Source organism: Microbacterium sp. 01T413_2 (assembly GCF_056398985.1).
On record NZ_JBFTQL010000010.1, the window covers coordinates 56,709 to 105,462 of the forward strand.

The 48,754-nt window shown below is 70.2% G+C and carries 43 protein-coding genes (1 of these 43 running past the window's edge); 10 read left to right on the forward strand and 33 right to left on the reverse strand.

The annotated features are described in order from the left end of the window. The 4 genes in view from AC1DMN_RS07805 to AC1DMN_RS07820 are tightly spaced (at most 40 nt apart) and all read right to left on the reverse strand, a layout consistent with a single transcriptional unit that may run on beyond the window. Nucleotides 1–286, reverse strand: the start of a protein-coding gene (locus AC1DMN_RS07805) for a glycoside hydrolase family 1 protein (RefSeq protein WP_477229586.1). Its footprint begins 908 nt before the window's first position; only the first 286 of its 1,194 coding nucleotides appear in the window; the start codon lies at nt 284–286; its stop codon lies off the left edge, out of view. Nucleotides 287–326: 40 nt separating this feature from the next. Beyond that, nucleotides 327–1,178 (reverse strand): carbohydrate ABC transporter permease, encoded by an 852-nt coding sequence (locus AC1DMN_RS07810; RefSeq protein WP_477229587.1) that lies wholly within the window; start codon nt 1,176–1,178, stop codon nt 327–329. 2 nt (nt 1,179–1,180) lie between these two features. Beyond that, on the reverse strand, nt 1,181–2,101 hold the full coding sequence (locus AC1DMN_RS07815; RefSeq protein ID WP_477229588.1) for a carbohydrate ABC transporter permease: 921 nt from the start codon (nt 2,099–2,101) through the stop codon (nt 1,181–1,183). Further along, nucleotides 2,098–3,384, reverse strand: a complete 1,287-nt coding sequence (locus AC1DMN_RS07820; protein WP_477229589.1) for an extracellular solute-binding protein — start codon at nt 3,382–3,384, stop codon at nt 2,098–2,100. The genes AC1DMN_RS07815 and AC1DMN_RS07820 overlap by 4 nt, the downstream gene beginning before the upstream one ends. A gap of 153 nt (nt 3,385–3,537) precedes the next feature. Between AC1DMN_RS07820 and AC1DMN_RS07825 the strand changes: the two genes are divergently transcribed. Continuing rightward, on the forward strand, nt 3,538–4,533 hold the full coding sequence (locus AC1DMN_RS07825; protein ID WP_477229590.1) for a LacI family DNA-binding transcriptional regulator: 996 nt from the start codon (nt 3,538–3,540) through the stop codon (nt 4,531–4,533). 106 nt (nt 4,534–4,639) lie between these two features. Here the strand turns inward: AC1DMN_RS07825 and AC1DMN_RS07830 are convergent, their stop codons facing one another. The 5 genes from AC1DMN_RS07830 to AC1DMN_RS07850 all read right to left on the reverse strand — a co-directional run bounded on the left by AC1DMN_RS07830 (nt 4,640) and on the right by AC1DMN_RS07850 (nt 14,263). Then, nucleotides 4,640–9,334, reverse strand: a complete 4,695-nt coding sequence (locus AC1DMN_RS07830) for an ExeM/NucH family extracellular endonuclease (protein ID WP_477229591.1) — start codon at nt 9,332–9,334, stop codon at nt 4,640–4,642. A gap of 368 nt (nt 9,335–9,702) precedes the next feature. Further along, nucleotides 9,703–10,470: an SURF1 family protein gene (locus AC1DMN_RS07835; protein WP_477229713.1), complete on the reverse strand. Its 768-nt coding sequence runs from the start codon at nt 10,468–10,470 to the stop codon at nt 9,703–9,705. An 88-nt stretch (nt 10,471–10,558) separates the two neighbouring features. After that, complete coding sequence (locus AC1DMN_RS07840) at nt 10,559–11,680, reverse strand: GuaB3 family IMP dehydrogenase-related protein (RefSeq protein ID WP_477229592.1); 1,122 nt, start codon at nt 11,678–11,680, stop codon at nt 10,559–10,561. A 33-nt stretch (nt 11,681–11,713) separates the two neighbouring features. Beyond that, complete coding sequence (locus AC1DMN_RS07845; RefSeq protein ID WP_477229593.1) at nt 11,714–13,402, reverse strand: ABC-F family ATP-binding cassette domain-containing protein; 1,689 nt, start codon at nt 13,400–13,402, stop codon at nt 11,714–11,716. Nucleotides 13,403–13,618: 216 nt separating this feature from the next. Beyond that, nucleotides 13,619–14,263, reverse strand: a complete 645-nt coding sequence (locus AC1DMN_RS07850; protein ID WP_441977730.1) for a TetR/AcrR family transcriptional regulator — start codon at nt 14,261–14,263, stop codon at nt 13,619–13,621. 97 nt (nt 14,264–14,360) lie between these two features. On the opposite strand from AC1DMN_RS07850, the gene AC1DMN_RS07855 reads away from it, so the two are divergent. Continuing rightward, nucleotides 14,361–15,851 (forward strand): DHA2 family efflux MFS transporter permease subunit, encoded by a 1,491-nt coding sequence (locus AC1DMN_RS07855; protein ID WP_477229594.1) that lies wholly within the window; start codon nt 14,361–14,363, stop codon nt 15,849–15,851. Between the two features lie 128 nt (nt 15,852–15,979). On the opposite strand, the gene guaB is transcribed toward AC1DMN_RS07855, so the two are convergent. The 5 genes from guaB to groES form a co-directional block, all read right to left on the reverse strand. Continuing rightward, nucleotides 15,980–17,482 carry an IMP dehydrogenase gene (gene guaB / locus AC1DMN_RS07860; RefSeq protein ID WP_441977732.1) on the reverse strand — a complete coding sequence of 501 codons (1,503 nt, stop codon included), beginning with the start codon at nt 17,480–17,482 and terminating at the stop codon, nt 15,980–15,982. 199 nt (nt 17,483–17,681) lie between these two features. Next, nucleotides 17,682–18,161, reverse strand: coding sequence for a hypothetical protein (locus AC1DMN_RS07865; RefSeq protein WP_440733929.1), 480 nt, complete (start codon nt 18,159–18,161; stop codon nt 17,682–17,684). A 157-nt stretch (nt 18,162–18,318) separates the two neighbouring features. Beyond that, the gene (locus AC1DMN_RS07870; protein ID WP_477229595.1) at nt 18,319–19,254 is read right to left on the reverse strand and encodes a helix-turn-helix domain-containing protein; all 936 of its coding nucleotides are present in this window, start codon (nt 19,252–19,254) and stop codon (nt 18,319–18,321) included. 369 nt (nt 19,255–19,623) lie between these two features. After that, a complete protein-coding gene (gene rarD / locus AC1DMN_RS07875) occupies nt 19,624–20,583 on the reverse strand; it encodes an EamA family transporter RarD (RefSeq protein WP_477229596.1) in 960 nt (319 codons plus the stop codon). Between the two features lie 137 nt (nt 20,584–20,720). After that, on the reverse strand, nt 20,721–21,017 hold the full coding sequence (groES, locus tag AC1DMN_RS07880; RefSeq protein WP_440733932.1) for a co-chaperone GroES: 297 nt from the start codon (nt 21,015–21,017) through the stop codon (nt 20,721–20,723). 250 nt (nt 21,018–21,267) lie between these two features. Here groES and AC1DMN_RS07885 point away from each other — a divergent pair, with 250 nt between their 5' ends. Next, complete coding sequence (locus AC1DMN_RS07885; protein WP_477229597.1) at nt 21,268–22,518, forward strand: class I SAM-dependent methyltransferase; 1,251 nt, start codon at nt 21,268–21,270, stop codon at nt 22,516–22,518. Nucleotides 22,519–22,524: 6 nt separating this feature from the next. Here AC1DMN_RS07885 and AC1DMN_RS07890 read toward each other — a convergent pair whose 3' ends face one another. From AC1DMN_RS07890 to AC1DMN_RS07920, 7 genes are all read right to left on the reverse strand, one after another. Then, the gene (locus tag AC1DMN_RS07890) at nt 22,525–23,718 is read right to left on the reverse strand and encodes a hypothetical protein (protein ID WP_477229598.1); all 1,194 of its coding nucleotides are present in this window, start codon (nt 23,716–23,718) and stop codon (nt 22,525–22,527) included. 4 nt (nt 23,719–23,722) lie between these two features. Next, complete coding sequence (locus AC1DMN_RS07895; RefSeq protein WP_440733935.1) at nt 23,723–24,166, reverse strand: hypothetical protein; 444 nt, start codon at nt 24,164–24,166, stop codon at nt 23,723–23,725. Further along, nucleotides 24,166–25,272, reverse strand: coding sequence for a tRNA (adenosine(37)-N6)-threonylcarbamoyltransferase complex transferase subunit TsaD (gene tsaD, locus AC1DMN_RS07900; RefSeq protein WP_441977736.1), 1,107 nt, complete (start codon nt 25,270–25,272; stop codon nt 24,166–24,168). The genes AC1DMN_RS07895 and tsaD overlap by 1 nt, the downstream gene beginning before the upstream one ends. After that, the gene (gene rimI / locus AC1DMN_RS07905) at nt 25,265–25,708 is read right to left on the reverse strand and encodes a ribosomal protein S18-alanine N-acetyltransferase (protein WP_441977770.1); all 444 of its coding nucleotides are present in this window, start codon (nt 25,706–25,708) and stop codon (nt 25,265–25,267) included. Before rimI ends, tsaD begins: the two co-directional genes overlap by 8 nt. Before the next feature lie 35 nt (nt 25,709–25,743). Further along, entirely contained in the window at nt 25,744–26,391 is a 648-nt protein-coding gene (gene tsaB, locus AC1DMN_RS07910; protein WP_441977737.1) for a tRNA (adenosine(37)-N6)-threonylcarbamoyltransferase complex dimerization subunit type 1 TsaB, read from the reverse strand. Nucleotides 26,392–26,456: 65 nt separating this feature from the next. Beyond that, on the reverse strand, nt 26,457–27,614 hold the full coding sequence (locus tag AC1DMN_RS07915) for a hypothetical protein (RefSeq protein WP_477229600.1): 1,158 nt from the start codon (nt 27,612–27,614) through the stop codon (nt 26,457–26,459). Further along, nucleotides 27,611–29,206 carry a sensor histidine kinase gene (locus AC1DMN_RS07920; protein ID WP_477229601.1) on the reverse strand — a complete coding sequence of 532 codons (1,596 nt, stop codon included), beginning with the start codon at nt 29,204–29,206 and terminating at the stop codon, nt 27,611–27,613. The genes AC1DMN_RS07915 and AC1DMN_RS07920 overlap by 4 nt, the downstream gene beginning before the upstream one ends. 237 nt (nt 29,207–29,443) lie before the next feature. On the opposite strand from AC1DMN_RS07920, the gene AC1DMN_RS07925 reads away from it, so the two are divergent. Next, nucleotides 29,444–30,661 (forward strand): chitinase, encoded by a 1,218-nt coding sequence (locus AC1DMN_RS07925; protein ID WP_477229602.1) that lies wholly within the window; start codon nt 29,444–29,446, stop codon nt 30,659–30,661. 250 nt (nt 30,662–30,911) lie between these two features. On the opposite strand, the gene AC1DMN_RS07930 is transcribed toward AC1DMN_RS07925, so the two are convergent. From AC1DMN_RS07930 to AC1DMN_RS07945, 4 genes are all read right to left on the reverse strand, one after another. Further along, on the reverse strand, nt 30,912–31,814 hold the full coding sequence (locus tag AC1DMN_RS07930; protein ID WP_477229603.1) for a response regulator transcription factor: 903 nt from the start codon (nt 31,812–31,814) through the stop codon (nt 30,912–30,914). A gap of 122 nt (nt 31,815–31,936) precedes the next feature. Continuing rightward, nucleotides 31,937–32,425 carry a tRNA (adenosine(37)-N6)-threonylcarbamoyltransferase complex ATPase subunit type 1 TsaE gene (gene tsaE, locus AC1DMN_RS07935; RefSeq protein WP_477384057.1) on the reverse strand — a complete coding sequence of 163 codons (489 nt, stop codon included), beginning with the start codon at nt 32,423–32,425 and terminating at the stop codon, nt 31,937–31,939. Beyond that, nucleotides 32,422–33,531 carry an alanine racemase gene (alr, locus tag AC1DMN_RS07940; RefSeq protein WP_477384059.1) on the reverse strand — a complete coding sequence of 370 codons (1,110 nt, stop codon included), beginning with the start codon at nt 33,529–33,531 and terminating at the stop codon, nt 32,422–32,424. Before alr ends, tsaE begins: the two co-directional genes overlap by 4 nt. Then, entirely contained in the window at nt 33,528–33,902 is a 375-nt protein-coding gene (locus tag AC1DMN_RS07945) for a holo-ACP synthase (protein WP_477229606.1), read from the reverse strand. The genes alr and AC1DMN_RS07945 overlap by 4 nt, the downstream gene beginning before the upstream one ends. A gap of 344 nt (nt 33,903–34,246) precedes the next feature. On the opposite strand from AC1DMN_RS07945, the gene AC1DMN_RS07950 reads away from it, so the two are divergent. Further along, nucleotides 34,247–35,074 (forward strand): endonuclease domain-containing protein, encoded by an 828-nt coding sequence (locus AC1DMN_RS07950; RefSeq protein ID WP_477229607.1) that lies wholly within the window; start codon nt 34,247–34,249, stop codon nt 35,072–35,074. A 164-nt stretch (nt 35,075–35,238) separates the two neighbouring features. On the opposite strand, the gene glmS is transcribed toward AC1DMN_RS07950, so the two are convergent. Further along, entirely contained in the window at nt 35,239–37,089 is a 1,851-nt protein-coding gene (glmS, locus tag AC1DMN_RS07955) for a glutamine--fructose-6-phosphate transaminase (isomerizing) (protein ID WP_440733946.1), read from the reverse strand. 171 nt (nt 37,090–37,260) lie between these two features. Here glmS and AC1DMN_RS07960 point away from each other — a divergent pair, with 171 nt between their 5' ends. Next, nucleotides 37,261–37,407, forward strand: a complete 147-nt coding sequence (locus AC1DMN_RS07960) for a hypothetical protein (RefSeq protein WP_440733947.1) — start codon at nt 37,261–37,263, stop codon at nt 37,405–37,407. 25 nt (nt 37,408–37,432) lie between these two features. On the opposite strand, the gene AC1DMN_RS07965 is transcribed toward AC1DMN_RS07960, so the two are convergent. The 5 genes from AC1DMN_RS07965 to coaA all read right to left on the reverse strand — a co-directional run bounded on the left by AC1DMN_RS07965 (nt 37,433) and on the right by coaA (nt 42,358). Further along, nucleotides 37,433–38,305, reverse strand: a complete 873-nt coding sequence (locus AC1DMN_RS07965) for a helix-turn-helix domain-containing protein (protein WP_477229608.1) — start codon at nt 38,303–38,305, stop codon at nt 37,433–37,435. Nucleotides 38,306–38,512: 207 nt separating this feature from the next. Beyond that, on the reverse strand, nt 38,513–39,085 hold the full coding sequence (locus AC1DMN_RS07970; RefSeq protein ID WP_477229609.1) for a hypothetical protein: 573 nt from the start codon (nt 39,083–39,085) through the stop codon (nt 38,513–38,515). A 215-nt stretch (nt 39,086–39,300) separates the two neighbouring features. Beyond that, nucleotides 39,301–40,146 (reverse strand): helix-turn-helix domain-containing protein, encoded by an 846-nt coding sequence (locus AC1DMN_RS07975; RefSeq protein ID WP_477229610.1) that lies wholly within the window; start codon nt 40,144–40,146, stop codon nt 39,301–39,303. 175 nt (nt 40,147–40,321) lie between these two features. After that, the gene (locus AC1DMN_RS07980; RefSeq protein ID WP_477229611.1) at nt 40,322–41,353 is read right to left on the reverse strand and encodes a MauE/DoxX family redox-associated membrane protein; all 1,032 of its coding nucleotides are present in this window, start codon (nt 41,351–41,353) and stop codon (nt 40,322–40,324) included. 39 nt (nt 41,354–41,392) lie between these two features. Next, entirely contained in the window at nt 41,393–42,358 is a 966-nt protein-coding gene (gene coaA / locus AC1DMN_RS07985; RefSeq protein WP_477229612.1) for a type I pantothenate kinase, read from the reverse strand. A 249-nt stretch (nt 42,359–42,607) separates the two neighbouring features. Between coaA and AC1DMN_RS07990 the strand changes: the two genes are divergently transcribed. From AC1DMN_RS07990 to AC1DMN_RS08005, 4 genes are all read left to right on the forward strand, one after another. Beyond that, the gene (locus tag AC1DMN_RS07990) at nt 42,608–43,114 is read left to right on the forward strand and encodes a hypothetical protein (protein ID WP_477229613.1); all 507 of its coding nucleotides are present in this window, start codon (nt 42,608–42,610) and stop codon (nt 43,112–43,114) included. 121 nt (nt 43,115–43,235) lie between these two features. Then, nucleotides 43,236–44,177, forward strand: a complete 942-nt coding sequence (locus tag AC1DMN_RS07995; RefSeq protein ID WP_440733955.1) for a Ppx/GppA phosphatase family protein — start codon at nt 43,236–43,238, stop codon at nt 44,175–44,177. 43 nt (nt 44,178–44,220) lie between these two features. Continuing rightward, on the forward strand, nt 44,221–45,096 hold the full coding sequence (locus tag AC1DMN_RS08000; protein WP_477229614.1) for an arsenate reductase/protein-tyrosine-phosphatase family protein: 876 nt from the start codon (nt 44,221–44,223) through the stop codon (nt 45,094–45,096). Nucleotides 45,097–45,188: 92 nt separating this feature from the next. Further along, the gene (locus tag AC1DMN_RS08005; RefSeq protein WP_477229615.1) at nt 45,189–46,025 is read left to right on the forward strand and encodes a helix-turn-helix domain-containing protein; all 837 of its coding nucleotides are present in this window, start codon (nt 45,189–45,191) and stop codon (nt 46,023–46,025) included. Between the two features lie 54 nt (nt 46,026–46,079). Here AC1DMN_RS08005 and AC1DMN_RS08010 read toward each other — a convergent pair whose 3' ends face one another. Continuing rightward, on the reverse strand, nt 46,080–47,168 hold the full coding sequence (locus AC1DMN_RS08010) for a hypothetical protein (RefSeq protein ID WP_477229616.1): 1,089 nt from the start codon (nt 47,166–47,168) through the stop codon (nt 46,080–46,082). Continuing rightward, entirely contained in the window at nt 47,165–48,643 is a 1,479-nt protein-coding gene (locus AC1DMN_RS08015) for a tyrosine-protein kinase domain-containing protein (protein WP_477229617.1), read from the reverse strand. The genes AC1DMN_RS08010 and AC1DMN_RS08015 overlap by 4 nt, the downstream gene beginning before the upstream one ends. Between the last annotated feature and the right edge of the window lie 111 nt (nt 48,644–48,754).

The window sequence follows — 48,754 nt, forward strand, 5'->3', positions numbered from 1 at the left end:
GGTAGTGATCCAGCTGGGCGCGCGACACGACCCCCTCCTCGGGTTCGATGCGTGCCCACTCCACCGAGAACCGGTACGCATTGAGTCCGGCTTCTGCCAGCAGCCCGATGTCTTCGGGGAAGCGGTGGTAGGAATCGCAGGCATCGCCCGAGGGCTCTGGGACAGTGGTCCCCGGTGCGTACTCGAGCTCCCAATGCCCCGTGTTGACGTTGCCGCCTTCGACCTGATGCGCCGCCGTCGCGGCGCCCCACAGGAATCGGTCGGGCGCGGGGGTGAATGCAGTCATGCGGTGTGGATCCCTTCGGATGGATTGTGAAGAGGTGCGGTCATTTGATGCCGGTCATCGCGATGCCCTGGACGAAGTGCTTCTGCATCGCGACGAAGAGCACGAGCACCGGGATCACGATGAGGAACGATCCGGCCATCTGCAGTCCGAACTCCGTCCCGTGTCCACCGGCATCCGACGAGAACAGCGCCAGCGATACCGGGAGGGTGTACATCGAATCGTCCTGGGAGATGATCAGCGGCCAGAGGAAGCTGTTCCACGACCCCATGAACGTGAAGATCGCGAGCGTCGCCAGCGGCGCCTTGCACAGCGGCAGGACGATCTGGAAGAACGTCCTGAACTCCCCTGCTCCGTCGATCCGGGCGGCATCCAGCAGGGAGTCGGGGATCTCGAGCATGAACTGCCTCATCAGGAAGACGCCGAACGCTCCGACCATGCCGGGGAGGATCAGCCCCCAGTAGGTGTTCACCATGCCCAGATTCGCGATCAGAACGAACTGCGGGATCAGTGTGACGATCCCGGGGACGAACATGGTGGACAGGACCACGACGATGATCACGTTCTTCCCGGGGAAGCTCATCTTCGCCAGCGCCCAGCCGACCATCGATGAGAACAGCAGGGTCGTCGCGACGGTGGCGCCGGCCAGGATCACCGAGTTGACGAACGGTCGGACGATGTCGAACTCGAAGAGCCATGCCGTGAAGTTGTCCAGCGTCGGATGCTCGGGCCACCACGTGACCGGTCGTGCCATGATCTCGGCGTTCGTCTTGAACGCTCCGAGCACCATCCACACGAACGGCAGGATCGTGGCGGCGAGGCCGATCGAGAGGACGATCATCACCAGGAGATTGCCCCAGCGGAGCGGGGGCCGATGCGTGCGCGTAGCGGTCATGGTCAGGTCCTCTGCCGAAAGAAGCGGAACTGGACGATCGCAAGGATGCCGACGAGCACGAACAGGACGTACGCGCCTGCTGCCCCGACCGAATAGTTCCCGTATTTGAACTGGTTGTAGACCTGCAATGCGATCGAGGTCGTCGAGTCCAGCGGGCCGCCGTTCGTCATCACGAACGGCTCGTCGAAGAACTGCATGTACCCGGTGGTGATGAGGATCGTGTTGAGGAGGATCGTCGGCATCATCATCGGGATGGTCACCCGGAAGAACTTCTGCCTGGCGTCGGCCCCATCGATCGACGCCGCCTCGTTGATCTCCGACGGGATGCTCTGCAGCCCTGCAAGGAAGATGACCATCGATCCTCCGATGTTCCGCCAGATCGCCATCACCGTGATGGCGAGGAGCGCCGTGTGCGGATCGCTCAGCCAGTTCGGTCCGTTGATCCCGATCCAGCCGAGGATCGTGTTGATGACCCCGGTGTCCTGGTACATCAGGCGCCACACGATCGCGACGGCGACGATCGTGGTGATCACCGGCATGTAGTAGCCGACGCGGAAGAACGTCGCCACCCGGCGGCTCAGCGAATTCAGCAGGACCGCGAGGACCAATGCGATGAACATCGTGGCGGGCACCCCGATCACGACGAACAACAGCGTGTTGCGCAGCGCGTGCAGGAACGACTCGTCGGTGAGGACCGTGACGAAGTTCGCGAACCCGACGAAATCGACGTTGAACGGGTTGCGGATGTCGCGCGCCCTGAGGTCGGTGAACGACATCGCCAGCGAGCTCACGAGCGGGATCATGCTGAACACACCGAACGTCAGCACGAACGGCGCGACGAAGATCCACGCGATGAGCGCCGAGCGGCGGCGCTGCGCGGCCAGGGAAGAAGTCTTCCCCGGCCGCTTCGGCGTGCTGTTCACCACCCGAGCCCGATCCCGTCCGCCTTGGCCTGGATCTCCTTCGCGGCCTGCGCACTCGTGATCTGCCCGCTGGCGACCTGCTCCGAGTATTTGCCGAGGAGATCCGCGATCTGCGACCACGCCGGATAGTTCGGCATCGCGACGGTGTCCTTCATCTGCTGCATGAGCACCTTCGTCACGGGATTGTCCTGGATCGACGGGATCTCACCGGCGGCGATGTTCGCGGGGAGCTCCTTCTGCAGGCCGAACCATTCCTCCTGCTGCGTCTTCTTCCCCATCCACGACAGCAGCGACCATGCCGACGCCTTGTTCTTCGCCGAGGCGAAGACGCCGAGGTTGCCCCCGCCGATGTACTGGTTGTTGTTGCCGCCGGGACCGGTCGGGAACACGGTGTAGCCGACCGCGTCCATGGTGAAGTCGGCGGGCGCCGTGCCGGTCTTGATCGCCTGCGAGAAGACATCCAGCATCCACGGTCCCGAGATGAACATCGGCGTGCCGCCGTTCTCGAACGTGGCGTCGGTCGTCTCCAGAGGCGCCTCGTGACGCGCGAAGAAGCCGGCGTAGAAGTCCAGCGCCGAGATCAGCTCAGGAGTGTCGATGGTCCACTTCTTCCCGTCCGTCAGTTTTCCTCCGGCCTGCGAGTCGAACGGCACGATGACCTGCGCGGGCTGCTCGACCGGTCGCGGCAGGCTGATGCCGTAGGTCCCTCCGGGGCGGGCCTTGAAAGCAGCCGCCATCTTCTCGATGTCCGCCCAGGTCTTCGGCGCCGACAGGCCGAGCTGGGCCGCGATGTCCTTCCGATAGAACAGGAAGCGGGTCTCGACGTACCAGGGCATCGCGTAGGCACCGTCCTGGCCGGTCACCGAGTCCACCGCGGCCGGGTAGAAGTCTTTCGTGTCGTAGACGCCGTCCGGCACCCGCTCGAATGCACCCATGCCGATCGCGGTGGCCGTCTGATCGCTGCCGGTCATGATGATGTCCGGGCCCTTCCCCGCAGCCGTCGCGGTCTGGACCTTCGTGATCACCTGATCCCAGGGCACATCCGTGACCTTCAGGGTGGCGTGCGGATTCGCCTTCAGCCAGGGCTTGGCGAGGAGCTTGAGATTGTCTGCGTGGCCGCCGGCCGTCCAGACTTCGACGACGCCGTCGGCCTTGCCCTCGGCGGCCGGTCCGGCGGACCCCTGCCCGCCGGCGTCGCCGGCCGCCCCGCGCCCGCATCCCGAGAGGATCAGGACGGCGCCGAGCGCCATCGCCGTGATCGTGGTGACTCGCAACCTTCGCATGCGCACTCCTTCGTGTTTCGACATGTCTTTACGAAATTTCGACTGCTGTTGTCGAAATAGTAGGGCGCAAAGTCCCATCCGTCTACTGCCAGAATCGCTTTTCTTCTGCCGGAGCGTGCGATAGTGTTTTCGGAAAGTCCGATGAAGGGAACCATGGCAGTCCACCTCGACCTGATCGCTTCGGAGGCCGGAGTCTCCGTTCCCACCGTCTCGAAGGTCCTGAATTCGCGCCCCGACGTCGCCCTCGCCACGCGGGAGCGCGTCACCGCGGTGCTCGAACGGCACGGCTATGCGATCCGCCCCCGAGCAACCACGGGTTTCCTGGATGTCCGCGTCGTCAGCCTCGACGGAGCATGGTCCGAGGCCGTCGTGCGCGGCGCGGTCGAGGCCGCACGAGCCCACGGCAAGGACGTCGTGCTCGCCGTGGAACCGTCACCCGACGACTGCGACGATTGGGTGCGGCACGCGCTGGCCCGGGGCACCGACGGGTTGTTGAGCGTCGTCGCCGTGCCGAGCGATGACGCACGTCGCGCTCTTGCCGAGGCCGGCGTCCCCCTCGTCGTGGTGGATCCGCTGCACCGTGCCCCCGAGGGCGCGCTGTCGATCGCCGCCACGAATTTCCAAGGCGCTTTCGACGCCGCACAGCATCTGCTGGCGCTCGGTCACCGGCGCATCGCGACGATCACGGGATCGCTCGACCAGGACAACGCGATCGCGCGCCTCGCGGGCTTCCAGGCAGCGATGCTGCAGGCCGGCCTCCGCGTCGACGACGACCTCGTCATTCGCGCGCATTACGGCATGGATCAAGGACTCGCCGCGACGAACACGCTGCTGGCGCTCGCCCAGCCGCCCACAGCGATCTTCGCCGCGAGCGACGACACCGCGATCGGGGCGATCCACGCCCTTCACGAGCAAGGGTTGCGCATCCCCGAGGACATCTCGGTGATCGGCTTCGACGATCTGCCGCCTGCGGGCTGGACGGATCCGCCGCTGACCACCATCCGCCAGCCACTAGCGCAGATGGGCGCTGCCGCCGTGGACGCACTCGTCCAGCTCCGACTCGGTCGAACCCCTGCAGCCCGCACGGAGCTGTCGACGACCCTGGTCGTACGATCCTCGACGGCCTCGCCCCGGGCAGATCAGGCCTGACCGAGGGGCCGGCTCGCCCTACCGACCCGACAGGGCCGGCCCACGGCACGGACGACGGAGGCCGCCGGGCGAACCCGACGGCCTCCGTTGATCGCACCGTGGCGGATCAGCCGAAGAAGGACTTCAGCAGATCCCACACCCAGCCGAAGACCGTGCCGATCACCTCGAGCACGCCGCCGTGGCCGTTGCCGCGGCTGACCTGCACGGCTGCGGTGGCCTGGTTGCCGTCGGCCTGCACGACCGCGAGGGTGTATTTTCCGGGCTGCGTGCTCTTCGGCACGACGGGTGCCGCCGAGAACGCACCGTCCACACCGACCACCGCCGTACCCAGTGCGACGACCTCGCCCTTCTTGCCGCGCAGCTCCAGCGTCACGGTCTGACCCGGGGTGAACTTCGCCCCACGGATCGCCACCGGACCGCCGGCCTGCACCTTGCCGTTGCCGGCGACCTCGACGGTCCCCTGGAACGGCCCGGTCTGACCTGCCACCGTGATCGGCAGGTCGACAACGGTGCCCGCGCCGGCGACCGCGACGTGCAGCGTCTGCGCGCCGTTGAGGCCCGCGGGGATCGCGAACGTCAGCGTGGCCTTGCCCGCCTCGTCATACGCGTCGAGCGTCATGGCCCCATCGACCGCGGACGTCGCGAGCGGCGAACCGCCGAGCGTGACCGTGACACCGCCCGGAGCCTGCTCCCCCGCGGTGAACGCGAGCGAGGTGAGGTTCAGGGTGACGCTCTCTCCCGGCTTGTAGCCGGCCGCATCCGTCGGAGCGGAGAGCACCGCACCGACCGCGCGCTGAGCGAGATCCGGGGTCGCGGTCTTGTTCGCGGCGAACCAGTCGACCATCGACTGCAGGTCCACCTTGCCGGTGTCCTTCTTGTCGGCGCCCTGCTGGAACGCCGTGAACGCGTCGCCGCCTGCCGCGAGGAAGGCGTTGGCCCCCACCGTGTAGGTCGCGGCCGCATCGATCGGTGCGCCGTTCACGAAGATGCCCGTGATGTGCGACCCCGCCGCAGCGGCCGGGTCGTACGTGTAGGTCAGCTCCTTGGAGACGCCGAGCTTGAGGAACGGACGCGCGGAACCCGCGGGCTGCCACTGCTGCTCGAGCACCTGCTTCACCTGGGCGCCGGTAAGCTTCACCGTCATCAGGGTGTTGGCGAACGGCTGCACCGTCGCCGCCTCCCGGTAACTGACGCTGCCGTCCGCATCCCCCGCGCCGTTGGACGCGTAGGTGAGGTTGGCGCGCAGACCACCCGGGTTCATCACCGCGAAGTCGGCTCCGGTGGACCACTTCTGCACGTCGGCGACGAAGTTGCCCAGGGTGGACTCGCCACCGCGATTCTCCGTCTTGCCGTCGCTCTGCCGTGCGCGGTTGAAGTCGGCGGTGATGTCGCCGAGCTTCACAGCACCCAGCTCGTCGGCCTTCTTCTTCGCCGCGTCGACGATCGCCTGCACCGCGGGGTCGGCCGGGTACTGCGGCACCTTGTTGACGGTGAGCGGCTTGATCTCGTTGGTGATCGAGAGCAGCTTCTTCGTGGCGGGGTCGACCTTGAGGTCCATCAGGCCCATGTTCTCGCCGTACTGGCCGGCGGAGACCACCGGGCGTCCGTCGATCACGTGGTTGTACGCGAGGTGCGTGTGCGCCGAGACGATCGCGTTCACGCTCTTGTCGACGCCGTTCACGATCTCGCCCAGACGCGACTCGGGCGTGATGCTGGCCACATCGGTGGTGGTCGCGCCCTCGTGCACGAGCAGGATGATCACATCGGCCTCGCCGTTGGACTCATCGCCGTCCTTCAGCGTGGCAGCCACCTGGTTCACGGAGGTGGCGATGTCGCGCACCTCGAGGCCCTTCATGCCGTCCGGCGAGACGAGGGTCGGCAGATCCTCGGTCACCGCGCCGATGAAGCCCACCTTGATGCCCTGCACGTCCTTCACCCACGCCGGGGTGAGGGCCGGCTTGCCGTCGGCGGTGAGGAACACGTTCGAGCTGAGGTACGTCCAGTCCGCACGCGGGATGACCCGGTCGCGGAGGTCGGCGTAGCCCTGGTCGAACTCGTGGTTGCCGGCCGCGCTCACGTCGAGACCGGCGGCGTTCAGCGCGTCGATCGTGGGGTTGTCCTGCTGGATGAACGACGTGAACGTGGAGGCGCCGATGAGGTCACCGGCAGCCGCGAAGATCGTGTTCGGGTTCTGCTTGCGGAACTGCTCGACCGCGCCCGCCACGACCGCGGCGCCGGCGGCGGCGCCGTCGGCCTCGATGCGTCCGTGGAAGTCGTTGATCGTCGCGATGTTGATGTCGACCGGATCCGCTGCGCCCTTGAGCCCGACGACGATCGGGTCGTGGTCGCTGGAGCGGTACGGCGTGCCCGCCTCGGTGGCGGCGAACGCGTAGCCGCGGTCGCTCCACTCCGGCGAGTTGATGTTCCACACGCCGGCGCCGGTGATGGCCTTCGCTGCGGACGGCGACGCGATCACGTGGTCGAGGGATCCGAGCTCACCGTCGAAGGAGTAGGTGTACTGCCCCGCCGCGTGCGTCGGCTCGACGTCGGTCCACCCGGCCTGGGTGAACACGTCGATCGGATCCTCCTTGCCATAGGCGTTGAAGTCTCCGACCAGGAACACATCGCCGCTGCCCGAGTCGTTCTGCACCTTCTGCGCGAAGGCCAGTTCGGCCTTGGCCTGCGCGACGCGGTCGGCGTTGAAGAAGCCCTGGCCGTCGGCCGGCTCCGGTCCCGCATTCTGCGGCGGGGACTTCGACTTCAGGTGCGTCGTGACGACCGAGAGCACGCGACCCTGGGCGGTCTGGAACGTCTGCGCGATCGGCTCGCGCGCGTTGCCGAACACGGTCTCATCGACGATGGTCGAGGCATCGCCCTTGAGCGTGACGGACGCCCTCTTGTAGATGATCGCGGTGGTGATCGCGTCGGTGATGGACGCGTCGTTCAGCGCCTGCGGCGTGCGGACGTAGTCCCACACGTCGGATCCGGCCGCGTCGTTGAGCCCCTGCACGAGGTTCTGCAGCGGCGCGTCGAGCGGGAGTCCGAACTTCGGCCCGTTCTCGACCTCCATGAGACCGACCACGTCGGCGCCCAGTCCGTTGATCGCCGAGACGATCTTCGAGCGCTGGATCTGGAACTGCGCCGCCGTCTTCGCGCCACGCGCGTCGGCGTTCTCGCTGGAGAGCGTCGTGAAGAAGTTGTAGACGTTGAACGACGCCACCTTCACGTCGCCGCCGGTCGCCGGCGGGGCGTCCGTGCGCGGGTTCTCGTTGCCGAACGTCGGCTTGTGCGAGGCGTCGCTCGTACCCGAGATCGGCACCACCGGCTGCAGCCGCCAGTCGTCGAAGCCGTACTGCAGGACCTCGCCCTCGGCGGGGAAGCTCACGGTGTCGCCGTTGCGCACGACCGTGTCCTTCGTGAAGTACGGCTGACCGCCGGTGTGTCCGCCCTTGCCGATCTGCGACGACCAGCCGTCGTCGAGCAGGATCCGGTTCGCGCGGTTGGCGGCGGTGATCGCGTCTGCTTCGGCACCGGGGCGAGCGAGCTCGGTCGCCTTGACGTTGAGCTTGTCACCGGCGTTGAGCCACAGCGTGCCGTAGTTGTACAGCTGGTGGCTGGACGCGAGCTTGTACGTACCGGTGGGCGCGACGAGCATGTTCTCGTACGCCTCACGGTCGGCGCCGCGCACGCTGTCGGGCAGCGCGACCGGCTGCGGCAGGCCCGCGCCGGCCGTCACCACGGAGATGTCGCCCACCGTGGCCGGGGTGATCTGCGTCTGGCCGAAGTACTCCGACACCTTGCCCGTCACCGAGACGAGGTCGCCGCGCGCCACGGACGGGGCGAGCGCGTTCAGGTAGACGAAGATGCCGTCCGAGGCGCCTGCCGTCTTGACGTCGCCACCGGTGCCGGCGGTCTGGATCGTGACGCCCTTGTAGCCGCCGGTGCGGTAGTCGCCGGTGACGACGCCCTGCACGGTGACGGTCTGGTCGACGAACGGCGAGGTGTCGCCGGTGCCCTGCACCTCGGCGATGGCCTTCGCCGCACCGGGAGCGGGGGTGTCCGTCGGGGTCGGGGTCGGCGTCGGCTCGGGGTCGGGACCCGGGTCGGTGCCGTTGTTCTTGGTGTTGGTCGGCGTAATCGACGCCGAGAGCGCGAAGTCGACGTTGTTCGCGTCGGTGTCCGCGCCCTGGGCGCGGTTGAGCGACTTCACGTCGGTGTTGCCCGCGGGAGCGGTCGCCGCGGCGCCCTCGAACGTGTTGGACGTGCCATAGCCGAGCAGGTCGATCACGTCGGCGCTGCCGACGACGGATCCGGTCGGGAGCGCGACCGCCGACGTGCCCTTGACGAGCGCGATCGTGCCCGCGGAGCCGCTGGGGTTCAGGCCGCCGGTCGCGTCGGGCGAGGGCAGCGCAGCGCCGTTGGCGCCGTTGCTGCCGCCCTGCACGAGGTAGTAGCCGTGCGCGGGGATGGATCCGGCGAGCGGGACGACGCCGTTGGCGTTGCCCGTGCCGCTCGCGGAGCGGTACTGCACGGAGGTGCCGTCGAGCGCGATCGCCGCGTCGGTGGGGTTGTAGAGCTCGACGAACTTGTTCGTGAACGCCGCGCCGGCGCTGCCGCCGGAGAGATACGCCTCGTTGATCACCACCCCGGTTCCGGAGGTGTCGGCGAAGGCCGGGAGCGCCACGAGGGCGCCGGCGCCGACGGCGCTGATGGTGGTGACGGCGAGCGCGCACAGGCGCACCCGCCTTCTGCGATTCACGGCGGGAACCACGCGGTTCTCGTCGGCAGGGACGTTCGTCAAGGTGCTGTCTCCTCGCGGGGTGGGGCGCCGGCCGCCTCGTGGGACCGCCGACGGCGCCGCCTGGGGACGGCGCATACGACCCGACCCTAAGCGAGGCTATGCATGGGCTTCAAGGACCTTAGGGGCGCGCTGAGAGGAGTTCACTGTCAGGACAACGGATCTTCACCGGATGGCGCGCGAAGGTGCAGGGCAGACGCGCTCCTTGCTCGTACGAGCGGGAGGTTCGCGGTCGTCTCTTTCGGAGATGTACGCCATCCTCGGACCGGATCCGGGAATCCCTCCGAGCGAAGCGCACATCTCCCACGCGAGGGGTCAGGCCGCGGCCCACGGTGGCGCGCCGGGACTCAACTCGCAGCAGAGTGCGGGACTCAGCCGCCGGCGGTGCCGTGCCGCTCGTCGAAGTCCTCGACCTCGCGCTCCCAGGCATCCTTCGCCAGTCGGTACCAGAGGTAGAACGCGAAACCGGCGAAGATCGCCCACTCGACGGCGTAGAAGATGTTCAGCCAGTTGACCGAGGAGTGCTCCTCCGGCGCCGGCGAGGAGATCGTGTCGAGTCCGCCGAGCGGGGTGGCGGAAGCGAGGTACGGCCGGTAGACGTTCAGCTCGGCGGTGTCGTGCCAGAACCCGAGCAGCGCGGCCGGCGACATCCGGTCCATGCGGGTCGGCTGATCCTGCGGCGGGGCCACGGGCCCCTCATCGGAGATGAGTCGACCGGTCACAGAGACGACGGATCCGTCGGCGGTCTGCTCCAGGCGCTGCACAGCGGCCTTGGCGGCCTTCTCATCGGGGGCCCAGCCGATCGCGACCGCCAGCGAGGTGGGCTCCGCGGTGCCGGCGATGCGCAGCTGCCCGGTCACCCAATAGCCCTCGGCACCGTCATTGAAACGCGAGGCGACGATGAGGAAGTCATCGGGGACCCAGGATCCGCTGGTCTCGGCGCGCTGACCCACCAGAGGTGCGTCCAGGTAGGCGCCCGGCTTCACGACCTGGTCGATCGGCAGCACCTTCTCGGTGGCCCCGGGCGGCGGCGGGTTCGTGTCGATGGCGCGGCCGAGCTGCCACTGGCCGAGCCAGGCGAACACGCCGGCCACCACGAGGCACAGCAGCAGCATGCCGATCCACCGGCCGCGCAGCATGACCTCGCGCAGGGTCGGCGGAAACTCCGGGGTCGGAACGGCGGAGTGCTGCGGAGAGGACACGGGACGGTTCAAGAACGGCGGACGTTCAGGACTCGTACGGGGAGAGCACGACCTCGACGCGCTGGAACTCCTTGAGGTCGGAGTAGCCCGTGGTCGCCATCGACTTGCGCAGGGCGCCGATGAGGTTGGCGGTGCCGTCTGCGACGGGGGCGGGACCGTACAGGATCTCCTCGAGCGTCGCGACGCCGTCGACCGCCACGCGCCGGCCGCGCGGCAGCTTCGGGTGGTGCGCCTCGGGACCCCAGTGGAAGCCCTGGCCGGGAGCGTCGGTGGCTCGCGCGAGCGCGACGCCGAGCATGACCGCGTCGGCGCCCATCGCGAGCGCCTTGACGATGTCGCCCGAGGTGCCCACGCCGCCGTCGGCGATCACGTGCACGTAGCGGCCGCCCGACTCATCGAGGTAGTCACGGCGCGCTGCGGCGACGTCGGAGACGGCCGTGGCCATCGGCGCGTGGATGCCCAGCGTGGCGCGGGTGGTGGAGGCCGCTCCCCCACCGAAGCCGACCAGCACGCCCGCCGCGCCGGTGCGCATGAGGTGCAGGGCCGCGGTGTAGGTGGCGGCACCGCCCACGATCACGGGGACATCGAGGTCGTAGATGAACTTCTTCAGGTTCAGCGGCTCGGCGACGCTCGACACGTGCTCGGCCGAGACGGTCGTGCCCCGGATGACGAACAGGTCGACGCCCGCCTCCACGACGGTCTGGTACAGCTCCTGGGTACGCTGCGGCGTGAGGGATCCGGCGACCGTGACCCCGGCCTCACGGATCTCGGCCAGACGCGCCTTGATCAGCTCGGGCTTGATCGGCTCGGCGTAGAGCTCCTGCATGCGCGAAGTGGCGGTGGCCTCGTCGAGACCGGCGATCTCGGTGAGCAGCGGCTGCGGATCCTCGTAGCGGGTCCACAGGCCCTCGAGGTCGAGCACACCCAGGCCGCCGAGCTGGCCCAGCATGATGGCCGTGCGAGGGCTGATCACCGAATCCATCGGGGCGCCGAGCACGGGGATCTCGAACGGGAACGCATCGATCGTCCACGCGGTGGAGACGTCCTCCGGGTTGCGGGTGCGCCGCGACGGCACCACCGCGATGTCGTCGAACGTGTATGCGCGACGCGCGCGCTTGCCTCGGCCGAGCTCGATCTCCTGAGTCACGACCCCAGCCTACCCGGGTTGCCTCTGCCGCCCTCAGCGGGTGCGCGCGACCCGGCGCTCGTCCCACACCGGCGCGTCCGACTCGTACACGCCGCCGTCCTCGCCGAACACGAGGAAGCGGTCGAACGAGCGCGCGAACCAGCGGTCGTGGGTGACCGCGACGACGGTGCCCTCGAACCTCGCGGTCGCGTCCTCGAGCGCCTCGGCCGACTCGAGGTCGAGGTTGTCCGTGGGCTCGTCGAGCAGGAGCAGGGTCGCACCGGACAGCTCGAGCAGCAGCACCTGGAACCGTGCCTGCTGCCCGCCGGAGAGCTGCGAGAACTCCTGCTGCGCCTGGCGCACCAGCCCGTAGCGGTCCAGGGCCGAGCTGGCCGCATCCCGGGGCATCCCCGCCCTGCGGTCGTCGCCGCGGTGCAGGATCTCGAGCAGCGTGCGTCCGGCGAACTCCGGATGCGCGTGGGTCTGCGCGAACAGCCCAGGCACGACGCGTGCGCCCAGCACCGCCGTGCCGGTGTGGGCGACCTCATCGAGCCGCTCCCCGGCGCTCGTGAGATGTCCGAGCGTCGCATCGGGATCGCTGCCGCCGCGGGCCAGCAGCCGCAGGAAGTGCGATTTCCCGGATCCATTCGAGCCCAGCACAGCCACACGGTCGCCGAACCAGAGCTCAGCATCGAAGGGCCGCATGAGACCGGTCAGCTCGAGGTCGGTGCACACGATCGCGCGCTTGCCCGTGCGCGCACCGCGCAGTCGCATGTCGAAGTCCTGCGCGGGCGGGCGCTCCTCGGGCGGACCCGCCTCCTCGAACTTGCGCAGTCTGGTCTGCGCGGCCTGATAGCGCGAGGCGAAGCCGTCGTTCGCGGACGCCTTGACCTTGAGGTTCGCGACGAGGGTCTTCAGCTTCTCGTGCTGCTCGTCCCAGCGCCGACGCAGCTCATCGAGCCGGTCCATCCGATCGATCCGTGCCTGATGGTAGGTGCCGAGCCCTCCGCCGTGCACCCACGCCGTGGCGCCCGCGCCGCCCGGCTCGAGGGTGACGATGCGATCGGCCGCCCTGGCGAGCAGCTCGCGGTCGTGCGACACGAGCAGCACCGTCTTCGGCGTCTCGCGCAACCGCTCCTCGAGCCAGCGCTTGCCCGGCACGTCGAGGTAGTTGTCCGGCTCGTCGAGCAGCAGCACATCATCCGGGCCGCGCAGCAGCGCCTCGAGCGCGAGCCGCTTCTGCTCGCCGCCGGAAAGCGTCGCGAGATCGCGGAACCGCGCCCGCTCGAACGGGACGCCGAGAGCGGCCACCGTGCACTGGTCCCAGACCGTCTCGTGCTCGTATCCCCCGGCGTCCGCGTATTCGGCGATCGCGGTCGCATACCGCATCTGCGTGGGCTCGGTGTCGTCCTCGATCAGGGCGTTCTCGGCGGACTCGAGCGCCTCGGCCGCCTCCCTGATGCGCGAGGGGGCGACCGCGATGAGCAGCTCATGCACCGTCTGCCCCTCCTGGCCGTGGCCCACGAACTGGTCCATCACGCCGAGGGATCCGTCGATCGTCACGACCCCGGCGTCCGGAGCCTGGTCGCCGCGGATGATCCGCAGGATCGTGGACTTGCCGGCGCCGTTCGGCCCGATCAGGGCGCTCGTGGATCCGGCGCCGACGCGGAACGAGGCCTCATCGAGCAGGGGGCGGCCGTCGGGCAGGGTGAGCGAGACGCCGGCGACATCGATGTACCCCACGGTGGTGGTCCTTTCGCCCGCGAGCTCTTGCGCGACAGCGAGCCCACCAGGCTATCAGGAACAGCGGCCGGCCGGATCCGGTGACGATGTGTGCGGTTGCAGGCGCGAGACGTGCAGGACCGCGCTACGCCTGCAGGGCTGAATCACCGGATTCGTCCTGCATGCGTCGCAGCATCGTGCATCCGTCGCAGCCGCACAGGGCCGCTGCCCCGCTGGCTACAGCCGGTGCTCGTTGCGCGGCAGCACCTCGAGCACATGCGGCAGCTTGTTGGGGAAGCACGCCCGGAACAGTTCGGTGATCTGCGGATCGGATCCATAGTCGTCCACGATCCGCAGTCCGATCATGGTGCTGATGAGCATGCCCTCGGCGAGGAAGCTGCGCGCCTCGTCGGCTTCGAGGCCCACCTCGTCCCGGAAGAAGCGCCAGACCCTCGCGAACCCCTGGCGGGCCGCAGCTCCGATGGCCGGATTGCTGCCGAGGAGATAGGCGTGCGCGAGCGTCTGGTGCAGACCCCGCACCTCGATGAGGTCGACGTAGGCCTCCCCGATGCGCTTGCCGACGGGCTGCTCGCCGCCCTCGTCGGACGCGGCGAGCGCCTCGCGGAAGACCGACAGCAGGCGGTCGAGCGAGAACTCGATCGTCGCGAGGAAGAGGTTCTCCTTGGATCCGAACAGGCGCACGACATAGGGCTGACTGACGCCCGCGGCGCGCGCGACCTGGTCGGTCGTGGCCCCCTCGTAGCCGCGCGAGCCGAAGACCGTCAGCGCGGCGAGGATGATCTGCGCGCGCCGCTCCGGAGAGGAGAGACGGCGGCCGGAGTCGTCGCCGTGGGCGGTGTCCGTGGGCGCTGCGGATGTCATGCCGAAAGGTTATCAGCGAATGACTTGACTTTGTAATCATTCGATTACTACATTGACTCAAGCGCTAGTAATCATTCAATTACAACTGGAGCTTCCCATGACCGTTCCCTCGCCCGCCCCGGCCGCTCGCCGGAGCCGCAACACCCTCGCGCCCCGGCCATCGCGCCCGGTCGCGCTCGTCATCGCCGCCGCCTCCCTGCCGATGTTCATGGCGACCCTCGACAACCTCGTCATGACCAATGCCCTCCCCGTGCTGCACCGCGAGATGGGCGCCACGATCGAGCAACTGCAGTGGTTCGTGAACGCGTACACGCTGGCCTTCGCCGGCGCGATCCTCGTCGCCTCCGCGCTCGGCGACCGGTTCGGCCGCCGCACCGTGTTCGCCCTCGGCATCGCTCTGTTCGGGGCCGGCTCGCTGTTCGCGGCGCTCAGCACAGACCCGGGCCAGCTCATCGCCGCCCGCGCGGTGCAGGGGCTGGGTGCGGCCGCCGTCATGCCGCTGTCGCTCGCCCTCCTCACCGGCGCGGTGCCCGCCGCCCGCCGCCCGCTCGCGATCGGCATCTGGGGCGGTGTCTCCGGGCTCGGCGTCGCCGTCGGTCCGCTCATCGGCGGTGCCATCATGGAGGGCTGGAACTGGCAGGCGATCTTCTGGATCAACGTGCCCATCGCCGTGATCGCGATCCCGCTGGCTCTGATGGTGCTCGCCAACGACTTCGGCGCCCGCGTGCGCATCGACGTGCCGGGCGCGGTGCTCGCCGCCGGCGGCGTGCTGGCCCTCGTGCACGCGATCGTGCGCGGCAACGACGACGGCTGGGACACGATCGGCGTGATCGCCGAGCTGGCTCTGGGCGGCGCGCTCCTGATCGCGTTCCTCGCCTGGCAGCTGCGTTCGGCCGCGCCGCTCATGCCGCTGCGGCTGTTCCGCGACCGGTCGTTCTCGATCACGAACGTCGTCGGCTTCGCGTTCAGCTTCGGCACCTTCGGATCCGTGTTCATCCTGATCCAGTTCCTGCAGGTCGTGCAGGGTGCGACCCCGCTCGATGCCGCCGTGCAGACGACGCCGTGGACGCTCGCGCCGATGATCGTGGCGCCGCTCGCGGGCCTGATCGCGCCGCGCGTGGGCACGAGGGTGCTGCTCGTCACCGGCCTGCTGCTGCAAGGCGTCGCCCTGGGCTGGCTGGCCGCCCAGCTCGCCACAGACGTGCCCTACGCCGCTCTCGTCGCGCCCTTCGTCCTCGCCGGCATCGGCATGGGCCTCGTCTTCGCCCCCTCGGCGACGGCACTGCTCGCCACGCTCGGCCTGATCGACCACGCGAAGGCGTCGGGAGTGAACTCCACGCTCCGCGAGCTGGGCGTCGCCCTTGGCACCGCCGTGATGACGGCGATCTTCGTGGGCGCCGGCGGCCAGCTGCTGCCCGACCACTACGTCGACGCCGCTCGCCCCGCCGTGTTCACCGGCGCCGCGGTACTGCTGGTCGCCGCCGTCATCGCGCTCTGGCTGCCGGCTGGGCGCGGCGGGCACGCGGAGGATGGGATCGACGTCGAGGCGGAGGCCGCCATTCCGGAGGCTCTCGCCGCGGGTCGCTGAGCCCCCCTGCTCGCTGGTCGCGGATTGCGGTTCTGCGGCAGGGATGACCGCAATACGCGACCAGCGAGCAGGGCCAGGTGGACGACGAAGGCCCGGATCCGATTTCAGGATCCGGGCCTTCGGAGATCTCAGCGCTTGTAGTTCGGCGCCTCGACCACGATCTGCACGTCGTGCGGGTGCGACTCCTTGAGCCCGGCCGCCGTGATGCGCACGAACTTGCCGCGCGTCTTGAGCTCCTCGATCGTGCGCGCGCCGACGTAGAACATCGACTGGCGCAGGCCGCCGACCAGCTGGTACGCGACGGCGGACAGCGGGCCGCGGTAGGGAACCTGGCCCTCGATGCCCTCGGGGATGAGCTTGTCGTCGCTGGGCACGTCGGCCTGGAAGTAGCGGTCCTTCGAGTAGGACGTCTGCTTGCCGCGGGTCTGCATCGCGCCGAGCGAGCCCATTCCGCGGTACAGCTTGAACTGCTTGCCGCCCTGGAACACGATCTCGCCCGGGGACTCCTCGGTACCGGCGAGCAGGGATCCGAGCATCACGGCGTCGGCACCGGCGACGAGCGCCTTGGCGATGTCGCCGGAGTACTGCAGGCCGCCGTCTGCGATGACCGGGATGCCGGCCGGGCGCGCGGCGAGCGACGCCTCGTACACGGCCGTTACCTGCGGCACGCCCACACCGGCGACGATGCGGGTGGTGCAGATCGAGCCAGGGCCGACGCCGACCTTGACGGCGTCCACTCCGGCGTCGACGAGCGCCTGCGCGCCCTCGCGGGTCGCGACGTTGCCGCCGATGATGTCGATGTGCGCGAAGGACGGATCCGCCTTGAGTCGCTTGACGAGGTCGATCACGCCCTGCGACTGGCCGTTGGCGGTGTCGACGACGAGCACGTCCACACCCTTGTCGCGCAGCGCCTCGGCGCGCTCCCAGGCGTCGCCGAAAAAGCCGATCGCAGCGCCGACGCGCAGCCGGCCCTGGTCGTCCTTGGTGGCGAGCGGGTACTTCTCGCTCTTGTCGAAGTCCTTGATGGTGATGAGGCCGGCGAGCTTGCCGTCCTCGTCGATGAGCGGCAGCTTCTCGACGCGGTGCTTCGCGAAGAGCGCGATGACCTGTGCGGCCTCGACGCCGACGGGCGCGGTCACGAGGTTCTCGCTCGTCATCACGTCGCGCGCGAGCGTGGTCTGCTTGGCGGATCCGGAGACGAAGCGCATGTCGCGGTTCGTGACGATGCCGACCAGGCGGCCGTCGGGGTCGACCACGGGCAGACCCGAGATGCGGTACTTCGCGCACATCGCGTCGACCTCTGCGATCGTCGCGTCGGGGGTCGTGGTGATCGGATCCGTGATCATGCCGGACTCGCTGCGCTTGACGCGGTCGACCTGCGCGGCCTGATCGGCGATGGAGAGGTTGCGGTGCAGGATGCCCAGGCCGCCCTCGCGTGCCATGGCGATCGCCATGCGCGCCTCGGTCACGGTGTCCATCGCACTGGAGAGCAGAGGTGTGGCGACCGAGATCCGGCGCGTCACACGCGAGGAGGTGTCCGCCTCGCTCGGGATCACGTCCGTGTGCCCGGGCAGGAGCAGGACGTCATCGTAGGTCAATCCGACAAAACCGAACGGGTCGTGCTGCTCCATGGGTTGCGGGGCTCCTCTTCTGCGCGCGTGTATCGATTCTAAGTGCCGCGTGGGGTGCGGTATTCCCAGGAACGGACTCGTGGAGTGGACGCTCAGGGGCGCTCATCCGCGGCGCATGCGAGCGGCCGCCGTCACAGGGGGATGACGGCGGCCGCGGGGCGAAGAGGAGAACGAGGCCGATACCGGTCCCGCCGCCAGATCAGGCCGTGATCGTCGCGGTGCCCGTGCCGCCGAGAACCTCGGCGGTGATGGCGCCACCCACCGGCGCGACGTTGTTGAACGTCACCTTGACCTGCGCGGTCGTCGACGCCGTCACCTGGAAGATGACCGGCCCGCCGGCCGCAGGGTCTCCGCTGACGAAGCTCAGGCCGGACAGGCCCGAGTACGAGGCGGCCGTCGCGCCGTTCGCGAACGTGAAGGTGACGAGGGTGCCGGCCTTGAGGGAGCCGTCGACGTAGTTCGCGCCGTCGGTGTACTGGCCCTGGATCTTGAAGTTCGGGTTCGTGCCGACCTTCGGGTTCGCCGTCGCGGTCACTTCGGCGTAGTTCGCCACGGGCGCCGTCTCACTGGCGGCCGCGAGTGGCGTCGCCACCGCCGCGGCGATGACCGGCAGCGACCACGCGGCACCCTTGACGATGGCGCGGCGGGGTACCTGGCGTGCGGGAAGGGTATCGGGCATGACTGCTCCAGTTCTGTCTGCGTCCGTCGGGGCGGAGGCGGTGAGACCGCTCCCCGCGGGTGTCGGGGGCGGTGGTCCTCCGTCATCCAACCCGCGGATCCTCCCTCGGGAGCACCGAGCGCTCCACCCCGTCGACCCGCGTGCGAAGCCGGTCGTGTCAGGTATGACAGCGGCCTGGCAGGCCGGATCGTGCCGCCGCACGCAGGCGTGCAGGCGACGGCAGGTTCTCGGCCGCCATCGCCCTCGCCAGACTCGACCCGTTGCTCAGGCCGACCTGCACGGCGATGGCGTCGATCGTCTGCGGCGGCCGACCCTCCTCCTGCAGCAGGGCCACGGCGGCGGCCACACGGATGCGCCGGATCTCCTGTCGGATCGTCCGGCCCGACGACTGGAACTCGCGCTCCAGCTGGCGCAGCGACACGTTCACCTCGGCCGCCACCTCCGCGGGGCTGAGCCCCGCGTCCGCATGACGTTGCCGCAGGATCGCGGCGGCGCGCTGATGGATGGAGGGCACGGTCCCAGGCCCGGCGCCGACGGTCGCCCGCCGGATCACCACCAGGAGCATGTCGCGCAGGATCTGCGAGAAGCGCCCGCGCGAGAGCACATCGATCTCATCGTCGCCGTGCAGGGTGTGCACGAACGCTCCGATGGGCCGGAGCAATGCTGCGTCCTCGATGGGGATCGCCGCATTCCTCGGCAGCGAGAACTGCGGGATCTCGTCCAGGGGCATGCCGATGCCGATCACCTCACCGGAGGATGAGGACGACATGCGCACCGAGGCCGTTCCGGTCACCACGATCCCCTGGCCATCGCGGATCACCTGCCGGCCGTCGCGGGTGGGGATCTCGACGGATCCCCCGCGCACCAGGAACAGTCTCAGGCGTCCGGCAGCGACACCGGAGGCGCGGTCAGAGCCGGCGTCGTGCTCATGGACCGAGATGGTCACCGCGCCGAACACCAGGTGCTTCGGCGGCGCGGACGCGGCCGGAGTCCTCGCCTCACGGAGAGCCCGCGTGCTCGTGACGCTCGGCCGATCTCGGACGCTGCCCAGCCGGGCGACGACGTCCCCCGACGGAAGTTGCTGAACCAGCACGCTTGCCTCCCCATGGCTCCCCACGAGCCGTTCCGATATGCGGCGAGCCTTTCGGGCATCCGCACCTCGACTCGCCACAGAGGAAGGAGTCGGCGACCGGGAGGAGGTGACGCGCGCGTCGATCACAAGCGGGTCGCACGCACTCGGCGCAGGGAGGCGGACGCGGCCACAGCGAGGCCTGGGGTGCACGCGGGGCCGGCCCTGTGGGCCACTGGGGCCGGGAGCTCAGCGGCCCTGCTCGCTGCGCCATCGTCGCGCAGACCCGGATCTAAAGGACGCGGATCCCGCAGACGCCGATCCGGCAGACGCGGGATCCAGCAGACCCGGATCCGGTCGACCCCGATTCAGAAGGCGGCCGCCGCGAGTCGGTCAGGGCACGGGGATCGTGTCGGTGCCTGGGTGCGACGCCTCGACTGTTCCTCGGCCGGATCGGATCCGGCGGGCGGCGAGCGCGAGGTCGATCAGGAACACGGCGATCGCAACCCAGACGATCGCGAAGCCGATCCACCGCTCGGTCGGCATCGGCTCGTGCATGACGAGCACGCCGACCAGGAACTGCATGATCGGGGTGATGAACTGGATCATGCCGATCACGGTCAGCCCGATCCTGCGGGTGCCCGCGGCGAACAGCAGCAGCGGCACGGCGGTGGCGATGCCCGCGAAAGCGAGCAGGCTCGCATGGAGCGGGCCGTTCGCGCCCATCGTGATGCCGGTGGTGAGTCCCACGGCGATCAGCTGTACGACAGCGACCGGCAGCAGCCAGAACGACTCCAGGGTGAGACCGCTCACGGCGTCGACCGAGGGACCGATCTTCTTCTTGACGAGTCCGTAGATGCCGAACGAGGCGGTCAGCGAGAGCGCGATCCATGGGAAGGTGCCGTGGGCGAAGACGATCACCAGTACCGCGACGGTCGCGATACCGATCGCGACCCACTGCAGCCGGCGCAGCTTCTCCTTGAGCACGAACACGCCCAGCAGCATGGTGCCGATCGGGTTGATGAAATAGCCGAGGCTGGTCTCGACGATCTCGCCGTTCAGGGTGGCGAGGACGAACACCTGCCAGTTGATGTAGATCAGCACCCCGGCGAGCGCCGTCAGCGCCAGCAGTCGCGGCTGCCGGACGATCGTCATCAGCGGCTTCCAGCCTCGGGTGATCGCCAGCAGGATGAGGCAGAACACGAACGAGAGCGCGACCCGCCAGGCCACCAGTTCCCAAGGGCCCGTCGGCGCGAGCAGCAGGAAGTACAGCGGCAGCACGCCCCACAGCAGATACGCGCCGATCGCGGAGGCGACGCCCACGGTCTGGGCGCTGCGGGGGGTGGTGGTCACCGATCCACCTTATTGCCGCGCGGCGAGGAGGCAGGCCGCTGTGCGAGATGGATGGCCCTCGGATCCCGATCGGGTCCGTGACACGACGAAGGCCCGGATGCGCAGGGCATCCGGGCCTTCGAAACGTCAGTGGACGCTCAGCGCACCACGACGGCGAGCACGTCGCGCGCGGACAGCACGAGGAACTCGTCGCCGCCGAACTTCACCTCGGTGCCGCCGTACTTGCTGTAGAGCACGCGGTCGCCGACGTTGACGTCGAGCGGGACGCGGTTGCCGTTGTCATCGATGCGGCCGGGGCCCACGGCCACGACCTCGCCCTCCTGGGGCTTCTCCTTGGCGGTGTCAGGGATGACCAGGCCACTCGCGGTGGTCTGCTCGGCCTCGACCTGCTTGATGACGATGCGGTCCTCGAGCGGCTTGATGGAAACCGACACGGTCTACCTCTTTCTTGACGGTTCAAGACTGATTAGCACCCTCAGCCTGAGAGTGCTAACGACAGTCTAGGCACATCGCTGGCACTCATGCAATCAGAGTGCCAACCTGCCCCTGCCGTCCGCCCCCGCGCCGAGAGCACACGCACTCGCCGACTGCACTGCGTGTTGGCGCGAAGAACGTGTGCCCTCGCCGACAGCGCGTGCACTCGACGGGCCGGTCCGCGCATGGCGGACGGATAGCCTGGACCGCGTGGATATGAGCGAACTGCGAACCCTGCTGACGCCCGAGGCGCTGCGGGCGATCGACGAGCTCGGCGAGATCGGATCCACGGATGCGGCCGCCCGCGCGGTCATGCGCCTGCGGGCGGAGGGACACTCGCCCGAGTTCGTGTCCGCCGTGGTCGGCCAGGCGCGACTGCGCACGAAGGGGGCGGCGAAGTTCGGCGAGTTCGCGGACCGGATGCTGTTCACGCGCGCCGGCCTGGAGCAGGCGACCAGGCTCGCGGTCGCCGCGCGTCATGCCGGCCGGATGCGCGCCGCCGGGATCGCGCACGTGTCCGATCTCGGGTGCGGCATCGGCGGCGACGCGCTCGCCTTCGCCGGCGCGGGACTGCGGGTCACGGCCGTGGATGCCGACGAGGTCACGGCCGCGCTGGCGGCGTACAACCTGGCGCCGTTCGGATCCGACGCCGAGGTGCGGCACGGGTTCGCGGAGGATCACGCGCCCTCGACCGCTGGAGACGGCGTTTCGTCTCGGTCGCCTTCGGCGTCCTCGCTCAACGACCCCGGAGGGGCGACCGAGGCGGTGTGGCTGGATCCGGCACGGCGCAGCGCGGGGCATTCCGAGACCCGTCGCGTCTCCGCAGACGACTACTCCCCCTCGCTGGACTGGGCATTCGCGCTCGCCGCGCGCATCCCCACCGGAATCAAGCTCGGGCCCGCCCATGACCGGGACACGATCCCCACCGACGTCGAGGCGCAGTGGGTGAGCGCGGATGGTGACGTCGTCGAGCTGGTGCTGTGGTCGGGCGAACTGGCGCGCGGAGGTGTTCGGCGAGCTGCGCTCGTGATGCGCGGCGACCGCGCGCACGAGCTGACCGCCCCTGCCGACACGGAGGACGCCGAGGTGCGGGAGCTCGGCGCCTATGTGCACGAGCCCGACGGCGCCGTGATCCGCGCCCGCCTGATCGGCGACCTGGCGCGCAGCCTCGACGCGGGCATGCTGGATCCGCACATCGCGTATCTGACCTCCGATGCTCCTGCCGACAGCCCGTTCGCCGCATCGTTCCGGGTGCGCGAAGTGCTGCCGATGAACCCGAAGGCGATCGGATCCGCCCTCAAGAAGTCGGGCATCGGACGCCTGGAGATCAAGAAGCGCGGCGTGGACGTGGATCCGGCCGCGTTCCGCAAGAAGCTGAACCTGCGCGGCTCCGCGGAGGCGACCCTGATCCTCGTGCGCATCGGCGACAGGCGGCATGCGATCCTCGCGGACCGGGTCTGAGAGCCGTCATGGCGCCGTGAGGAGTCCCTCGACCCCGACATCGGCGTTCTCCGTGATGATGAGATACGGCACGGCGTACACGGCGAAGCGCATCTCGATGATCGCGGAGGGCCGGTCCCGCGTCGCGGCCAGCTCTAGCCTGACCACCGTCCCGCGGGGATCCACAGGCTCGGTGAAACTGAGAACCTTCGACGAGCCGTCATACGTGCTGCCATCCGATCCGCACGCCCGCTGCGTTTCGGGGGCCTCGACGATCAGGCATTGGGATGTTCCGCTGTCCGCGTAGCCGCGCCAGATCGTCAGCCCCCGCCAGCGCCCGACGATGGACAGCCCCTCGAGCTGCTGCTCGGCCGAGATCCTCGCCGTCGCCGCGATCTCCGCGTCGCTCATCCCCTGGTTCATCGTCCGCGACTCGGCCTCCCAGCGCTGGATGGCCCCGCCGGGGAACCCTCGTCCCGCGAGGAACACGACCCCTCCGTAGCCGACCTGCACGTTGCGGCCCGAAGCCGGAGCAACGGTCGTGTTCACCTGAAGGGAGTACGGATTCTTCTTGAGGTCCTCGATCCGCTGGCACTGCCGCTCCATCGGCAACCCCGGCACGTCCAGCGCGGCGCAGCGCAGTTGTCCACCCACCTCCGTCCAGGTCCACAACAGGGCATCCGCCTGCCGATCGAGCAGCAGTACGCTCCCGGGGTCGTACTTCGCGTCGTGGAGGAGCGTGTCCCGCCGCTCAGCCTCGCCGGACCGGAGGGCGAGCCCCACGTCGGGCGGGCGCGGGATGGCCCAGCCGATCAGCAGACCGACGAGGATCAACGCCGCCGCTGTGCCGATGAGGTAGCGAGGGCGCTTCCCGCGGCCGGTGGCGAACCAGGCGACTACCCGTTCACGAGCTGTCCCGAACGGCCGACTCCGTCCCGTTCCACCGACGATCACGCCGGATCCGTCAGCGAGACGGGACATCGTCGGCGGATCGGGCGCGAGCGGTGGGGAGCCTTCGTCTCGGTGCGCTCGCCCCGGAACAGGTTGGGCGCCTGACGTGGGGAGCGTCCCTTCGGCAGGCTCCGGGCCCGGCGCGGCGGCATCCGCGCGCCGCAGCTCCGTCAGCTGCGCGGCCTCGGCCGGACTCAGGCCGGATCCGTCCCGGCCGAAGGCACGGCGCTCCAGCTCGCGACGTTCCTCGCCCGGTTCCGGATCCGCCATGGCGCTATCCGAACCAGCCGAACCGGTAGGCGGCCCAGAGCAGCCATCCCGCGCTGTACAGCGTTGCCACGCTCCCGAGCACGAGCGCCCAGACCGCCAGGGCACGACTCTCCTCCGGCCGGCGCAGCGACATGATCGCGGCGATCACCGAGACGATCGCGACCGGGATCCCCCAGCCGACGAACAGCGAGGCGAACAGAGCCACGATCGCGGACAGCAGCGCCCATGGCGCCAGCCGCGGCTCGGCGGGCGCTGGCGTCGGGGCCTCGGTCCCGTCCGTGGGGTGCCACTCCTCGTGTGCCACCGTCGCGCCGTCCCGGTCGAGCTCGAGATCCTCGATCTCGACCCCGCCGTCCAGCTGCGGCCCGCTCTCCACCCCCACGGGCACGGGAGCCGTCGGCAGCCGGGTGTAGCGCTGCGGATCCTTCCCGTCCGTGGTCGCCATCATCAGACCTCGGCGCCCACGCGGACGCGAGCGTCCGCCGCTGCGGAGGAGTCCTCTGCGACCTGGATCTCGGTCACCGGCAGCGTCGAATCGGCGCCGAACGCGAGCGTGGAGGGGCGCCGGCCGGAGGCGATCAGCTCCGCCGCGAGCCCGGCGATCATGGCGCCGTTGTCGGTGCAGAGCGACAGCGGCGGAATCCGCACCGTCACTCCCGCCTCCGCTGCACGGGCGAGCGCGACGTCGCGCAGCCGGCGGTTCGCGATGACGCCGCCGCCGAGCAGCAGCCGAGGCACGCCGCGGTCGGCGCAGGCCGCCAGCGCCTTTGTCACGAGCACGTCGACCACGGCCTCGCGGAAGCTCGCGGCGACGTCTGCCACGGGGATCGGGTTGCCCGCGGCCTCCTCCCGCTCGATCCAGCGGGCGACCGCGGTCTTCAGCCCGGAGAAGGAGAAGTCGTAGCGGTGCTTGTCCAGATCCGACGCACGCGACAGCCCTCGCGGGAACCGGATCGCGGCGGGATCCCCGTCCACCGCCGCACGGTCGATCTCCGGCCCTCCGGGATACGGCAGGCCGAGGATGCGGGCGACCTTGTCGAACGCCTCGCCGGCGGCGTCGTCGACGGTCTCGCCGAGCAGTTCGACGTCGGTGGTGAGGTCGCGCACGTGCAGGAGCGAGGTGTGCCCGCCCGAGACGAGCAGCGCGATCGTGGGGTACTCCAGGGGCACGGAGTCGGGTGTGAGGATGTCAGCGGCGATGTGCCCGACGAGGTGGTTCACGGCGTACAGCGGCTTGCCGAGCGACACCGCCAGACCCTTCGCCGCACCGATGCCGACCATGAGTGCGCCCGCGAGTCCTGGCCCGCTGGTCACTGCGATTGCGTCGAGGTCTTCCAGTCGCACCTGCGCCTCGGCGAGGGCCCGCTCGATCGCCGGCTGCATCTCCTCGAGGTGCGCCCTGGCCGCGACCTCGGGCACGACACCGCCGTAGCGGGCGTGCTCGTCCATGCTCGACGAGATCGTGTTGGACAGCAGGGTCCGGCCGCGGACGATCCCGATCCCGGTCTCGTCGCAGCTCGTCTCGATCCCGAGCACGAGGGGCTGGTCAGTCATCGGATCCCTTCCCGCGCAGGTCGAGCTTCATGATCACGGCATCCACGTCGTCGGGCTGGTAGTAGCCGGCCCGCCGGCCGATCTCGGCGAACCCCTCCGAGAGGTACAGCCCCTGGGCGACCGGGTTGTCGGCGCGCACCTCGAGGAACACCTCGCGTGCGCCGCGCTCCGCCGCTTCTGCGAGCAGCGCCCGCAGCAGCGCTCTGCCGCGGCCGGATCCGCGGTGCTCGGCATCGAGGGCGATGGTCTGGATGTCGCTGTCGGCGGATCCGCGCAGTGCGCGCACACCCCCGTAACCGACCACGTGCTCGCCCTCGGCCTGCTCTGCGCCGTTCTCCACGTCGACGAAGTAGCGGCCGTGCGGGCTCGCGAGTTCAGCCGCCATCAGCTCGACGCTCCACGCGTCGGTCGGGAACGAGCGCCGTTCGATGAGCATGATCTCATCGAGGTCGGCCGTCGTCGCGGCGCGGATCACGACCCCACCCGCTTCGGCGCCGAGGGCACGCGGGCGTCCGGAGCGCGCAGGTAGAGCGGCTCGGATCCGGTCAGGGTGCGTCCGGCGGCGACCGCGCGGCGGGCGACACGCGCGACGGCAGCTCCCGAGATCGCGGCGACCTCGAAGCGACGCAGCGCCCCCAGCTTGCGATCGACGTCGCCCTGCGGCACGAGCACCGTGTCGACCACGGCGTGCGGGATGCCGTCCACGTCGATCCCCTCGTACACGGTCACCGCGGTCTCGCGGCGGCGGGCGTCGGTGAGGATCGCGAAGGGGTGCTGCGGCGGATGCTCGCCCTCGATCACGGCGAGCGCGGCGGCGTGGTGGCTGGGCACGGCGATCACCGGAATGCCTCGCCCGAGCGCGAATGCGCGTGCGGCGGCGATGCCTATCCGCAGCCCCGTGAACGGACCGGGCCCCATGCCCGCGGCGACATGCGTGAGCGGATCCGGCACCTCCTCGGAACCCTCTGCCGGCGCGGCCGCGAGCACCTGCTCCAGCAGGGAACCGATCGCCTCGGCGTGACCGAGATGTCCCGCCTGCGCCACATCGGCGAGGGTGCGCCCATCGCGACCGATCAGGCCGACGGCCGAGCCGAGTGAGGTGTCCACGCCGAGAATCACCCTTCCAGGGTAGCCGCCGTGGCCGCCGACCGGTCCTTGCGCGCGGTCCGTCCCCGATCCCTCGGTCAGTGCGTGGAGACCCCGGCTCGCTCCCAGCGGTCGCCACCGCGGTCCTGCGCGAGGACGGCGGCATCGCCCGCAACGGCCGCCAGCGCATCGAAGTCGTACTCCGCGGCGGCCGCGCCGGCCCAGCCCACGCTTGCCGACACGCGCACGGACGCGCGAGGCCCGGAGTCCTCGATCGTCGAGACCCGCTGCAGCAGCGCCCGCAGTTCGCGCCGCACCGCGTCCTCACCACCGGGCAGCAGGGCCAGCGCGCGCACGTCCGAGACCCGCTCGACGTCGGCTGCGGCGGGCAGCGCGTCGAGCACGTGCGCGTGGAATGCCTCCACGATGCTGGCGAACACGGCCGGGCCCGAGGCCTCCGCCAGGTCTGCGGGATCGTCCAAGCGGATGTCCAGTAGCGACCACGCCGGCTCCTGCGCCTGCTGAGCACGGGCGAGGCGCGCCCGCAGCGCTGCGCTGGTGGCGGTGCCGTCCGCACTGTTGCGTCCGCCACCGCGCAGCAGTGCCTCGCCGCGGGCGAGGAGCACGATCGTGATCGCGGCGCACTGGCTGGTCAGCAGGATTCCGACGCCGTTGATGTCGCGCAGCATGCGCAGCTCGTCGCCGGGAGAGGATCCGACGCCCGCGAGTCCGGCGATGACGCCGAACACCGCCACCACGACGAACGCCGACGACACCAGCGCCAGCGGCAGCACCACGTCACGGGCGCTGATCCGCAGCCGGAACAGCTCCCACGCCGCGAGACCGGCGAACACCGCTGCCGCTGTGAACACCACACGAAACATCGTCGGGTACACGGCGGTGGTGCTGGTCGCCGTCAGCAGCGCCGGCGCGACCACGACGAACGCCACTGCGGCCGGCCAGAGCGGGCGCTTTCCCGCATAGGCGCGTATGCCGAGCCACAGCAGCGGTTCGAAGCACACGATCAGCCCCGAAGACAGCGCGCGCAGCGGCGCGCTGTCGAACTGGTTCGCGGCCACCCACACGTAGGTCGCGAGCATGGCGACGCCGAATCCGACCGACCACGTGATGGTGGCCCTGCTCGGGCGCGGCATGAGAGCCAGCCCGAACACCAGCGCGGCGGACAACGTCACCAGCGCCACCAGCGTGACGGAGGTGTTCACGGTGATGCCGATGGGGGCGGTGAGCGTGATCATGCGTCGTTCCTCTCGGGACGCCGAGGCAGGAGCACGCGCATGCGCGTGCCCTCGCCGAGCCTGCTGCTGACGTCGATGGTGCCGTGATGCGCGGTCACGATGTCGCGCACCGCCACGAGGCCCAGGCCCGTCCCCGGCACCCCGCTGTGCTCTGCCCGCTCGCCGCGGAAGTACGGCTGGAAGAGCTGCTCCACGTCGGCGGGGACCATGCCGGATCCGGTGTCCGCGACGATGAGCTCCGCGCGTGCGTCGTCGGCCACGCCCAGCGAGAGCAGGATGGAGCCGCCGGGCGCGGTGTACTTGACGGCGTTGCTGAGCAGGTTGTCGATCACCTGCCGCAGCCGGAACGCGTCGCCGTAGATGAGCAGGGTCGGCTCCCCCGTCACCTCGACCCGCAGCCGGTTCGCCGTGGCGGTCGGCAGGAACGACGACACCGAGGCCTGCACCAGGGGGTGCAGATCGACCGGTTCCGACAGCACCCGATGGCGAGGACGGGAGGCGTCCAACGCCGTCGTGACCAGATCCTGCATCCGCTCGGCGGCCCCTGCGACCACGCCCAGCTGGTCGGCCGCTCGTGCCGGCAGATCCTCGCGCTCGAGCAGCAGATCGACGTGGCCCACGATCGCCGTGAGCGGGTTGCGCAGCTCGTGCGTGAGGATCGCAGACAGCAGCCGGCGCTCCTCGGCCGCCGCGAGCCGAGCGGTGACGTCGTCGATCTTGACCAGCACGACGGCGCCCTGATCGGCGTCGCTGGCGATCGGCTGCGTATCGACCTCGAGCGCCCGCCACTCGCCGTCGGTGCCGTACAGCCACACCCGCTCGCCGGCGAGGTGCTCGCCACGTGCGGCCCGGGCCATCACCGTCCGTTCCACGGGGACGGGCTCCCCCTCCCGGTCGTCGTACTCCACCGCGAGCGCGGGCAGTGCGAGGCCGTCGGCGTCCAGGCCGTACAGGCGCCGGTAGGCGTCGTTCACCTTCAGGATCGCGCCGTCCTCGCCGACCGCGGCGAGCGCCGTGTCCAGCGCGTCGATGATCTGGGTCACCCGGCGCTCGTGCGTCTCGGCCCGCCGCGCCACCCGGTCGATCTGCTCGGACCGACGCCGCAGCAGGCGCCGGGAGGCGCGCGAGCGCTGCACCCCGATCCGGATCGTGGTGCCGAGGAACCCGAGAGCGAACGCCGTGATGAGCACCCGTAGCACCACATCCGAGATCAGGCCGGTCTGGTTCGCGACGGTGAACAGGAAGGCAGTGATCAGGGCGATGCCGCCGAACACGGCGATCATCGAGTAGTACGTGGCGATCCACGTGATGGGGATCACCCAGAGGAAACCGAGCCGGATGTCCGGGGCCTGCGTCGTGAGGCCGATGGCGCAGATGTCGATCATCGGGACGAGGAGGATCCCCGCGGGCGGGATGCGGTCCCACGGCACCACCAGCACCGCTGCCGTGGTCAGCACGGACAGCGCGAGGCCGGCAGTGAACAGCGGGGTCGCGAACACGGTGGGCTTGAGGGCCGCGACCAGCACCGCGACCGCGACCGTGGTGCTGACGAAGATGAGCTGCCAACGCCAGATCGACGCCCTGCGGGACATGCCGATCCTCTCTCCGACGCGGCACGGAACCGCTGCGGGACGCGTCGCGCGACCCGGGCGGAGACCCTGACGCTCAACGCTTCCGCAAGGTTATCCAAAGAAGGACCCAAGGCCCTTCAACGGATATATCGCCACGCCTAGCATCGCAGCATCGAAGGTCCTCCACCCGACCGGATCCGCTGCCGTCGCATCGGATCCGCATACCGCCGTCGACGGGCAGAAAGCGAGCGTGCTGCGATGACCGGCCCCTCTGCACCCCCGTCCGGCGGACGCCTGTCCGTCTGGCGCGTGCTGGTGGGCGTGCTCGTCGCCCTCACCGTGGTGGCAGGCATCGTCGTGGTGCCGTGGTTCCTGCTGCGCGACGAGGCGGCCCCCGGAGCGGCGACGGGCCCGCGCTGGTTCGGCGGCTACTACGACGTCACCGCGACGGATCCGCCGGCGGACGTGCTGCCAGGATCCGGATCCGATGCGGTCGTGCTGGCGTTCGTCACCGCGGCGCCCGGCGATGCTTGCCGTCCGACCTGGGGCGGGGTGTACTCGCTCGCCGAGGCGGGCGATGCGCTCGACCTGGACCACCGGATCGCGCAGAAGCAGCAGTCCGGGGCCCCGGTGACCGTGTCGTTCGGCGGCTCCAGGGGCACCGAGCTCGCCGGAGCATGCGCGTCGATCGGCGACCTGATGAACGCCTACGCGGCGGTGCTGGAGCGCTACACGGTCACCACGATCGACCTCGACCTGGAGCGCCCCGCCCTCAGCGACGTGCTCGCCGGCGACCGCCGTGCGGAGGCCGTGGCCCGGCTGCAGGAACGGCAGCGGGCGAAGGGCTCGGAGCTGTCGGTGTGGCTCACGCTGCCGGCCGGGCAGGACGGGCTCGGCACCGACGGACTGCGCTCGATCCGCCAGCTGCTGCAGGCGGGCGTGCAGCTCTCCGGCGTCAACGCGATGACGATGGACGACGGCGCACCGCTCGCAGGCCGGTCGATGGCGGCCGCCGCGATCACGTCGCTCACGGCGGTGCACGACCAGCTCGGCCGGCTCTACGACGACCTGCACCTGGCGCTCCCCGCGGGCGGAGCATGGGCGATCATGGGCGCGACGCCGATGATCGGCCACAACGACGTGCGCGACGAGGTGTTCGCGCTCGACGACGCCGCGACCCTGAACGCCTTCGCCCAGAAGCAACGGCTCGCCCGCGTCTCGATGTGGTCGCTCAACCGGGACCGCGCCTGCGATGCGGACCGCCAGGATCCGGCTGCCGCGTCCGACTCCTGCAGCGGAGTCGCGCAGGGTGACGCGGCGTTCGCGGCGGTGCTGGGCCGCGGTTTCGCGGTCGCCCCCACGCTCCTGGCGACCCCGGGGCCGACCGCATCCCTGTCGGGCAGCGCTGCAGCGCCCTTCACCGGCTCGCCGGCACCACCGCCGGCATCGACTCCCACTCCGACCAGGGACCCGTAATCCGGGACGGAGTGGGCGGCGCCCCGGGGACAGGGCGCCATCCCGCTCCCGGGACCCTGCCCGGGAGCGGGAACCCGAACACCGATGGGGACTCGGTAGCGGGTCGTGGAGTTCGGGGGCCGGTGGGGATCGGCGCCCGGGGCTCCACGGAAGGCGCGGGGTCGGAACCCGCGCCGTACGGAGGCGATCAACGGGATCGCCGACGGGGCGCCGACATCGGGATCGGCGCCTCCGTCATGTTGTCCGCTGATCAGACCTCGGCGGACGCCTCGTCCGCGTGCGCGGTGAGCCGGTAGCCCACCCCGCGGACGGTCTCGATGTAGCGCGGATCCGCGGTGCTGTCGCCGATCTTGCGCCGGAGATTGGCCATGTGCGCCTCGATCGCCCGCTTGTCCGGCTCGCCCACGTACGACGCGGATCCGAACGCCTCCCCGCGCAGCACGAGTGCCAGATCCGCTTTGCTGCGCACCCGGCGCTTCGACTCGAGCAGGGTCGCGAGCAGATCGAACTCGGTGGGGGTCAGATCGACCTCGCGCTGCGCCACGACCACCGTGTGCGTCACCGGATCGAGGCTGATGTCGCGGTGCACGCGCCACTGGCCCGCCGTGCCGGGGAGCGCGATCGCGGGCGTGAGCGAGGGGTTGCGTGCCGGGGCCTGCTGGCCGTCGGCGGGCGTATTCGGCGCGGATCCCGGACGTGCTCCGTGGCCGGGCTGCGGGGCCGCGCCCGTCCCGGCGTGGGCCGTCCCAGCGGGACCCGTCGCGGCCGGGTGCGCGTTGCGCGGGCGACGCAGCAACGCCTCGATGCGGGCGCGGAGCTCACGGGGGCGGAACGGCTTGACGAGGTACTCGTCGGCACCGGAGGTGAGCCCGAGCACGACGTCGGACTCCTCGCCGAGGGCGGACAGCATGATGATGAACGTTGCGCTGACGGCGCGGATCCGCCGGGCCGCCTCGAAGCCGTCGATGCCGGGGAGGTTGATGTCGAGCGTCGTGATGATCGGCTCGTGCTCGGCGACCGCGGCGACGCCCTCCAGCCCGGTGCCGGCGAGCACCGTGTGGAATCCGGCGGAACGGAACACCTCGTCGAGCAGGGAGCGGACGTCCGGATCATCCTCGATGATGACGGCGGTCTTCGTGTCGTCTTCAGTCATGCTCTTCCCTGCACTCGGTCGTCAGCATCATATCGATATGCTCGCGACGCGCGTCCCGGCGGTCGGATCCCTGTCCGGACTCCGTCGGCGGTCCCGGAGCGCTCCGGTCACCGATCCCCGTCTCAGCGGGCTGTCTCGCGAGTGATGGTCACGACGCGGGGTGCGTCGGCGTCGAGCTCTTCCGCGGAGAGGTCATCGACGCCCGCGCCGACCGGGCGCTCCAGCTCGATGTCCCACCAGGCGTCGGAGAGCTCCTCGGCCATGCCGCGACCCCACTCGACCACGACGACGGATCCGGGCACGTCGACGTCGAGATCGTCCAGCTCGGCGGCGGATCCGAGCCGGTACGCGTCCATGTGCACGAGCGGCGCGCGGCCGACCAGGGACGGGTGCGTACGGGCGATCACGAACGTCGGGCTCTGCACCGGACCGCGCACGCCGAGCCCCTCCGCCAGCCCGCGCGTGAACGTGGTCTTGCCCGCCCCGAGCGGACCGGTGAGGATCAGCACGTCGCCCGCGACCAGGTCGGATCCGATCCGGCGGCCGAGCTCCTCCATGGCCTCGGCAGTGCGGATCTCATGCTGGCCCGCGAGCTCGTCCAGGGCGGTCACGACACGCTCCGGCGCGGCACGCGCGGGCCGATCCTCGTCACGATCTCGTAGTCGATCGTGTCCGCCGCGTTCCCCCAGTCCCGAGCGGAGGGCACCCCGAGCGTGGGGTCGCCGAACAGCACCACCTCGTCGCCCACGGCGACCGGATCGTCGCCGACGTCGACCAGGAACTGGTCCATCGCGATGCGGCCGGCGACCGTGTAGCGGCGGCCGCCGATCTGCACCGGACCGCGCCCGGAAGCCTGCCGGGGCACGCCGTCCGCATAGCCCAGCGGGACCAGCGCCAGCGTGGTCTCCGACTCGGTGCGGTGCGTGTAGCCGTACGAGACGCCCGTGCCCGCGGGCACCCGGCGCACGGCGGCGACCGCCCCGCGCAGAGTCATCGCGGGGCGCAGTCCGAGATCGCTCGGGCTGCGGTCGTCGAACGGGCTGACGCCGTACAGGCCGATCCCGATGCGCACCGCGTCGAGCCGGGTCTCAGGCAGGTCGATGGCCGCAGCCGTCGCGGCGAGGTGGCGCACCTCGGGGTGGATCCCGTTCGCCGCGGCCTCGGCGCACGCCTCCTCGAAGGCGGCGAGGGCGGCTCGGTCGTCCTCGGGCGAGGTGTTGGAGACGTGGCTGAACAGTCCGACGATGCGCACACGGCCGATCCGCTCGAGACGCGCGGCTTCGGCGAGCAGGCGAGAGCGGTCGGCGGGCGCGATGCCGTTGCGGCTCAGGCCCGTCTCGAACTTGAGGTGCACCCGGACCGGATCCGATCCACGGCTGGCTTCGGCGGCGGCGAGCAGCTGCTCGAGGCTCGAGATGCCCAGGTCGAGGCCGCTCGCGGCGGCGTCATCGAAGCGGCGGCCGGGGGCGTGCAGCCATGCCAGGATCCTGGCGTTGATGCCCTGGCGGCGCAGCTCGAGCCCCTCCTCGACCGTGGCGACGCCGAGGCTGCCGGCGCCGCCTGCGAGCGCGGCGACCGCGGCGTCAGCCGCACCGTGGCCGTAGGCGTTCGCCTTGACGACACCGATGACCTCGACGCCCGTCAGCCGGCGCAGGTGGCGGGTGTTGTCGCTGATCGCGTCGAGGTCGATCGTGGCCTCGCGGAACGGGGCGGTCATGCCTGGTCCTCCCCCGTCGCACGAGCCTCCGCCACCACGTACGCCGCGGCGAGGCCCGCATCGTGCGTGAGGGAGAGGTGCAGCGTGGTGATGCCGCGCTCCGCGACAGCGGCCTGGGTGCTGCCGCTCAGCACGAAGTAGGGTCGACCCGAGGGCTCCGACGCGATCTCGATCTCGGTCCAGTGCACGCCGTCGGATCCGCCCAGTGCCTTGATCAGCGCCTCCTTCGCCGCGTACCGCGCGGCGAGCGACGGCAACCGCAGCCCCTGCTCCGACGGGGCGAACAGCCGCTGCATCAGACGGGGCGTGCGGGCGACGGTCCGCTCGAACCGCGGGATGTCCACGAGGTCGATGCCGGTGCCGATGATCACCGATTCAGCCTACCTGGCAGGATCCGCGGGGCCGGATCCGTCAGCGGTCCACCTCCGCGCGCGTGGACCGGCCCGGTCCGGGACCGCGGCATGCGCCGTGTGGCGGAGGCGAACTCAGGTTCTCCCTCGGGGCGAGATGGCTGAACGACGCACGGTTGGCTGACCAGATCCGCCCGAGACCTCCGCCTGACGTGATCGCCTCAGCCGAACGTCCTGAGATCGTCTCAGCCAAACGTCCGCGCAGCCCGAGACAATGGATCCTCACATGCGTGGTCTTGGTCGGTTTCCGCACCGATTGCGGGATTCGTCCTCTACCATCGCCGCGGGGACCTCAGGATCGGAGGATGTCGGATCCGGCCGTGCTCCTGAAAACCCGCCTCGTCGCCCGCAGCATCGAGCTGTCAGCGTTCGGCTGCACCCGTAAGAACCTCGCCGCAGCAGCCGCCCGCGGGGCGATCGGCAAGGTGCGCGACGGGGTCTACGCTTCGATCGACGCGCCGGACGCCGTCGTGACCGCGGCGATGCACGGCGGGGCCCTCACCTGCGCGCTCGGGCTGCGGGTGCACGGGATCTGGACGCTGAGCGAGGACGTGCAGCCGCACGTCTGGCTCGGCATCGGCGGCAGGTCCCACGACCATCCCGACTGTGCCCGCATGGCGCACTACCGGCCCGGCCGCATGCGTCTGGGCGTCGCGCCCGTGGAACACGCGCTCGTGCATGCGTTTCACTGCCACGGCGACGAGCTCTTCTTCGCCGCATACGAGTCGGCATGGAACAAGCGGCTCATCGGGGCCGCAGCGCGGGCCCGCATCCGCGCCGTCCTCCCGGCGACCGCGGAGTGGTTGGTAGACCTCGCTCGCCCGGACGCGCAGAGCGGTCTCGAGTCGATCCTACGGCTGAGGCTCCACCTGATCGGGCTCCGCCTGGAATGCCAGGTGCCGATCCCCGAGGTGGGGCGGGTCGACTTCGTGGTCGGCGGACGGATCATCCTCGAAGCCGACGGCGAAGACAACCACGGAGGCCGTGCGCGGCGGCACCGCGACCTGTGGCGTGACGCCGTCGCATCCCGCCTCGGCTACGAGACGCTTCGCTTCGACTACGCGATGATCATCCACCACTGGGACGTCGTCGTCGACGCCATCCTGGCCGCACTCAGTCGTTCCCGGGCCTGACCAGTTCCGGAACGCCCCGTTCTCCGGGTCTGGCCCGGCCCCGGCCATCCGGCTGAGCCCCGCACGCCTGGCTGAGGATCCGGCCCAAGAACTCCCGCCCATCGGGAACCCGTCAGCCGAATGGGCGAGGTCCAGCCCCGCGCCGGATCCTTGCGAGACTTGGCTCACTCCACAGTGACGGACTTGGCCAGGTTTCGGGGCTGGTCCACATCCAGGCCCTTCGCGGTCGCGAGGGCCATGGCGAAGATCTGCAGCGGCACGACCGCCAGGACCGGCTCGAACAGCGCCTCCGCGAGCGGGATCCGGATGACCTCGTCGGCGAACGGCAGCACGGCCGCGTCGCCCTCCTCGGCGATCACGATCACGCGTGCGCCGCGGGCGCGGATCTCCTGGATGTTGGAGACGACCTTGGCGTGCAGCAGGGCGGAGTGCCGCGGCGACGGCACCAGCACGAACACCGGCTGGCCGGGCTCGATCAGGGCGATCGGGCCGTGCTTGAGCTCGCCGGCGGCGAAGCCCTCGGCGTGGATGTAGGAGATCTCCTTGAGCTTGAGCGCACCCTCGAGCGCGATCGGGTAGCCCACGTGGCGACCGAGGAACAGCACGGAGCGGGTGTCGGCCATCCAGCCGGCGAGCTGCGTGACGTGCGCCTGCTCCTCGGTCAGCACCTCGGAGATCTTGGCCGGCAGCGCCTCGAGCTCGGCCACGGCTGCCGCGCCGTCGGCCGCGGAGAGCGTCTCGCGCACCCGGCCCGCGTGCAGGCCGAGCAGCAGCAGCGCCGTGATCTGCGCGACGAAGGCCTTGGTCGATGCGACCGCGACCTCGGGACCGGCGTGCGTGTAGACGACCGCGTCGGACTCGCGCGGGATGGTCGCGCCCTGTGTGTTGCAGATCGAGAGGGTGCGCGCACCGCGCTCGCGGGCGTACTTGACCGCCATGAGCGTGTCCATGGTCTCGCCGGACTGACTGATCGACACGACCAGCGTGTTCGCGCCGATCACCGGGTCCCGGTAGCGGAACTCGTGAGCGAGCTCGACATCGACGGGCACCCGGGCCCACTGCTCCAGCGCATACTTGCCGACCATGGCCGCGTACGACGCGGTGCCGCAGGCCGTGATGATGATGCGGTCGATGCCGCGGAACAGGTCATCGGATCCGTCCAGCTCCGGAATCACGACGGCGCCGTCCCGCACGCGGCCGCGGATCGTGTTGGCGACGGCGTCGGGCTCCTCCGCGACCTCCTTGGCCATGAAGCTCGGCCAGCCGCCCTTCTCGGCGGAGGTGGCGTCCCAGGAGACCTCGAACGGCTCCGGGGTCACCGCGTTGCCCGCGAAGTCCGTGACCGTGACCTCGGACGGCGTGATCGCGACGATCTCGTCCTGGCCGATCGCGAGCGCACGACGGGTGTGCTCGACGAAGGCGGCGACGTCGGATCCGAGGAAGTTCTCCCCGTCGCCGAGGCCGATCACGAGCGGCGAGTTGCGGCGCGCGGCGACGACGAGGCCCGGCTCGTCCTGGTGCACGGCGAGGAGTGTGAAGGCGCCCTCGAGGCGGTTCACGACGGCACGGAACGCCTCCTGGAGATCACCCGTGCGGCGGTACTCGCGGCCGACGAGAGCGGCGGCGACCTCGGTGTCGGTCTCGCTGCGGAACGTCACGCCCTCGGTCTCGAGCTCGGCGCGCAGGGCAGCGAAGTTCTCGATGATGCCGTTGTGGATCAGTGCCAGCTTGTCGTCGTCGGCGAGGTGCGGGTGCGCGTTCGCATCGGTCGGTCCGCCGTGCGTGGCCCACCGGGTGTGCCCGATGCCGGTGCTGCCATCGGCGAGCGCGGCGTCCGCGAGGGAGTCGCGCAGCATCTGCAGCTTGCCGGCCTTCTTGCGCATGCCGAGTGATCCGGCCTCATCGATGACGGCGATGCCGGCCGAGTCGTACCCGCGGTATTCGAGGCGGGCGAGGCCCGCGAGCAGGATGTCCTGGCTGGGGCGCGGCCCCACGTATCCGACGATTCCACACATGCGTTCCAGGGTAGAGGGCTTGTTTTGCGCGGATGCTGAACGAACCCGTCGGCGCGCGGCACTCAGCCGGGCCCTAGGCAGAGGTCAGCCGGGACGCAGCCTCGGGTGTTCGGCTGGACCGATGGCTATCGCAGACGCATCCTCACTCCTCGACCGGATGGGGCCGATCGCATGAGCCGACGCCGTCGAGGTGACATCGCCCGGGACTACCGCACGCCGTGGATCCTTCGAGAGTTCTACGGTGCGCCGGTCTGGGCGATGATCGCGGTCGGCATCGTCATCGCCGGCGTCGGGGCCATCGCCCTCCTGCACCACTAGCTCCGAGGCGACCGCCGGCGCCCGATCAGGCCCGGATCGCGCGGCGCACGAGACGCGGCGAGGGCAGCCCCGCGAGCGCGAACGCCCGGCGAAGCCCGGCGGCGTCCGCGAAGCCGGAGTGCTCCGCGATCTCCGCGATTCCGAGCGGTGCGTAGTCGGCATCGCTCATGAGCTCTCGGGCGAGCTCGACGCGGATCCGGCGCAGCTCCTCGGCGGGAGCGCTGCCCTCGGCCGCGAACAGCCGCTGCAGCTGCCGCACCGACATGTGCATGTCGCGGGCCAGCGCCGCGACATCGAAGTCGCGCTCACCGCGCCGCACCAGCATGAGCGATCGCGCCCGGTCGATCCCTGAGCCCTTGCGTCCCTCGACGGCGACGTGCGGGGCGGCCTCGACCAGCACGCTGAACACCATCTCGACGATCAGGCGCTCGACCAGATAGTCGGTGTAGACAGTCGGATCCGACGGCTGCGTGAGAAGCGAGGTGAGGAACGCCTGCAGGCCGCGCCCCAGCACACTGCTCGCGACGATCGCACTCGGCGCACCCACCCCCGATTGGATCTCGTCGACGGCGTACCAGGGCACCCACGCGCACATCGCGGTGCCGGATCCGGCCGCAGCGAGCTTCATTTCGCGGTGCGGATGCAGGAAGCACAGCGCGCCCGGCGGCACTTCCTTCACCTCGCCATCGCTGTCGAGGATGGTGACCGGCACCGCGGCGATCAGCATCACCGCGACCTCGTCACCGTCCGCCGGCTGCGCGGACCAGGTCCACGACGTCGCGGGTTCCAGGGCGTGCTGGGTCGCCAGCACGCTGCGATACCGGCGGGCGACCAGTGGATGCTCGTTCCGTTCCCCCAGCAGGCGCATGGCGGTGCGAGCGTCGATGACGATCACCATTGACGACCTCCCCAAAGGCCTCACGGGTGCAACTCCCCAGCTGCATCAGCCCGCTTGGGGGTCAGCATACGCGAAGAAACGCGTCATGGTGAGCATCGGTTTCGCGACATCAGCCGCGGTTCCGTCGCCGGACCGCCACCACGCCGCGCGCCCCGATGTCCGCCGGGGGGAGCAGGCCCGCCAAACGTCTCGCCGGGTGCGGGCGAACTACAGCGCCGGTCCGGAGTGCGAGTGCGCGGGCGTACCCTTCACGTCACCGGAGCACGGGGGCAGGGATCCGAGCGGTGCGGTCACCGAACCGCTGCGCGCCTTGCCTGCGTCGTCGTAGGTGAAGGACAGGGTGGCGGTGCCGTTGGCCGAATCGTCGAAGAGCCCCGCATCGACGTACAGGCCGATCTTGGTCTTCGCCGGCACCGTGTAGGTGGACACCAGACGGTTGTTCGCCGAGAACTTCGCAGCCCGCGACTGCCCGTTCACGAGCATGGAGGTCAGCGCGAGCGTGATCGGCGCGGAGGTCGTGTTCTCGAAGAAGAACGTGCCGTGGTAGTACTTCGGGTTGCCCGGGTGCTTGCAGAAGGATCCAGTCTGGTACGACGGGACGATCGGCGTGGTGCCCCCTGTTCCCGGCGTGCCGCCGTCGGTGCCGCCGTTGGTCGACGCGCTCGCGAACGGTGTCGCCACGGCGACCGCGATCACGGGCAGGCTCCACGCCGCTCCTCGGATCACCGTTCGCCGGGTGAGCGTGTGCTCGTGTGCGCCGGTCACGGTCTTTGCTGACATTGCATGCCTCCCCAGACATCGCTCTGCTGTCGTCCGTGCGCGGCGTGTTCCCCAGCCGCATGCACAAGACCTCGACTCTGCCGATATTCCGGATTCGACGACCGAGCCGGGGTCGCAAACGTCACGAACCAGGGCGCGAATGCGACGTTCGCGACCGTGAGGGCATCAACGACGTCGGATCCCGGCCCGACATGTCGTACCGAGCCTCGGCCTCGTCAGAGCAGAGCGTCAGCGCGCAGATGACGCGGGGTGGGCAGGCCCTCCCGCAGGAATGCGCGGCGCATCCCGGCGACGTCGCGGAAGCCCGACTGCGCGGCGACGGCATCCAGACTCTCGACGCGGTCGTCCATCAGCCTGCGGGCATCCTGGACGCGCTGGGCGCGCAGTTCCGCCAGCGGGGTGGTGCCCTCGCGCGCGAACATCCGCTGCAGCTGGCGTCGCGACAGGTGCAGCGCCACCGCGAGCGCGTCTACGTCGAAAGCCGGATCCGTGCGGCGCAACCGGATGATGCCGCGTGCACGGTCGACCCCGCGGGGAACACGCACCGACGGCATCGCATCCGAGAGGACAAGGTCGACCGCGCCGACGATGAGCGTCTCGGCCAGGCCTCCCGCGGTCGCGCTGGCAGGATCCGACAGCAAGCCGAGCAGGAAGGCCCGCAGGCTGCGGGCGACCGCCCCGTCCGACAGCACCGTTCCTGACCCGTCGAACCGGCTCGCAGCCTGCGCGACCGCGTCGTGGCGCACCCACACGGCGGTCACAGTGGTGACCTGCGCCGACGACACGGTCGTCATCTGGTGCGGGTGCAGCAGGCAGGCCGCACCTGCCGGAACCTCCACGACGCGACCCTCCTCGAAGCGCAGCCGCAGCGGAACCTCGGCGAAGCAGATCACGAGCAGCTCATCGCCGCGTGGTTCCTGCGCGTCCCAGAGCCACGGCCGCCCCGGCTCGAGCAGGTGGCGGCTGATCAGCGCGCCGGCGCAGCGGAGCAGCGCGAGCGGTCGCTCCTGTTCGGTCCCCAGTTGCCGCAGGGCAGCACGAGCGTCGATGACAATCCCCATGTAGACATCCCCATGTCCAGCCCCGCGAGCGCGACTCCCCATCGCTACGACTCACCGGAGCCAAGGGCCACGTTACCCGCTTCTTCCGCATGCGGACGCCCAGCCACGGACGCGGTGCAGATGGATCTCGCGGCGAGAAGCATGCGCCGCGTCGGTCCACACGGTCGCGCGGTGCTCAGCGACCGGGCGGGCGCTCTCCGTGCAGGCTCTCGTAGATGTCGTCCACGAACTCGGCGATCGTCTTCGCGCCGGTCACCGGCCCGCCCGCGAGCATTCCGTCGGCGCCGAGCAGGACGGCGCTCGGGGTGAACCAGTGGTCCGCGAGCGATGGGCCGACGTACCGGTTGGGGTCGTGCAAGGTCTGCGGCTCCTCGGTCGAGGCGAGGCTGCTGTTCTCCGGCGCGGTCTGCAGCAGGAAGCGCACCGACACCTCGGGCAGCAGCGCGCGGTAGGTGTCGATGCTCTCGATCACCGGCGTGCAGGATCCGCAGGTTTCCGAGACGGCCAGCAGCAGCACGGGCTGACGTTCGGAGAGGATGCGCAAGGTGGTCGTCTGGCCGTCGGCGAGTTGCACGGGCACAGCGGGGGTGCGCGAACGCAGGTAGTCATCGAGGTCGTCATCGGTTCGATCGATGGCCGGAATGCCCGCGGATCCGTCGTCGCCGACGTCTGCGGATCCGTTCTCCTGTACGAGTACGAATGTCACGGCTACGGCGGCGAGGGCGAGCGTCCACGGCCACAGCGCGACGGCGAGTGTCGCGACCCCGCCCCACAGCGGAAGCGCACCGATCGTGACGGCGGAGAGCACAGCCAGCAGCACCAGCCAGGCGTTGCGCAGCAACGTGCGGCCGGTGATCGGGCGACGCTCACCGAAACACGCGCAAGACGCGTCGGGCGTCTGCCGCCTCGCCCGCCAGACCATGGCGAGATAGGCCGCGAACAGCAGCACGGCGACGATCGCCGCCGCGATGCCGAGCGCCCCGCCGAACAGTAGTAGCGCAGCAGCGAGCACGAGCTCGGCGATCGGGTGCAGGCGGATCAGCCAGTCCTGGCGCAGAGCCGCGGGCATCCCCAGCGCCTCCCAGCCGGCGGCATCGTCGGGCGTGCGGAACTTGGCGATCGCGCTCACGATGAGCACTCCGACGAGGATGAGCGTCGACGCCAAGGCCGTCGCCGGGAGCAGGAAGGCGAAGAGAGCGGTCCCCATGCTGTCAGTATCCCAGTCGCGGCGAGCGTCGAGGTGCGTTCAGAGTTTTCGCAGCAGCACCGACTCCACGGCGTGCGAGGCGCCCTTGTTCAGTACGAGGGTGGCGCGGTGCTTGGTGGGCATCACGTTCTCGATGAGGTTGGGCAGGTTGATCTCGTTCCAGTACCCCATCGCCGTGGTGACGGCCTCCTCGTCGGTGAGGTGCGCGAACACGTTGAAGTACGACGACGGGTTCGTGAACGCCCCCTGCCTCAGGGCGAGGAACCGGTCGACGTACCACTGGGCGATGTGGTCGAGCTCGGCGTCGACGTAGATCGAGAAGTCGAACAGGTCGCTCACGGCGACGTCGTTCGGGGCGGGCGGCGGCTGCAGCACGTTCAGGCCCTCGACGATCACGACGTCGGGTCGGCGCACCACGACGTGCGCGTCGGGCACGATGTCGTAGCGGATGTGCGAATAGAACGGTGCCCGCACCTCGGCGGCGCCGCTCTTCACCTTCGTGAGGAACTCGATCAGCGCGCGCCGGTCGTAGGACTCGGGGAAGCCCTTGCGGTCCATGATGCCGCGGCGCTCGAGCTCCGCGTTCGGGTACAGGAAGCCGTCGGTGGTGACCAGTTCGACCCGAGGCGTGCCCGGCCAGCGGCTCATGAGCTCACGCAGCAGACGGGCGATCGTCGACTTGCCGACTGCCACGGATCCGGCCACGCCGACGACGAAGGGCGTGGTGTCGTCATCCTCGTGGAGGAATTGGTTCGTCGCCTCGCCGAGACGCTTGGTCGAGGTGGCGTACAGGCTCAGCAGACGGCTGAGCGGCAGGTAGACCTCCTTGACCTCGGTCGGGTCGAGCCGGTCGCCGATGCCGCGGATCTCCACGACCTCCGTCTCGCTGAGCGGCTGGTCGAGGTCGGCGGCGAGGCGCGCCCAGTCCGCACGGTCGATGCGGCGGTACGGCGACAGCGACGGCAACGTCTGCGGTGCGAGGGGATCGGAGCTCACGCGCTCCATCGTATCGGCGCGGCGGCACGAAGTTCAGGGAGCCCGTCGCCAATGACGACGCTGCGCCGATGATCAGATCGCGACCATCGCGGATCACTTGGCGACTCTGCAGCAACGAGATCATTCCCTCGCCACCAGTCTGAGGCTAGCAACACCCGACCGGAGGCGCTATCCCCGCGCCGAGTTCGGTCGTGCTCCCTGGGGAGGGGCTCTCTTCCCGGGAGGCAGAGTCCCCGCATCTAGACACCGGAGTAACGCATGGAAGACACCACCTCCCCCACCCGCAGCGTCAGCCGTCGCACCCTCGTGAAGGGTGCTGCCTGGTCGGTGCCCGTGATCGCCGTCGCCGCTGCCACTCCCTTCGCTGCCGCCTCGACCGCCACCAACGTCGGCAACTTCGCCCTCAACGGCACCTGTGGCGTCCTCGGCGTCCTCGGCCCCGGCTTCACCCTCACGGCCGGTTCGGCCCCGCTGCCCGTGGGCACGATCATCAACATCACCGGCACGGGAATCGCCAACATCGGCGTCTTCTCGGTCACCGGCGGCACCGCGACCGTCAACGTCCTGTCGCCGACCTCGCGTCAGATCACCCTGACCGCCCCGCTCGCGGCCGGTGCCACGATCGATTTCCGCACGACGCTGTCGATCTCCGTCGCGTTCCAGCTTTCCGCCGCCACGACGCTGCCCTCCGGTTTCGTCGCCGGCGCCGGCGCCAAGCAGAGCGGTGGCGTCAACGCCACCCTCGTGCTCTGCAGCGCCAGCTGATCACATCAGCCACGTCGGCTCCGGCCGGCGAAGGGGGCCGGGTCTCTCACCCGGCCCCCTTCGCATTGCGGCGGCGGGCCTCGACGGTCGTCGATTCACACGCACCGGGTATCCTTCGTCCGTGCGTCTCGGAGTGCTCGACATCGGATCCAACACCGTCCATCTGCTCGCGGCCGACGTGCATCCCGGCGGCCGCCCGCTCGCGACCACGAGCGATCGCACGGTGCTGCGGCTCATGCGGTTCCTCACACCGTCCGGCGCGATCAGCGAGGAGGGCGTGCGGGCGCTCGAGTCCGCCGTCACCCAGGCGCGAGCAGTGGCCGAGCAGCAGCGGGTCGACGCGCTGCTCGCGACGGCGACGAGCGCCGTCCGCGAAGCGGCGAACGGCGCCGAAGTGATCGCCCGGGTCGAGGCCGCACTCGGGCAGCCGCTGCAGGTGCTCGACGGCGAGACCGAGGCGCGGCTGACGTTCCTCGCCGTACGTCGCTGGTTCGGCTGGGCGGCGGGGCAGATCCTGCTGTTCGACATCGGCGGCGGATCCTTCGAGATGGCAGCGGGATCAGAAGAACTCCCCGACATCGCCGCCTCGGTGCCGCTCGGCGCAGGGCGCTCCACGCTGATGTTCCTGCCCGATGACCCGCCCGGCGAAGACGCGGTCGAACGACTGCGCGAGCATGCGGCAGACGTGTTCGCGCCGGTCACCACCCGATTCGCGACGCTCCCCCGCCCGGATCACGTGGTCGGCTCATCCAAGGCGATCCGATCGCTCGCCCGCCTCGTCGGCTATCAGGCGCCCGGCTGGTCGGGATCCGAGCGGATGCTGCTGCCGCGTCAGGCGCTCGGATCCTGGATCCCGCGTCTCGCGCGCCTGCCCGCGTCCGCGCGGCAGGAGCTTCCGGGTATTACCCCGGACCGCACGTTCCAGATCGTGGCGGCCGCGGTCGTGCTGCATACCGCGATGACCGTGATGCGGGTAGACGAGCTCGAGGTCTCCCCGTGGGCGCTGCGCGAGGGCGTGCTGCTGCGCTACATCGAGGACCGCGCCCGCGACGGCGACGCCTGAGAAGCAGCATCCCCAGCGGAGCGGCATCCCCTACCCTGGTGTCATGGACGACGCGAGGGATCTGGGGACACCGCGCGGCGAATCGCCGATGCCGCTCTCCCGAAGAGAACTGCGACAGCGCCGCGAGGCTGCCGCGATCGCCGGGGCGTCCGGCGCACGCGTCGATCAGGCCGCGGACGCCGCCGACCAGCCCCAGGCACCGCACATCGCAGATTCCGCCGCGGCGGCGGCCTCGGCCCACCACGCGACGCCGGAGGAGCCCACGACCCCTCCGGGCGGCGTCTCGTTCGGATCTCTCGCCGGCATGTTCGCTGCGGCCGCGGAGGAGTCGTCGCCGCAGCCCACCGTGTTGACGGTCTGCACGGGGAACATCTGCCGCTCGCCGCTTGCCGAGTCGCTGCTGCGCACCCGGCTCGCAGCCTTCGATCTGCGCGTGCACAGCGCCGGCACGCATGCGCTGGTCGGTCATGCGATGACTGAGCCTGCCCAGAGGCTGGCGCTCGATCGCGGGGTCGACGCCGCCGTCATCGCCGCGCATCATGCGCGGCTGCTCACCGAACCACTGCTCGACGACGCCGACCTGGTGCTGACGATGACCTCGGAGCAGCGCGACTACGCGGTGCAGATGCTGCCGCGGCGTCTGCACCGGGTCTTCCCCGTGCGCGAGTTCGCCCGTCTTGCCGTGGGCGTCACCGACGCGCAGGTGCGCACGATCGCCGACCGTGCGGGATCGGATCCGCGGCGACGACTGGTCGCGGTCGTCGAGACGATCGCCGACCGCCGAGGCGGATCCGCACCGAAGGACGAGGACGTGATCGACCCCTACCGGCGCTCGCTCGAGGTGTACGAGGAGTCGGCGGCACAACTGACCCCCGCCCTCGCCGAGGTGGAGCGCGTCATCAGGGCAGCTGTCGACTAGGAGTTCGCGCCCGCCTCAGACACCCGCCATACTGGTCTGCAGGGGGCGGTACCATGTCGGCACTTTCACGTTCGAAAGGGCACTACTCGCTCGTGTCATCCCCTCCCCGCCTGCTCGAGTCCCATCTGGGTCTCACGTCGCACCACGCCGGATTGATCAGCACGCGCACCTTCCGCTCGATCTACGTCACCGTGCATCGACCGCAGCGCCTGGAGTGGACGTGGTCGGCTGTCGAACCCGCGGATCCGCACGCCGTCGTGCTGTTCCCGAGCGGCGAGGGACCCGACGGATCCCCGCTGCCGATCGGACGCTTCGTCCCTCCGCAGGCCGACGTGACCATCGAGTGGAGCAGATCGAACGAAGTCGTCGCGGTATGGGTTCCCGTCGAGACGCTGCGGGACTTCGTCCACGGTGGCCCGCTGCGACCGCTCGTGCTGCAGCCGACGCCGATGGTCCTGGCGTTCCGGGCGTTCACCCTGGCGATCGCGCGCAACGCGGAGGACACCACGTCGATCTCGCGATACGCGATCGAGCGGCTGCTCGCCGAGATGGTGTTCGGCACCCTTCTGGAGCTCTACTCCGCGGATCTGCCCGAGCGAGGGCAGCCTCCGCTCGTGGACAGGGCGCGTTCGGCGATGCTGCTGCACCGGGAGGATCCGCAGTTCACGATTGCAGAGCTCGCGACCGAACTGCATGTGTCCCTGCGGCACCTGCAGCGGGCCTTCGCCAAGGTCGGGACCACCCCGGGCGACGCCCTGCGCCGGCTGCGCGTGGAGTTCGCGGAGTCGCTGTTGCGCAATACCGACTACACCGTGCTCACGATCGAGGAGATCGCCGCGCACTCGGGCTTCTCGAGTGCCCTGCAGCTGCGTCGCGCACTGCGCGCCGAGGGCATGCCGTCGCCGACCATGATCCGCCCGCACCGCTGACGTCCGGTTCCAGAACCCGTTCCGGTCCCTGAGCTTGTCGAAGGGTCCGCGCGGTCAGGCCTTGCGGCTGAGCACTCCGGACTCGATCAGCTGGTCGATGGCGGAGAGGACCAGCTCCCGCGGATCCCCCTTCGCCGGGCGGCCGAACTCGGCGATGACGTCGTCGACGACCCCGTCGAGGCCGCGACCCGCGCGCAGCGAGTCCCAGATGGTCGGGGCGATGCCGTCGAGCACGTGCACCCATCGCTGGGCGAGCACCACCACACGGTCGCCGCAGCGGATGGCGTCGGACACGGCGGACAGGTCGAACTCGGGGTTCCCCCCGCCGGCGACGGCCGGCTCCCACTGCTCGTGCGCCCGGGTGTGATCGAGCAGCTGCGGCACGATCGGCGGCACAGTGGACGCGTCGGGATAGGTCAGCCGCACGACACCGCCGATGCGATCGCACAGCTCCGCGACCGTCTGCAGCGGGCGCGGCAGTTCGGCGAGGTAGCTCATCTGCGGAGCCAGTTCGGCGATCGCCTCAGGGAACGCCACCTGCTCGATGCTCGGCGACGGGTGCTCGGCATCGCGCGTGATCAGCACGAGCGCGGTGAGGGCGAGGGGCGCGTCCGGGAGCGGCTTGAGGCCTGCGACATCCGGGGAGACCTGCGCCTTGGGCCGCCCTTCCCGCACCACCGACAGCGGCTTGCGGTAGGGCTCGACGGACAGGTCTGTGCGAAGCGCGATCGTCTCGTCCGACACGTAGCCATGCTGGGCGCCCAACGCACGGCTGAGCGTTGTCTTGCCGCGGCCGGAAGGCCCGACGAAGGCCGCGACGCGACCGGCCGGATCCGCGACGCCGCAGGCATGGAACAGGAGCATCTCGCCGCTGCGCCGCCCCAGAGCCGCAAGGGTCACCTGCACGGTCAGCGACTCTGCGAGCTGGTCGGGATCGAGCGCGCCCGACACGGGCACGGTGTCATCGGGGTCGATCGTCGCATCGAACGGCAGCCACGCACCCTGCCAGGAGGCGCGGATCGCATCGACCGTCGCGTCGTCCAGCTCGTTCGCGAAGGTCAGCCGGATGCGGGCGCCGAGGGCGCTGACGTCGAGCGGGGTGCGCGCGGCGTTCTCCTGCGCACTCGCTGCGGACGCGGTCACGCCGCCTCCGCGTCCCCCCGACGGCGGGGCTTGTCACCGCGCACGGCGCCGGTCGGCAGCTCCTGCTCGTCACTGCGGTAGTAGTCGCCCTGGTACTGGTAGCCGTAGTAGGCAGCGCCGCTGCCGCGGCGGGGCACGCGGTTCAACACGAGGCCGAGCGTGCGGGCGCCGGCGCGCTCGAGGTTGCCGATCGCCTTGCCGAGCACTTCGTAGGTGGTCTTGCCGACGGTGCCGACGATGACGGCGCCGTCGGCGCTGTGCGCGAGCACGGCGGCGTCGGTGACCGGGATGAGCGGGGGCGCGTCGATGATGACGATGGCCTCGCGGGCGATCGACTTCAGCAGTTCGCGCATGCGGGCGGATCCGAGCACCTCGCTCGGGTTCGGCGGCACCTTGCCCGCCGTGACGACGAGCAGCTGGCCATTGCCGAAGCGCTGCGCGACCTCCGCGATCGTGGCGCGGCCGGCGAGCACGTCGGAGATGCCGGCACTCTTGGGCAGGCCGAAGACGGTGTCGATCATGGGGCGACGCAGGTCGCCGTCGATGAGCACGACCGGCTGTCCGCTGGAGGCCAGAGTGACGGCGAGGTTGGAGGAGATCGTCGACTTGCCGTCACCGGGCAGCGGGCTCGTCACGACGATGATGCGCGGCGGGTTGTCTACGTCCATGTACTGCAGGTTGGTGCGAAGCTCGCGCATGGCCTCGCCGATGCCGAACAGGTGCGCGTTGTCGCTCCCGCTGCTCGTGCCGCCGTCGAACGGCAGCAGGCGGTTGTCGGCCGTGAAGGTCTTCTCCTCGGGGATGGTGCCGACGACGGGCTTCCCGGTCTCGCGCTCGACCTGCTCGACCGAGCGGATCCGGCGATCGAGGGTGTAGCGCAGCAGACCGTATCCGACAGCGAGCGCGAGGCCGATCAGTCCACCGAGAGCAAGCGCGAGCTTGGTGTTCGGCGACGACGGCGCATCCGGCAGCCGAGCGGAATCGATCGGGCTGAGGAAGACCGCGCCCTTCTTGGAGGGGTCGGAGGTCTCGAGCCGGTTGACCTCCGCGCCCATCGAGCGCACCCAGGCCTCGGCCACGTCACGCGCCTTCTCGGGGGTCGCCGCGTTCGCGCTGACCTTCAGCGTCGTCGTGTCGACGGTGTTGGTGACGGTGACCTGCTTCACGAGCTGGTCGGCGCTCGTGTCGAGGCTCAGATCCTTGATCACGCCATCCGCCACCGCGCGCGAGGCCCCGAGCGCGACGTAGGTCTTCACGCGGCCAGAGGTGAGCGAATTGCCGAGCATGGCGGAGCTGAGGCTGCTGTCCCCGGTGTCGCCGGCGGTGTTCGCCTGCACGATCGCGGAGGCGTCGGCCGTGTAGACCTTCGGCTGCAGCAGGGTCCACCCGAAGGCGACGGCGACGCCGAGGAGCGTGATGAGGACCATCCCGAGCCAGTGTGCCCGGAAGACCCGAAGATACTCACGCAGATCCATACGGACTGTTCCCCCTCGCTCCGCTCACCCTGCGAGGGCGATAAGTCAACGGCCTCTCGATGCTACCGGAAGCGCATTCCCAGGCGCGACATGGCGGAAGGCCGCCCCCCC

Excerpts from the sequence above, each read along its gene's own strand:
- guaB (WP_441977732.1), bottom strand. The coding sequence starts at position 17,482 with ATGGAGCAGCACGACCCGTTCGGTTTTGTCGGATTGACCTACGATGAC.
- AC1DMN_RS07865 (WP_440733929.1), bottom strand. The coding sequence starts at position 18,161 with ATGCCCGATACCCTTCCCGCACGCCAGGTACCCCGCCGCGCCATCGTC.
- tsaD (WP_441977736.1), bottom strand. The coding sequence starts at position 25,272 with ATGACTGACCAGCCCCTCGTGCTCGGGATCGAGACGAGCTGCGACGAG.
- AC1DMN_RS07965 (WP_477229608.1), bottom strand. The coding sequence starts at position 38,305 with ATGGTGATCGTCATCGACGCTCGCACCGCCATGCGCCTGCTGGGGGAA.
- rimI (WP_441977770.1), bottom strand. The coding sequence starts at position 25,708 with ATGCTCATCGAACGGCGCTCGTTCCCGACCGACGCGTGGAGCGTCGAG.
- AC1DMN_RS07990 (WP_477229613.1), top strand. The coding sequence starts at position 42,608 with ATGGAAGACACCACCTCCCCCACCCGCAGCGTCAGCCGTCGCACCCTC.
- AC1DMN_RS07975 (WP_477229610.1), bottom strand. The coding sequence starts at position 40,146 with ATGGGGATTGTCATCGACGCTCGTGCTGCCCTGCGGCAACTGGGGACC.
- AC1DMN_RS07825 (WP_477229590.1), top strand. The coding sequence starts at position 3,538 with ATGGCAGTCCACCTCGACCTGATCGCTTCGGAGGCCGGAGTCTCCGTT.
- AC1DMN_RS07850 (WP_441977730.1), bottom strand. The coding sequence starts at position 14,263 with ATGACATCCGCAGCGCCCACGGACACCGCCCACGGCGACGACTCCGGC.
- coaA (WP_477229612.1), bottom strand. The coding sequence starts at position 42,358 with ATGGAGCGCGTGAGCTCCGATCCCCTCGCACCGCAGACGTTGCCGTCG.
- AC1DMN_RS07835 (WP_477229713.1), bottom strand. The coding sequence starts at position 10,470 with ATGCTGCGCGGCCGGTGGATCGGCATGCTGCTGCTGTGCCTCGTGGTG.
- AC1DMN_RS07925 (WP_477229602.1), top strand. The coding sequence starts at position 29,444 with ATGACCGGCCCCTCTGCACCCCCGTCCGGCGGACGCCTGTCCGTCTGG.
- AC1DMN_RS07820 (WP_477229589.1), bottom strand. The coding sequence starts at position 3,384 with ATGCGAAGGTTGCGAGTCACCACGATCACGGCGATGGCGCTCGGCGCC.
- AC1DMN_RS07915 (WP_477229600.1), bottom strand. The coding sequence starts at position 27,614 with ATGATCACGCTCACCGCCCCCATCGGCATCACCGTGAACACCTCCGTC.
- AC1DMN_RS07950 (WP_477229607.1), top strand. The coding sequence starts at position 34,247 with ATGTCGGATCCGGCCGTGCTCCTGAAAACCCGCCTCGTCGCCCGCAGC.
- AC1DMN_RS07810 (WP_477229587.1), bottom strand. The coding sequence starts at position 1,178 with ATGACCGCTACGCGCACGCATCGGCCCCCGCTCCGCTGGGGCAATCTC.
- AC1DMN_RS07890 (WP_477229598.1), bottom strand. The coding sequence starts at position 23,718 with ATGGCGGATCCGGAACCGGGCGAGGAACGTCGCGAGCTGGAGCGCCGT.
- glmS (WP_440733946.1), bottom strand. The coding sequence starts at position 37,089 with ATGTGTGGAATCGTCGGATACGTGGGGCCGCGCCCCAGCCAGGACATC.
- AC1DMN_RS07920 (WP_477229601.1), bottom strand. The coding sequence starts at position 29,206 with ATGTCCCGCAGGGCGTCGATCTGGCGTTGGCAGCTCATCTTCGTCAGC.
- AC1DMN_RS07930 (WP_477229603.1), bottom strand. The coding sequence starts at position 31,814 with ATGACTGAAGACGACACGAAGACCGCCGTCATCATCGAGGATGATCCG.
- AC1DMN_RS07895 (WP_440733935.1), bottom strand. The coding sequence starts at position 24,166 with ATGATGGCGACCACGGACGGGAAGGATCCGCAGCGCTACACCCGGCTG.
- AC1DMN_RS07960 (WP_440733947.1), top strand. The coding sequence starts at position 37,261 with ATGAGCCGACGCCGTCGAGGTGACATCGCCCGGGACTACCGCACGCCG.
- AC1DMN_RS07970 (WP_477229609.1), bottom strand. The coding sequence starts at position 39,085 with ATGTCAGCAAAGACCGTGACCGGCGCACACGAGCACACGCTCACCCGG.
- AC1DMN_RS07980 (WP_477229611.1), bottom strand. The coding sequence starts at position 41,353 with ATGGGGACCGCTCTCTTCGCCTTCCTGCTCCCGGCGACGGCCTTGGCG.
- AC1DMN_RS08015 (WP_477229617.1), bottom strand. The coding sequence starts at position 48,643 with ATGGATCTGCGTGAGTATCTTCGGGTCTTCCGGGCACACTGGCTCGGG.
- AC1DMN_RS08000 (WP_477229614.1), top strand. The coding sequence starts at position 44,221 with ATGGACGACGCGAGGGATCTGGGGACACCGCGCGGCGAATCGCCGATG.
- AC1DMN_RS07855 (WP_477229594.1), top strand. The coding sequence starts at position 14,361 with ATGACCGTTCCCTCGCCCGCCCCGGCCGCTCGCCGGAGCCGCAACACC.
- alr (WP_477384059.1), bottom strand. The coding sequence starts at position 33,531 with ATGACCGCCCCGTTCCGCGAGGCCACGATCGACCTCGACGCGATCAGC.